At 72.5% G+C, this 51580-nt stretch carries 53 protein-coding genes (1 of these 53 running past the window's edge); 22 read left to right on the top strand and 31 right to left on the bottom strand.

Translation table 11 applies throughout. From position 1 onward, the window contains the following. Nucleotides 1–141: 141 nt before the first annotated feature. From ACZ5OX_RS02210 to ACZ5OX_RS02185, 6 genes are all read right to left on the bottom strand, one after another. On the bottom strand, nt 142–561 hold the full coding sequence (locus ACZ5OX_RS02210) for an SHOCT domain-containing protein (RefSeq protein ID WP_465628270.1): 420 nt from the start codon (nt 559–561) through the stop codon (nt 142–144). Nucleotides 562–659: 98 nt separating this feature from the next. Then, nucleotides 660–1244 carry an NUDIX hydrolase gene (locus tag ACZ5OX_RS02205; RefSeq protein WP_465628269.1) on the bottom strand — a complete coding sequence of 195 codons (585 nt, stop codon included), beginning with the start codon at nt 1242–1244 and terminating at the stop codon, nt 660–662. Further along, a complete protein-coding gene (locus ACZ5OX_RS02200; RefSeq protein WP_465628268.1) occupies nt 1241–2401 on the bottom strand; it encodes a type III polyketide synthase in 1161 nt (386 codons plus the stop codon). The genes ACZ5OX_RS02205 and ACZ5OX_RS02200 overlap by 4 nt, the downstream gene beginning before the upstream one ends. Nucleotides 2402–2450: 49 nt before the next feature. Further along, a complete protein-coding gene (locus ACZ5OX_RS02195) occupies nt 2451–3656 on the bottom strand; it encodes a cytochrome P450 (protein WP_465628267.1) in 1206 nt (401 codons plus the stop codon). A gap of 184 nt (nt 3657–3840) precedes the next feature. After that, nucleotides 3841–4506, bottom strand: a complete 666-nt coding sequence (locus ACZ5OX_RS02190; RefSeq protein WP_465628876.1) for a response regulator — start codon at nt 4504–4506, stop codon at nt 3841–3843. 98 nt (nt 4507–4604) lie between these two features. Further along, nucleotides 4605–5435 (bottom strand): sensor histidine kinase, encoded by an 831-nt coding sequence (locus tag ACZ5OX_RS02185; RefSeq protein ID WP_449789954.1) that lies wholly within the window; start codon nt 5433–5435, stop codon nt 4605–4607. A gap of 139 nt (nt 5436–5574) precedes the next feature. Here ACZ5OX_RS02185 and ACZ5OX_RS02180 point away from each other — a divergent pair, with 139 nt between their 5' ends. The 4 genes from ACZ5OX_RS02180 (at nt 5575) to ACZ5OX_RS02165 (ending at nt 10644) form a co-directional block, all read left to right on the top strand. Then, complete coding sequence (locus ACZ5OX_RS02180) at nt 5575–6300, top strand: ABC transporter ATP-binding protein (RefSeq protein ID WP_465628266.1); 726 nt, start codon at nt 5575–5577, stop codon at nt 6298–6300. Beyond that, the gene (locus ACZ5OX_RS02175) at nt 6297–8606 is read left to right on the top strand and encodes an ABC transporter permease (protein WP_465628264.1); all 2310 of its coding nucleotides are present in this window, start codon (nt 6297–6299) and stop codon (nt 8604–8606) included. Before ACZ5OX_RS02180 ends, ACZ5OX_RS02175 begins: the two co-directional genes overlap by 4 nt. 150 nt (nt 8607–8756) lie before the next feature. Continuing rightward, complete coding sequence (gene hemC, locus ACZ5OX_RS02170) at nt 8757–9692, top strand: hydroxymethylbilane synthase (protein WP_449789951.1); 936 nt, start codon at nt 8757–8759, stop codon at nt 9690–9692. A gap of 412 nt (nt 9693–10104) precedes the next feature. Continuing rightward, nucleotides 10105–10644, top strand: coding sequence for a hypothetical protein (locus ACZ5OX_RS02165; RefSeq protein WP_465628262.1), 540 nt, complete (start codon nt 10105–10107; stop codon nt 10642–10644). Nucleotides 10645–10657: 13 nt separating this feature from the next. On the opposite strand, the gene ACZ5OX_RS02160 is transcribed toward ACZ5OX_RS02165, so the two are convergent. Continuing rightward, entirely contained in the window at nt 10658–11176 is a 519-nt protein-coding gene (locus ACZ5OX_RS02160) for a winged helix-turn-helix transcriptional regulator (RefSeq protein WP_465628260.1), read from the bottom strand. 18 nt (nt 11177–11194) lie between these two features. Between ACZ5OX_RS02160 and def the strand changes: the two genes are divergently transcribed. The 5 genes from def to ACZ5OX_RS02135 all read left to right on the top strand — a co-directional run bounded on the left by def (nt 11195) and on the right by ACZ5OX_RS02135 (nt 15454). Continuing rightward, nucleotides 11195–11851 (top strand): peptide deformylase, encoded by a 657-nt coding sequence (def, locus tag ACZ5OX_RS02155; RefSeq protein ID WP_465628258.1) that lies wholly within the window; start codon nt 11195–11197, stop codon nt 11849–11851. 50 nt (nt 11852–11901) lie between these two features. Then, nucleotides 11902–12111 (top strand): hypothetical protein, encoded by a 210-nt coding sequence (locus ACZ5OX_RS02150; RefSeq protein ID WP_465628256.1) that lies wholly within the window; start codon nt 11902–11904, stop codon nt 12109–12111. 56 nt (nt 12112–12167) lie between these two features. After that, the gene (locus ACZ5OX_RS02145) at nt 12168–12350 is read left to right on the top strand and encodes a hypothetical protein (RefSeq protein ID WP_465628254.1); all 183 of its coding nucleotides are present in this window, start codon (nt 12168–12170) and stop codon (nt 12348–12350) included. Between the two features lie 143 nt (nt 12351–12493). Continuing rightward, nucleotides 12494–12988, top strand: a complete 495-nt coding sequence (locus ACZ5OX_RS02140) for a hypothetical protein (protein ID WP_465628252.1) — start codon at nt 12494–12496, stop codon at nt 12986–12988. 441 nt (nt 12989–13429) lie between these two features. Beyond that, on the top strand, nt 13430–15454 hold the full coding sequence (locus ACZ5OX_RS02135; protein ID WP_465628250.1) for an alkaline phosphatase family protein: 2025 nt from the start codon (nt 13430–13432) through the stop codon (nt 15452–15454). 40 nt (nt 15455–15494) lie between these two features. Here the strand turns inward: ACZ5OX_RS02135 and ACZ5OX_RS02130 are convergent, their stop codons facing one another. Continuing rightward, nucleotides 15495–15683, bottom strand: coding sequence for a DUF397 domain-containing protein (locus ACZ5OX_RS02130; protein WP_465628248.1), 189 nt, complete (start codon nt 15681–15683; stop codon nt 15495–15497). A gap of 2 nt (nt 15684–15685) precedes the next feature. Then, nucleotides 15686–15955 carry a hypothetical protein gene (locus tag ACZ5OX_RS02125; protein WP_465628246.1) on the bottom strand — a complete coding sequence of 90 codons (270 nt, stop codon included), beginning with the start codon at nt 15953–15955 and terminating at the stop codon, nt 15686–15688. A gap of 125 nt (nt 15956–16080) precedes the next feature. On the opposite strand from ACZ5OX_RS02125, the gene ACZ5OX_RS02120 reads away from it, so the two are divergent. Then, nucleotides 16081–16284, top strand: a complete 204-nt coding sequence (locus tag ACZ5OX_RS02120) for a hypothetical protein (protein WP_465628244.1) — start codon at nt 16081–16083, stop codon at nt 16282–16284. A gap of 108 nt (nt 16285–16392) precedes the next feature. Here ACZ5OX_RS02120 and ACZ5OX_RS02115 read toward each other — a convergent pair whose 3' ends face one another. Beyond that, on the bottom strand, nt 16393–17589 hold the full coding sequence (locus tag ACZ5OX_RS02115) for a serpin family protein (RefSeq protein WP_465628242.1): 1197 nt from the start codon (nt 17587–17589) through the stop codon (nt 16393–16395). 111 nt (nt 17590–17700) lie between these two features. Then, entirely contained in the window at nt 17701–19146 is a 1446-nt protein-coding gene (locus ACZ5OX_RS02110; RefSeq protein ID WP_465628240.1) for an MFS transporter, read from the bottom strand. 65 nt (nt 19147–19211) lie between these two features. On the opposite strand from ACZ5OX_RS02110, the gene ACZ5OX_RS02105 reads away from it, so the two are divergent. The 3 genes from ACZ5OX_RS02105 (at nt 19212) to ACZ5OX_RS02095 (ending at nt 20872) form a co-directional block, all read left to right on the top strand. Next, nucleotides 19212–19604 (top strand): winged helix-turn-helix transcriptional regulator, encoded by a 393-nt coding sequence (locus ACZ5OX_RS02105; RefSeq protein ID WP_465628238.1) that lies wholly within the window; start codon nt 19212–19214, stop codon nt 19602–19604. 127 nt (nt 19605–19731) lie between these two features. Next, the gene (locus tag ACZ5OX_RS02100; RefSeq protein WP_465628237.1) at nt 19732–20385 is read left to right on the top strand and encodes a CAP family protein; all 654 of its coding nucleotides are present in this window, start codon (nt 19732–19734) and stop codon (nt 20383–20385) included. Nucleotides 20386–20518: 133 nt separating this feature from the next. Then, on the top strand, nt 20519–20872 hold the full coding sequence (locus ACZ5OX_RS02095; RefSeq protein WP_465628236.1) for a hypothetical protein: 354 nt from the start codon (nt 20519–20521) through the stop codon (nt 20870–20872). On the opposite strand, the gene ACZ5OX_RS02090 is transcribed toward ACZ5OX_RS02095, so the two are convergent. Together ACZ5OX_RS02090 and ACZ5OX_RS02085 are read right to left on the bottom strand one after the other, a co-directional pair. Beyond that, nucleotides 20769–21710: a nucleotidyltransferase family protein gene (locus ACZ5OX_RS02090; RefSeq protein WP_465628235.1), complete on the bottom strand. Its 942-nt coding sequence runs from the start codon at nt 21708–21710 to the stop codon at nt 20769–20771. The two genes, ACZ5OX_RS02095 and ACZ5OX_RS02090, sit on opposite strands and share 104 nt — an antisense overlap. A 153-nt stretch (nt 21711–21863) precedes the next feature. Next, the gene (locus ACZ5OX_RS02085) at nt 21864–22097 is read right to left on the bottom strand and encodes a hypothetical protein (protein ID WP_465628234.1); all 234 of its coding nucleotides are present in this window, start codon (nt 22095–22097) and stop codon (nt 21864–21866) included. Between the two features lie 343 nt (nt 22098–22440). Here ACZ5OX_RS02085 and ACZ5OX_RS02080 point away from each other — a divergent pair, with 343 nt between their 5' ends. After that, nucleotides 22441–23703 carry a serine hydrolase domain-containing protein gene (locus ACZ5OX_RS02080; protein WP_465628233.1) on the top strand — a complete coding sequence of 421 codons (1263 nt, stop codon included), beginning with the start codon at nt 22441–22443 and terminating at the stop codon, nt 23701–23703. 106 nt (nt 23704–23809) lie between these two features. Continuing rightward, nucleotides 23810–24352 (top strand): hypothetical protein, encoded by a 543-nt coding sequence (locus ACZ5OX_RS02075; RefSeq protein WP_465628232.1) that lies wholly within the window; start codon nt 23810–23812, stop codon nt 24350–24352. Between the two features lie 560 nt (nt 24353–24912). Here the strand turns inward: ACZ5OX_RS02075 and ACZ5OX_RS02070 are convergent. Next, nucleotides 24913–25932 carry a hypothetical protein gene (locus ACZ5OX_RS02070; protein ID WP_465628231.1) on the bottom strand — a complete coding sequence of 340 codons (1020 nt, stop codon included), beginning with the start codon at nt 25930–25932 and terminating at the stop codon, nt 24913–24915. A 109-nt stretch (nt 25933–26041) separates the two neighbouring features. On the opposite strand from ACZ5OX_RS02070, the gene ACZ5OX_RS02065 reads away from it, so the two are divergent. Next, complete coding sequence (locus tag ACZ5OX_RS02065) at nt 26042–26629, top strand: TetR/AcrR family transcriptional regulator (protein ID WP_465628230.1); 588 nt, start codon at nt 26042–26044, stop codon at nt 26627–26629. 76 nt (nt 26630–26705) lie between these two features. Further along, nucleotides 26706–27137 carry a hypothetical protein gene (locus ACZ5OX_RS02060; RefSeq protein ID WP_465628229.1) on the top strand — a complete coding sequence of 144 codons (432 nt, stop codon included), beginning with the start codon at nt 26706–26708 and terminating at the stop codon, nt 27135–27137. Nucleotides 27138–27168: 31 nt separating this feature from the next. On the opposite strand, the gene ACZ5OX_RS02055 is transcribed toward ACZ5OX_RS02060, so the two are convergent. The 3 genes from ACZ5OX_RS02055 to ACZ5OX_RS02045 all read right to left on the bottom strand — a co-directional run bounded on the left by ACZ5OX_RS02055 (nt 27169) and on the right by ACZ5OX_RS02045 (nt 31124). After that, entirely contained in the window at nt 27169–28572 is a 1404-nt protein-coding gene (locus ACZ5OX_RS02055) for an SDR family NAD(P)-dependent oxidoreductase (RefSeq protein WP_465628227.1), read from the bottom strand. Nucleotides 28573–28773: 201 nt separating this feature from the next. After that, entirely contained in the window at nt 28774–30309 is a 1536-nt protein-coding gene (locus tag ACZ5OX_RS02050; protein ID WP_465628225.1) for a carbohydrate binding domain-containing protein, read from the bottom strand. A 218-nt stretch (nt 30310–30527) separates the two neighbouring features. Continuing rightward, a complete protein-coding gene (locus tag ACZ5OX_RS02045) occupies nt 30528–31124 on the bottom strand; it encodes a choice-of-anchor C family protein (protein WP_465628223.1) in 597 nt (198 codons plus the stop codon). A gap of 315 nt (nt 31125–31439) precedes the next feature. Here ACZ5OX_RS02045 and ACZ5OX_RS02040 point away from each other — a divergent pair, with 315 nt between their 5' ends. Both ACZ5OX_RS02040 and ACZ5OX_RS02035 read left to right on the top strand, forming a co-directional pair. Then, nucleotides 31440–31724, top strand: a complete 285-nt coding sequence (locus ACZ5OX_RS02040; protein WP_465628221.1) for an SGNH/GDSL hydrolase family protein — start codon at nt 31440–31442, stop codon at nt 31722–31724. Between the two features lie 109 nt (nt 31725–31833). Then, nucleotides 31834–32787, top strand: a complete 954-nt coding sequence (locus tag ACZ5OX_RS02035; protein WP_465628219.1) for an aldo/keto reductase — start codon at nt 31834–31836, stop codon at nt 32785–32787. 119 nt (nt 32788–32906) lie between these two features. On the opposite strand, the gene ACZ5OX_RS02030 is transcribed toward ACZ5OX_RS02035, so the two are convergent. The 4 genes from ACZ5OX_RS02030 to ACZ5OX_RS02015 form a co-directional block, all read right to left on the bottom strand. Then, on the bottom strand, nt 32907–33509 hold the full coding sequence (locus tag ACZ5OX_RS02030) for a GNAT family N-acetyltransferase (protein WP_465628217.1): 603 nt from the start codon (nt 33507–33509) through the stop codon (nt 32907–32909). A gap of 118 nt (nt 33510–33627) precedes the next feature. Then, the gene (locus ACZ5OX_RS02025) at nt 33628–34311 is read right to left on the bottom strand and encodes a nitroreductase family protein (protein WP_465628215.1); all 684 of its coding nucleotides are present in this window, start codon (nt 34309–34311) and stop codon (nt 33628–33630) included. A 174-nt stretch (nt 34312–34485) separates the two neighbouring features. Beyond that, a complete protein-coding gene (locus tag ACZ5OX_RS02020) occupies nt 34486–36123 on the bottom strand; it encodes an ABC-F family ATP-binding cassette domain-containing protein (protein WP_449789927.1) in 1638 nt (545 codons plus the stop codon). A gap of 196 nt (nt 36124–36319) precedes the next feature. After that, on the bottom strand, nt 36320–37543 hold the full coding sequence (locus ACZ5OX_RS02015; protein ID WP_449809255.1) for a trypsin-like serine peptidase: 1224 nt from the start codon (nt 37541–37543) through the stop codon (nt 36320–36322). A gap of 566 nt (nt 37544–38109) precedes the next feature. Here ACZ5OX_RS02015 and ACZ5OX_RS02010 point away from each other — a divergent pair. Continuing rightward, complete coding sequence (locus ACZ5OX_RS02010) at nt 38110–39723, top strand: ABC-F family ATP-binding cassette domain-containing protein (RefSeq protein ID WP_465628213.1); 1614 nt, start codon at nt 38110–38112, stop codon at nt 39721–39723. 21 nt (nt 39724–39744) lie between these two features. Here ACZ5OX_RS02010 and ACZ5OX_RS02005 read toward each other — a convergent pair whose 3' ends face one another. Next, nucleotides 39745–41274 (bottom strand): S41 family peptidase, encoded by a 1530-nt coding sequence (locus tag ACZ5OX_RS02005; protein ID WP_465628211.1) that lies wholly within the window; start codon nt 41272–41274, stop codon nt 39745–39747. 241 nt (nt 41275–41515) lie between these two features. Here ACZ5OX_RS02005 and ACZ5OX_RS02000 point away from each other — a divergent pair, with 241 nt between their 5' ends. Continuing rightward, a complete protein-coding gene (locus ACZ5OX_RS02000; protein ID WP_224280451.1) occupies nt 41516–41728 on the top strand; it encodes a hypothetical protein in 213 nt (70 codons plus the stop codon). 109 nt (nt 41729–41837) lie between these two features. Continuing rightward, nucleotides 41838–42227 carry a toxin Doc gene (locus ACZ5OX_RS01995; protein ID WP_402413744.1) on the top strand — a complete coding sequence of 130 codons (390 nt, stop codon included), beginning with the start codon at nt 41838–41840 and terminating at the stop codon, nt 42225–42227. A 24-nt stretch (nt 42228–42251) separates the two neighbouring features. On the opposite strand, the gene ACZ5OX_RS01990 is transcribed toward ACZ5OX_RS01995, so the two are convergent. The 9 genes from ACZ5OX_RS01990 to ACZ5OX_RS01950 form a co-directional block, all read right to left on the bottom strand. Beyond that, the gene (locus ACZ5OX_RS01990) at nt 42252–42998 is read right to left on the bottom strand and encodes a Pr6Pr family membrane protein (RefSeq protein WP_465628209.1); all 747 of its coding nucleotides are present in this window, start codon (nt 42996–42998) and stop codon (nt 42252–42254) included. 157 nt (nt 42999–43155) lie between these two features. Further along, complete coding sequence (locus ACZ5OX_RS01985; protein WP_465628875.1) at nt 43156–43848, bottom strand: response regulator; 693 nt, start codon at nt 43846–43848, stop codon at nt 43156–43158. An 8-nt stretch (nt 43849–43856) separates the two neighbouring features. Further along, on the bottom strand, nt 43857–45155 hold the full coding sequence (locus ACZ5OX_RS01980) for a sensor histidine kinase (protein WP_465628207.1): 1299 nt from the start codon (nt 45153–45155) through the stop codon (nt 43857–43859). Further along, nucleotides 45152–46129 (bottom strand): hypothetical protein, encoded by a 978-nt coding sequence (locus ACZ5OX_RS01975; protein WP_465628205.1) that lies wholly within the window; start codon nt 46127–46129, stop codon nt 45152–45154. Before ACZ5OX_RS01975 ends, ACZ5OX_RS01980 begins: the two co-directional genes overlap by 4 nt. Nucleotides 46130–46303: 174 nt before the next feature. Further along, nucleotides 46304–46846 carry a GNAT family N-acetyltransferase gene (locus ACZ5OX_RS01970; protein WP_465628203.1) on the bottom strand — a complete coding sequence of 181 codons (543 nt, stop codon included), beginning with the start codon at nt 46844–46846 and terminating at the stop codon, nt 46304–46306. 79 nt (nt 46847–46925) lie between these two features. After that, nucleotides 46926–47999 (bottom strand): hypothetical protein, encoded by a 1074-nt coding sequence (locus tag ACZ5OX_RS01965; protein WP_465628201.1) that lies wholly within the window; start codon nt 47997–47999, stop codon nt 46926–46928. A 32-nt stretch (nt 48000–48031) separates the two neighbouring features. After that, entirely contained in the window at nt 48032–49093 is a 1062-nt protein-coding gene (locus ACZ5OX_RS01960) for a hypothetical protein (protein ID WP_465628199.1), read from the bottom strand. 1 nt (nt 49094) lies between these two features. Next, nucleotides 49095–51218: a WXG100 family type VII secretion target gene (locus tag ACZ5OX_RS01955; protein ID WP_465628197.1), complete on the bottom strand. Its 2124-nt coding sequence runs from the start codon at nt 51216–51218 to the stop codon at nt 49095–49097. Between the two features lie 18 nt (nt 51219–51236). After that, a protein-coding gene (locus ACZ5OX_RS01950) for a hypothetical protein (protein ID WP_465628195.1) crosses the window boundary here: on the bottom strand, nt 51237–51580 show its 3' portion. The gene runs 112 nt beyond the window's last position; the window shows 344 of its 456 coding nt (coding positions 113–456); its start codon lies off the right edge, out of view — the gene reads right to left on this strand; its stop codon occupies nt 51237–51239.

Below are 51580 nucleotides of genomic sequence, written 5' to 3'. Positions count from 1 at the left end.
GTGTAAGGGGGAGATGGATTTTCCTTCTACCCCCCCCTCCTCTGTGCCCCCCTTCCCCCCCCCCCCCCCCCCCCCCCCCCCCCACCCTTCCCCCCCCCCCCCCCCCCCCCCCCCCCGGGCCGTGGTCGACCGTCCGGACGTTCAGGCCAGGATCTTCTCCTTCGCCTTCTGGTACTCCTCCTCGGAGATCGCGCCCTTCTCCTTCAGCTCCGCCAGTTTCGCCAGGTCGTCGACGTGGCTGCGGCCGCCCTCGGGCCCCGACGCCGCCGCGTCCCGGATGTAGGCCTTGAACGCGGCCTGGTTCTCCTGGGCCTGTTGGATGTCGCGCTTGGTCATCGACTGCCCGCGTGCGATCAGGTACACGAGGACGCCGATCAGGGGCAGGATGATCACCAGGACGAGCCAGCCGGCCTTGCCCCAGCCGCTGAGGTCGTGGCTGCGGAAGATGTCCGTGATGATCTTGAACAGCAGGAAGAACCAGAGCACCCAGAGGAAGAACTCCAGCATCGTCCAGAAGATGTTGAGCACCGGGTAGTCCACGGCCAGTGAGGTGGTGTCCATGGCTGAGTAATACCACCGCAAAACGGACATCTTCACTCGGTGTTCGGCCGTTCAAGTGACCTTCGGCAGCCGTGGGAATAACCGCCCGGGCCGGGGTCTCACCCCCGTGCGGCCCGCCGGCGCAGCTCCACGGCCAGCGCGACCAGCTCGCCCCACCAGGCATCGCGCCCGGTCAGCAGCAGCCGCTCGGCCTCCGCGGGCGGCACCGCGCGGACCTCGACCACCTGCTCGCCGTCCGCCGGGTTGGTCGGCGCGGAGTCCAGCACGACCTCGCCCCATCCCCACAGCCAGGCCTTCTCCGGGTGCGGCTGCCACGGCCGGTACGGCACCGGGTCCTCGGTGCGGCAGCGGTGCGCGCCCAGCCAGCGCGGCTCGCCGAGCAGCCGGGCGCCGGCCTCCTCCGCCAGCTCGCGGGTGAGGCAGGAGGCGATGCTCTCGTCCCGTTCCCGGGTGCCGCCGGGCAGGAACCAGTGGTCCCGGTCGTCCCGGCAGAGCACCACCCGGTCGTCCGCGAAGCCGACCAGGTGGATGTTGGTGACCAGTGCGTCCGGCGGCAGCTCGGTGGAGAACCGGGCGTCGAACCGCCCCCAGCTCCAGTACTGCGGCGCGTGCAACGCCGGGAACAGTGCTGCTAGTTCGGTTGATCTGGCAGAGGCATCGGTGTGGTTCGCGGTGTCGGTCATTCAGTGATCGTAGTGCCGGTCGGGAAACGGCGGGGGACGGTCGGATGGACGAGGGCGATGTCGGAGGTGGAGATGGCGCGCGGGCGGCGCGGGCGCGCCCCCTCGGTCGGTGCGCCGACCCAACTGCCCAGTGAGATCTCGGCGGTGATGCCGGGGCCGAAGCCGGCGATCAGCCCGGTGGTGCCCTCGGGCACGCCGCCGTCGGCGAACAGCCGGGCCAGGGCGTCGAAGACCACGGCGCTGGCGATGTTGCCGCGTTCGGTGAGCGTCGCCCGGCTGAAGCGGAAGGTGGCCGGCTCCAGGTCGAGGAATCGGCACAGGTCGTCCAGGATGCGCGGGCCGCCCGCGTGCACGATGTAGAAGCCGAGCCCCGAGACGTCCCAGCCGTGCTCCACGGCAAGGCCGCGCAGCGCGGGCGCGAGCATCTCCATCGTGCCGGGCACCCGCTTGTCCAGCCGGAAGTGGAAGCCGGTGTCCTTCACCCCGTACGAGATCCAGTCCTCGGTGTGCGGGACGAGGTGCGAGCCGTTGCGCTCGACCTGGACGCCGCGCCCGCCGTTCCCGCGCATCACCACGGCGGCGACCGCGTCCCCGAAGAGGCCGTTGGAGAGCAGCGAGCCGACGCCGAGGTCGGTCGGCTGGTAGCAGAGCGAGCAGAACTCGCAGGCCACGATCAGCACGTTGGCGCCCGGGTAGGCGCGGCAGAAGTCGTGGGCCCGGTTGACGGCGGCGCCGCCGGCCGCGCAGCCGAGCTGGGCGATCGGCACCTGGCGGGTGTCGGAGCGGAAGCCCATGGTGTTGATCAGCCAGGCGGTCATCGACGGCATCATGAAGCCGGTGCAGGACACGTAGACGATCAGGTCGATGTCACCCACCGTCAACTCGCCGTAAGCGAGGGCACGTTCGACCACCTCGGGGACGCGCCGCTTGGCCTCGCGCTCGTACAGCTCGTTGCGAACGGTGAAGCCCGGGTGGATGAGGGTCCGCTCGATCGGCTGGACCAGGTGCCGGGTGAGCACCCCGGTGTTCTCGATCAGCCGCAGTGCCAGGCCGAGTTGCGGGTGCCCGGCGTGCAGGGTGCGGGCCAGGTCGAGGGTCTCGTCGAGGGTGATGACGTGCTCGGGTACGGCGATGGCGGGGCGGCAGAGTGTTGCCATGGGTGCGGGTCTCCCCAGTGCTGCGGGAACGGTGGGTCGAGGGGAGGCGCTACCAGGCCACCGGCAGGGTGCGCGGGAAGCGCCAGATCGAGCCGGAGTCCCAGTCGAGTTCGGCCGGGTCGACGGCCGGCCGCAGCCCGGGGAAGCGGCGCAGCAGGGTGCCGATGGCGACCTGCAGCTCCATCCGGGCCAGGTGCGAGCCGAGGCAGTGGTGCTGGCCGTACCCGAAGGCCATGTGGGTGGGCGCGCCGCGGTCGAGGTCCAGCTCGTCGGGGCGCTCGTAGACCGAAGGGTCCCGGTTGGCGGTGAGGTAGGAGACGTGCACGGCCTCGCCGGCCCGGATCAGCGTGCCGCCCAGCTCGACGTCCTCGGTGGCGACCCGGGCGATGCCGACGCCCTGGCGGAACGGGATGAAGCGCAGCAGCTCCTCCAGGGCGCGGGGCAGCATGTCCGGCTGGGCGCGCAGCTTGGCGAGCTGCTCGGGGTGGGTGAGCAGGGTGTGGACGATGTTGCCGAGCTGGTAGGTGCTGGTGTCGTGGCCGGTGACCAGCAGGACCATCGCCATGACGGTCAGCTCGTCCGGGTCGAGCAGTTCGTCGCCGTCGCGGGCGGTGGCGAGGGCGCTGATCAGGTCCTCGCGGGGGTGGGCCCGGCGTTCGGCGGTGAGCTCGGTGAAGTACGCGCGCAGGGCGGCCTTGGCGGCCTCCTGGCCGTCCCGGCTGCCGGGGCCCATCCGCATCATCGCCACGGCGTGGCCGCGCAGTTCGGCGCGGTCGGCCGTGGGGATGTCCAGCAGTTCGCAGATGGTGGCGAGCGGGAGGCGGCCGGCCAGGAAGTGCATCAGGTCGGCGGGGGCGCCGTGCTCGGTCATCTCGTCGAAGTAGCCGTCGACGGTCCGCTGGGTGGCCGGGCGCATCCGCTCGACCTGGCGGTTGGTGAAGCCCTGGGCGACGAGCCGGCGCAGCCGGTTGTGGGCGGGCGGGTCCATCAGGTTGATCGCCTCGGCCTGGGCGATCGGGGCGGGCGTCATCCGGGGCAGGTCGCGGCCGATGCCCGCGGCGCGGCTGAACCGGCGGTCGGTGGTGACGGTCCTGACGTCCTCGTAGCGGGTGGCCAGCCAGGCCTCGCCCTCGCCGTGCGGCAGTCGGATCCTGGCGACCGGGGCTTCGGTGAGCAGCCGCTTCAGGAGGGGGTCGAACTCCAGGCCGTCGGTGTGGTGGAAGGGGCAGTCCCACACAGGGGGATTGGTGGTCACGGGCCGGTCCAGGTGTGCTCGTCGTGCCGGGGGCGCCCGAGGTGATCGGTCCGGTTCGGGCGTGGACATGCAGATGGTGCCCCATGACCTGGCAAAAAAGGGAGTTCGGTGGAGATTTAACTCCAATGAGTGAGATTCGGTTAATAGTCACGCGAACTGGTGCGCGGTAGGCGTGAATTGACGGTCAGCCGCCGCCCGGCGCGACCAGCCCGGTCTCGTACGCGAGCACCACCGCCTGCGCCCGGTCGCGCAGGTCGAGCTTGGCGAAGATCCGGGCCACATGGGTCTTCACCGTCGACTCGCTGAGCGTCAGTTCGCGTGCCAGCTCGGTGTTGGACAGCCCGCGGCCGAGCAGCGCCAGCACCTCCGCCTCGCGCGGGGTGAGCGGCGCGAGGTCGCGGTGCAGCGGCGGGCCGTCGGTGCCCGGGGCCGGGCGCGGCGCACCGGCCGCGAAGCGCTCGACCAGCCGGCGGGTGATCGAGGGGGCGAGCAGCGCGTCCCCGGTGTCCACCAGCCGTACGGCGGCGGCGAGGTGGGCCGAGGTGACGTCCTTGAGCAGGAAGCCGCTGGCCCCGGCGGACAGCGCGGCGTAGACGTAGTGGTCCAGGTCGAAGGTGGTCAGCATGATCACCCGGCAGCCGGGCACCTGGGCCAGGATGCGCCGGGCGGCCTCCAAGCCGTCCATGCCGGGCATCCGGATGTCCAGCAGCGCGACGTCCGGGCGGTGCAGGACGGCGGCGGCCACCGCCTCGGCGCCGTCGCCGGCCTCGGCGACCACGTCGATGCCGCGCGCGGTGAGGATCATCCGGAAGCCCGTGCGGACCAGCTCCTGGTCGTCCGCGATCACCACCCGCGGGCGGCTCTCCTGCTCCGGCTGCCGACTCCGGCCCGGCTCCTGGCCCTGCGCCGTGTCCACGGCCCCCTGCTCCACGTCCGTGCTCCCCTCCGTCACGGCCGGTCCAGCGGGATGCGGGCACGGACCCGGAAGCCGCCGCCGATCCGGCGCCGGGCGTCCAGGTCCCCGCCGTACACCGCGACGCGCTCGCGCAGGCCGATCAGCCCGCGCCCGGCGCCGTCCGCCGGCCGCGGGGCCGGGCCGGGCGCCCCGGAGAGCACGCTCGGGCCGCTGTTGAGCACCTCCACCCGCAGGTAGTGGTCCGCGTAGCGCACCGTCACCTCCGCCGTCACCCCGTCCCCGTGCTTGAGCGCGTTGGTCAGCGCCTCCTGGATGATCCGGTACGCCGTCACGTCGATGCCGCCGGGCAGCGGCCTCGGCTCACCGGAGATCCGCACCTCGACCGGCAGCCCGGCGAAGGCGAAGCGGTCGATCAGCGGGCTCAGCCGGCTCAGGCTGGGCTGCGGGGCGAAGCCGTCCCCGGCCGGCTCCTCGCCGCCGTCCGCGGCGGGGGCGAGCAGGCCCAGCAGGTGCCGCAGCTCCGTCATGGTGTCCCGCCCGGCGGCCTCGACCGCGGCCATCGCGGCCGCCGCCTCCTGCGGCATGGTGGCCAGCACCTCGCGCGCGGCCCCGGCCTGCACCACCATCAGGCTCACGTTGTGGCTCACGATGTCGTGCAACTCGGCGGCGATCCGGGCCCGTTCGGCGTCCACGGCGGTACGGGCGGCGCGATCCCGCTCCCGTTCCAGCAGCCAGCCTCGCTCGCCGATGGCCGCCCGGTGCAGCCGCCGCGCCCGGGCGAGCGCCACCGCCAGCCAGCCGGCCGCCGTGCCCGCAGCACCGGCCGTCGCGACGGCCGCCCACTCCCACCCCGTTCCCCACACGGCGCCAGCCTCCCAGGTCACACGGTGATCCACATCATCCGGGGGTGCCGCTCCCGTACATCCCCGGTACTACGGCCGCCCATGGTTACACCCGGGGTGGGACGTACGGACGGGAGCGCCGCCCCTACGGTCGTCCACCATGAGCAACGACCACGACGGGACCTCCCGGCCGGACGACGCGCAGGTCGTCGTCGAGCTGTCCGGGGTCCACAAGGAGTTCGGCGACGCCAAGGCGCTCGACGGCCTCGACCTGCGGATCCGCGCCGGCGAGGCGGTCGCCGTGATGGGCCCCTCGGGGTGCGGCAAGTCCACCCTGCTGAACATGGTGGCCGGGCTGGACCGGCCCACCGCCGGCACCGTCCGGGTGCACGGGCAGGACCTCGGGCAGCTGAACGAGCACGGGCTGGCCCTCTTCCGCCGCCGCCACATCGGCATGATCTTCCAGTTCTTCAACCTGATCGACGACCTCCCCGCCCTCGACAACGTCGCCCTGGCCGCCCAGCTGACCGGCACCAGCGCCCGCCAGGCCCGCCGCCGCGCACTGGAGCTGCTGGACGAACTCGGCGTCGCGCACCGCAAGGACGTCTACCCGGCCACGCTCAGCGGCGGCGAACGCCAGCGCGTCGCGGTGGCCAGGGCCCTGATGAACCGCCCGGCCCTGCTGCTCGCGGACGAGCCCACCGGCGCACTGGACAGCCGCTCCGGCGAGCAGGTGATGGACCTGTTGATCGACCTCAACCAGATCGGGCAGACCCTGCTGATCGTCACCCACGACCCCAAGCTGGCCACCCGCTGCGCCGGCCGGCTGGTCGAGGTGGCGGACGGGCGCGTGGCGAACGAGCGGATGCTGGAGGCGTCCGCATGACCGGCGCCGTCTGGCGCGCCTCGCGGGCGGCCGTGAAGCGCCGCCGGGTGCAGACCGTCGTGATCGGCCTGGTCGTCTTCTGCGCCACCACGACCGTGCTGCTCGCCCTCGCGGTGATCAGCGCCGCCCGGGCCCCCTTCGACGCGGCCTTCGGCGAGCAGCGGGGCGCTCACGTCGTCGCGGCCTTCGACCCGGCCGAGGCCCCGGCGGAACAGTTGGCCGCCACCGCCCACCGGCCGGGCGTCGAGGCGGCCGCCGGGCCGTTCGACCAGGCCACGGTGCAGATCCCCACCGACTGGTTCGGCAGCCCGCCCGGGCCGCTGACCCTGGTCGGCCGCACCGACCCGGCCGGGCCGGTGGACCGGGTGGAACTGCTCTCCGGCCGCTGGGCCGCCGCACCCGGCGAGGTGGTCCTCGACTCGCCGTTCGGCGGCGCGTCGGACAGGCTCCTGAACACCCCGATCCCCATCGGCGATGGCCGACAGCTCACCATCGTCGGCTTCGCCACCAGCATGAGCCAGAGCGCCGGCGGCTGGGTCACCCCCGAACAGGCGACCGCACTGCACCCCACCGCCCGCCAGATGCTCTACCGCTTCACCGACGCCGCCGACGAGCAGCGGCTCACCTCCGCCCTGGCCACCGCCACCGAGGGCCTGCCCGGGGACGCGGTCCTCAGCACCCAGTCGTACCTGGTGCTCAAGGACGCCTTCTCGGCGGGCGCCGACTCCTACCTGCCGCTCATGACGGTCTTCGGCGTGCTCGGCCTGGTGGTCTCCGCGCTGATCGTCGGCAACGTGGTGAGCGGCGCGGTGGTCTCCGGCTACCGGCACATCGGCGTGCTGAAGTCGATCGGCTTCACCCCGCGCCAGGTGGTCACCGTCTACCTGACGATGGTCTCGGTGCCCGCGGTCGCCGGGACCGTCCTCGGCACGGCGGCCGGCTGGGTGGCGGCGCACCCGATCCTCCGGGCCGCGTTCTCCGGCATCGTCACCGGCACCGCCGTGATCGAGCCCGCCGGCTGGCTGCCCGCCGCCACCCTGGTCAGCGTCCCGCTGCTGGTCGTCCTCGCCGCCCTGGCCCCGGCCTCGCGCGCCCACCGGCTCCCCGCCGCCCGGGCCATCTCGGCCGGCAGCACGCCGCGCAACGGCCGCGGGCTGAAGGTCCAGCGCCGGCTGAGCGGCACCCGGCTGCCGCGCGCGGTCAGCCTCGGCCTCGGCCAGCCCTTCGCCCGCCCCGCCCGCACCGCGCTGACCATGTCGGCGATCGTGCTCGGCGTGGTCACCGTGACGATGACGACCGGTCTGAGCAGCACCCTGACCCAGTTGGTGGACCACACCGACGGCCACACCCACGTCAACGTCCGGACCGCCCACTTCGCGGACAACAAGGTCGCGCCGAAGCTCACCCCCGCCCAGACCGAGGCGATGCTGCGCGCCGCCCCCGGCGCCGAACGGGTCAGCGCGCGCGGACTGGTCCAGGTCGGGCTGGTCGGCCACAACCAGCCCGCGTTCGCCAACTTCTACGGCGGCGACGACATCGTCAGCTCCAAACGGCTGAACGTCGTGGACGGCCGCCCCGCGACAGGCCCGAACGAGATCGAGGCCGGGCCGTCCTTCCTCCGGCAGCACGGCCTCAAGGTCGGCGACAAACTCACCGTGTCCCTGGACGGGCGGCAACTGCCCGTCACCCTCGTCGGCGAGGAGTCCGAGGGCAACCCCCGGGCCTTCGCCTCCAACGACGCCACCAGGGCCGCGCTCACCGGCGACCCGCACGTGGTCGAGTACGACGTGAAGCTCGCCAAGGGCGCCGACGCCGAGGCCTACCGCAAGGCCGTGACCGACGCCGACCCCAGCCTCTCGGCCTCGGTGTTCGCGCCCGACCTGGCCGGGCCGATCGCCGCGGTCATCGCCTTCACCACGATCTTCACGGTGCTGCTGTCGGTGGTCGCCTCGCTCGGCGTCTTCAACACCCTGCTGCTCACCGTCCGCGAGCGCCGCCGCGACCTCGGCATGCTGAAGTCGATCGGGATGACGCCCCGGCAGGTGGTCGCGATGACGGTCACCTCGGTGGCCTGGCAGGGCTTGGTCAGCGGGATCATCGGCATCCCGGTCGGGGTGGTGGCCCACCGGCTGATCACCGAGAACGTGGTGACGATCGTCTTCCCGGAGGAGATGGTCGACGTCTGGAACGCCCCACTTCTCGCCGGCCTCGCGCTCGCGGGCGTCGCGATCGCCGTCCTCGGCGCCCTCGTCCCGGCCCGCTCGGCGGCCCGGCTGCCGATCGCCGAGGTGCTGCACAACGAGTGAAGCCGCGGGGGTGTGGACCCGTGTGCGGACGGCCGGTCGGACACCCCGACCGGCCGTCCGCGTTGTCCGAGCTTGCGGTATCGTCCGCCGCGCCTGTCATGGCGCTGACGGATGCTCAATCCACGGTGGGACGGCCCCTATCATCGCGCCATGGCCACCGCTGAGCTGATCCGCATCGTCTCCCGCTCCTCACCCATGGCACTGGCCCAGGTCGAGCGGGTCCGCACCGAACTCGCCGCCCTGCACCCGGGCCTGCGCACCGAGGTGGTGCCCGTCACCACCTCGGGCGACCGCTGGACGGGTGATCTCGCCCAACTCGGCGGCAAGGGCGCCTTCACCAAGGAGGTCGACGCCGCACTGCTCGCCGGGGAGGCCGACGTCGCCGTCCACTGCCTCAAGGACGTACCCGCCGACCGCCCGCTGCCGGCCGGCACCGTCTTCGCCGCCTACCTGCGCCGCGACGACATCCGCGACGCCCTCGTCCACCCCGGCGGCCTGCCGCTCGCCGCCCTCCCGCCCGGCACCCGGATCGGCACCTCCTCCGTCCGCAGGGTCGCCCAACTCGCCTCCTCCCACCCGCACCTGGAGTGCGTCCCGATCCGCGGCAACGCCAACAGCCGGCTCGCCAAGCTGGCGGCCGGGGACGTCGACGCCCTGCTGCTCGCCGTCTCCGGCCTGGAGCGGATCGGCGAGCAGGCCCGGATCACCGAGGTGCTCGGCATCGAGGCGATGTGCCCGCCGATCGGCGCCGGCATCCTCGTCCTGCAGTGCCGCGAGGGCGACGAGGCCACCATCGAGGCCGTCACCGGCCTCGGCCACCACGACACCTGGCGCGAGGCGGCGGCCGAGCGGATGTTCCTGCACGCCCTCCAGGGCCACTGCAACAGCCCGATCGCCGGCTACGCCAACGCCGAACGCGACGGCCGCCTGTCCCTGCGCGGCCGGGTCTTCACCCCGGACGGCAAGCAGGTGCTGGATGCCCACGAGTGGGCGGGCGCGCTCAGCCCCGAGGACCTCGGGACGTCGGTGGCCCTGGCGCTCAAGCGGCAGGGGGCGCAGGAGCTGATCTCCTCGATCCCGCACTGACCCGGGGGGAGGGGGCGGTGGGCGGTCGGGGCCGCACCGGCGGTCCCGGCCGCCCCTGGCTTCCCGGCCCCGGGGCGTTGCTTCTTTCTCGGCCCGGCTGCTTCCGCCCCGGCCACTTCGGGCCCCGCCTCCGGTCGCCCCTGGCTTCCCGGCCCCGGGGCGTTGCGTTCTCGGCCCGGCTGCTTCCGCCCCGGCGGCCCCGGGCCCCGCCTCCGGCCGCCCTGAGTCCCGGCACTCCGCCTCAGGTTCCTCGCCCCGGCTCCAAGGGCCGGAGCAGGCGCGACACGCGACCTCACACCGGGGCGGTCGTCGCGGCGGGCGCGCGGTCGCGGGGTGACTGCACGGTGACGGACCGGCATTTCCCCTCGTCCCCGGGAGAACCGGGCGGGCGCGCGGGGCGTCCGTTTGAGGCGTGATCAGTGCGGTGCTCGGCGGGATGCCGATGTTCTGGCCCGGGCTGCTGCTCTCGCTGGTGCCCGCGGCCCTGCTGAACCGGCCGGTGGGGCGGCTGCTGCGGGCCCACTGGGCGGTCGGCTTCGTGCTGCTGCTCGGGCTCGGCGGGGTGGTCGTGGCGATGCTGCTGCCGGACGCCTTCCGGCTCTCGGAGGCCGGCGTCCGGCACTGCGCCGTGGAGGGCGGCCGCCCGCGTTCCCCGTACGAGCTGCTGCACGTGCGGCACATCGAGCTCAAGCTGGCGACCTACGCCCCGGTCGGCTTCGCGGCCGCGCTGGCGGGCACCCGGCGGCGGGCGGTGGTGGCGCTGCTGGGTGCGGCGGCGTTGCCGTTCGCGGTGTCGGCGCTGCACTACGCGCTGCCGGTGATCGGGCGGGCCTGTGACGTGCAGGACGTCTGGGACGGGGTGCAGGGGGTCGTGCTGGGGGCGGCGCTGGGGCTGGTGGCCGGGCCGCTGCTCCGGGCGGTGCGGTCGCGGTCGTGGTCGCGCGCGGCCTGAACCGCGCCCTGGACTACTGGTCGAGGAGCGGGAAGAGCCGGGCGACGGCGGCGACCGGCCGGGCCTCGGCGGGCCGGGCTGCCGGGTCCGTCTCGCGGTCCCGGTAGCGGGCCAGCACCCGGCGGACCTCCGCGCCGACGGCGGCCAGCTCGGCGGGCGTCAGGTAGACGACGGCGCTGAAGGCCTCGTCCTGCTGCCACTCGGCCGGGGCCTCGCCACGCCGGGCGAGCCAGCGCTGGTGGCTCTCGTCCTCCAGGCCGCGCGCCAGTTCTCCGAACTCTCCGTCTCCATCGGGCTGTTGGGTCGTCGGCAGCTGCCACGGCCGGGCCCGCCCGTCGGTGGCCGGGGCCTCCTCGATCAGCCCGTACCGGGCCAGCTGCCGCAGGTGGAAGGAGCAGAGGCCCGAGCTGAGGCCGAGCCGGGCGGCGGCGTCGGTGGAGGTGACGGTGCCGTGCTCGGTGAGCAGTTCCAGCAGCGCGGTGCGGACGGCGTGCTCGGGGAGGGGGCCGGTTCTGACGAGGTCTTCGGTCACTTTGCAAAGTCTGCTACTTTGCAAAGTCGACAGCAAGCCCAGCCCCCCGAAGGAGCGACCGTGTCCCAACCGAGCGAACGCCCGTCCGTCCTGCGGATCACCGAGGTGGGGGAGGAGATCCTGCGCCGCACCTGCCGGACGGCCACCGAGGAGGACTTCGGCAGCGAGCGGCTGGCCCGGCTGATCGACGACATGTTCGCCACCATGTACGTCGCCGACGGCTGCGGCCTCGCCGCCAACCAGGTGGACGTGGACCTGCGCCTGTTCGTCTACGACTGCGTCGACGACGACGGCGTCCGGCACGCCGGCCACGTCCTCAACCCGGTGGTCGAGGAGCAGGAGGCGGGCCGCGCGCTGATCGAGGAGACCGAAGGCTGCCTGTCCGTCCCCGGCGCCCACACCAAGCTCGCCCGCCCGGCCCGCACCGTGGTGCGCGGGGTCGACCAGCACGGCGAGCCCGTCGTCATCGAGGGCGCCGGCTACTTCGCCCGCTGCCTCCAGCACGAGACCGACCACCTGAGCGGCGGGCTCTACATCGACCGGCTCTCCGTCCGCGACCGCAAGCGGATGATGAAGCAGACCGCCGACCGCCGCGAGAAGGTCTTCGCCGAGCGCGCCGCCAGGGCCGCCAAGCTGGTTGAGGCCGACCGCCAGAACGGAGCCGTGCCTCGCTAGGATCGCGCCACGGTCACCTGGCGTCGGTGTGGCCGGAGGGGGGATTGGAGATGCCGGACGGCACATTCGTGGTGTTCTGGTCGGTGCCGCTGCTCCTGGTGGCGCTGCTCTGCTTCGCCGTGCTGCGGGAGCACGGCACGCCCCTCGCCAAGCGGGCCGCCTGGGTGTTCCTCGCCATCGCGGCACCGCCTGCGCTGATCCTGGCGATGTGCGTGGCACTGGTCTTGGCCGGGCTCGTCTTGTCGTTCGTGGCTGGTTGAGCGTGGCTGGTTGAGCGTGGCTGGTTGAGCGGTACTCGCGGAACCAGGGTGAGCCGGTGACCAAGCCCGCGCGCCTCGCCCGCCCGGTCCAGCCCCAACTGCGCTTCCTCCATAGCGGTATGGCCTCCCCGGACCTCCCCGGCGGCATCCTCGCCCGGTACTCCTTCCACCGCCGCCCCCGTGGATCGACTACCGCACCTCTTCGCACGCCTGCCGCCGACCGGCGCGGCATCGCCTGAATCACCTGGACGGGGCACGAGCCCGCGCGGGCAGGCATTCGGTCGGAGACGATCGAACCGTTCCCCAGCCCGGTCGATCCTTCCGCGATCCGCGTTTCCGCCCCGGGCGAGCGGGGCCATCCGGAATGCCGAAGGAGCGCCCCATGGGTCGCTACATCACAGACGTGAACGTCCTCGCCCCCTACGGAGACGAGCCGGCCCGCGTGCCCACCGGCTGGCACAAGCTGGACACCGACCTCAACAGCGGCGTGGGTGGCGACTACCTCTACCTCGTCTACGAGCGGGCCGACGAGGACCAGGGCCACCCGATCACGGACATCCGCATCCTCAAGGGTGACGAGAAGACGCCCGCGGGCTACCAGAAGATCCCGGTGGACCTCAACAAAGGTGCTGCCGACGCGGAATCGGGCAAGCGCCATCCGCTCTTCATGGCTGTGACCCGTCAGGACGGCAAGGGCCGCAAGGCCATCGAGGACCTGGTGATCACGTCCTGGTCCGACGGCGACACGGAGGTTGCCTCGCCGACCGGCTACAGCAGGATCCCCGAGGACCTGAACGGCGGTGTCAGCAAGAAGACCAAGACCGGCATCAGCAGGACCTGTCTCTACCTCGACCGCAAACCCGCCGTCCACTCATGAGGGCTCCCCGCCGGGCGATCCGCGCCGCACTCGTCGCCGTCCTCGCGGCCGGAGTGCCGCCCCTCGCCGCCGCCCCACCCGCCTCGGCGGCGAACTGCCCGACCCTGGACACCGGCTGGCCTGGTACGGGAACAATCGCCAGAAGCTCCAGGACTTCATCGACAAGACCGGCAGCTGCACCCACCCCGACGCCCAGGTCCCCGACGGGAGCAACGAGTACTGGGTCTTCTCCGGTGACCGGTTCGTCCGCATCAACGTGGCGAACGGGGAGGGACATCCGGACACCAAGATCTACGGGCCGGCGCCGCTCAGCGAGTGGACGTGCATCGCCGGCGACTGATCGCGCCGTTCACCACCCGGATAGCCGGCGCCTTGTCGAAACCGGCCGCTCGACCGGGCAATCCGGCCGAGCGGTCCGTGCACCCCATCCACGGAGACGAGATGAGTGACAAGACGGTCCCGACCGACCTGCCGCAGTCCCTGAAGGACGCCATGAAGCGCCAGCCGCCGAAGGGAGGACTCGAAGCGGTCAAGCACGTCGTCCTCCTGATGCAGGAGAACCGTTCCTTCGACCACTACTTCGGCAAGGGCTTCGACGGCGTGCGGGGCTTCGAGGACCGCAACATGGTCCTCCTGCCCGACGGCAAGACGGCGGTCAGGCAACAGCCGGGCTCCAACGGGCCGCAGCGGTGGCCGATCCCCGGCAAGGACACCGACAACGATCTCAATCACAACTGGGAGGGCGGCCACGAGGCCTGGCGCGAGGGTTGGTACGACCGCTGGGTCGCGGCCAAGACGGCAGCCACGATGGGGTACTACGACCAGCCCGAAGTGGTCGGGTTCTACCGGCAGCTGGCCAATGCCTTCACCATCTGCGACGGCTACTACTCGTCCGTGATCGGCGAGACCACCAGCAATCGGAACTACTTCTTCTCCGGATTCGGCGGCTGGGAGCCCACGGGCGTGCGGGTGACCGGTTCCGAGGCCCACGTGCGGGAGAAGACCGGGAGCAAGGAGGCCTACAACTGGACGAGTTACCCGGAACTCCTGGAAGCCAACGGCGTTTCCTGGCAGGTCTACCAGGAGTGGGACAACTTCTACGACAACAACCTGGAATTCCACGAGGAGTTCCGGAGGATCGCCCTCAAGGTTCTGGGGGGTAGTAGCAAACTCAAGAACCGGCACAGCCTGTACAACTTCTACCACCCGACGGACAGCGACAGCTGCCCTCCTGGGCCGGACGACATCAGCCAGGCCGATCTGGACGCCCTGGATGCCGAGGTCAAGAAACTCTCCCTCGCCGAGCGGAGCCTCTTCGAACGCGGGTTGCGCCGCCACAAGCCCGCCAAGAACGGGGGCGGCGTCGACAACATCCGCGGCTTCGTCCAGGCGTTCATGGACGACGTGGAGCACGACAAGCTGCCGCAGGTGTCGTACCTGCTCGCCTCCGCGCGGGATTCGGAGCACCCGGGGAACTCGTCACCGGGGTTCGGCCAGCAGGTCGTCCACCAGGTTCTGGAGGCCATCGCCAGGAAGCCCGAAGTGTGGGACTCCACCGTCGTGTTGATCAGCTACGACGAGAACGGCGGCCTCTTCGACCACGTCCCGCCGCCGGTGCCGCCGTCGCGGTGGGCCGACGAGTTCGTGGAGGGCCTGCCCATCGGATTGGGGACCAGGGTGCCCCTGATCGCGGTGTCGCCGTGGACGGTCGGCGGCTACGTCAACTCCCAGGTATTCGACCACACTTCGCAGGTCCGTTTCCTGGGGAACTGGCTGGGTGTGCACCAGCCGGCCATCAGCCGGTGGCGTCGCACGGTAGCGGGCGACCTCGCCTCGGTCTTCGACTTCGCGCGCACCGCCGCCGTCACGGATCCGTACAAGGGGACCGGGCCCCGCCCGGCGCGGCCGCTGCCCTACCAGCCGGACGCCCACCTGGAGTTCGACGGCGACACGCAGATGTTCATCCTGCGGATGCACAACAGCGGGAAGGACAGCGTGCACTTCACGCTCTACCCGTACGCCGACGAGTACGAGGCCCCTCAGCACTTCGACGTGCTCGGCGCCGACGTTGAGGGCGTCCCCGTCAAGGACGGCGCCTACGACTTCACTCTCGTCGGCCCGAACGGCTTCCGGCGCGAGTTCGCGGGCAGGACCACCGGCGACTCGGCGCTGGTCGACGTCGCCACGACGGTGGACGAGAAGGCTCTGGAGCTGAAGCTCACGGTCACCAACCGAGGCTCTTCACCCGTCAAGGTGAGACTCGCCCGGACCGAGGGCGGGTACGGCAACGCCGGCCCGCAGGAGAAGGAGATTCCCGCGAACGGGCAGCCCATCTCGATGACTTGGGAGGCCAAGGACACCCACGGCTGGTACGACGCGACCCTCACCACCACGGAGAAGGGCTCCACCTATCGGCGCCGCTTCATGGGCCACATCGAGAACGGCAAGGAGAGCGTCAGCGGCTGACACACGCCGGGTCGGACCCGTACAGAGTGGATCTGTCGGGTCAGGGGGCCTCGGTGGTGGCGGCAAAGGTGACGAACGCCTGCCAGGCGGTGGGGGAGAAGGTGAGTTGGGGGCCGCTCTTGTCCTTGGAGTCACGGACGTGGACGGTGCCGGGGGTCTCGGCGACCTCGATGTACTGGGCTTCCTCGTTGGTGCTGTGGCTGCTCTTGAACCACGCCGGCTCGGCCATGCCTACCGCTCTCCCAGAATCGCTTCGATCAGGGCCAGGGACTCCTTCAGCCCCAGGGCCTGGGCCCGGATACTGCTGTACCGTGCGGCCATATTACGGACTTCCACCGGGTCCGTGATCAGACGATTCACGTGCTGCGCCGCGGCGTAGCCGATCTGCGGTCGGTTGGGCGGGGTCCCTGAATCCCGGCATAGCCCCCCGCCGACTCCCCGATGAACCAACAGGAGTGGGAAGTCGACCAGGCCGACTTCCCACTCCTTCTCCTTCGACATCCGAGATTTGTGGGATATCCCCGTGTCGACCGCCGCTGCCAGGATGTGGCGTACGGAGCCGAACACTCCGGCCGGGCTTCGCGGGGGAGCGCCCGGCCGCCGTTTCGAAGGAGGAACCCACACCGATGAAGATCCGTCGACTTGCCGCCACCGCGGCCGCCGCGGCCGTGCTGGCCCCCGTGCTCGTCCTCGCCACCGGCACCCAGGCGAACGCCTACCCCAGGACGCTGTCGAAGACGGAGCAGTGCACGGCGGCGTACAACGTCAACTACTGGGCGGGCGGGGCGGCCTTCGCCCGCACCCAGTGGTACGCCTGCATGGCGGGCTGACCGCCTCCGCGTCCCCCGGCGCCGGCCGGGGGAGCCGAAGGGAGTGGGAAGTCGGCCCGACCGACTTCCCACTCCCTTGGCGTGATGCGATCCGTTGCTTTCACGGACTCACCGTTCCCAGTCCGATTCCTCGAAGGCGTCGGGTTCGGTGACCCAGCCGGCGTTCAGGACGAGCCGTGAGGTGCGGTGGACAGCGAGGAAACCGAAGGGGCGGTCGAATCGGGCGCTGATCCTGCGGGCGCGGTAGCGGTACCGCGGCGGCTGCCCCGCAGCCGCCACGCTCAGCGCGGTGACGCTCGCGGAACGGAAGCCGCGTTCCCCGAACGTGGCGGTGACCGTCTGGGCGGCCGCCCCCACCGCCAGCGGGGCGTTGCTGATGGCGGGGAAGTGCCCTCGGGTTCGGTCCGTCGCCGTCCGGAGGCCGAACAGGCCAGGGTCCTTGAGCAGATCGTGGCGGGCGGTAACGGTGAAGGGCACCGTCTCCACCAGCAGCTCCGGTGTGTCGTCGAGGCTGGGAACGCGCTCGACGGTCAGCCCGGGGCCCGGAGTGCCGTAGGGGAGTCGATCGCCTGGGAGCACCGACCTGCGGTCGTCGAGGGTTCGCACCGCTGCGGGTAGTACCTGCCCCGGCGAGGCGTCCTCGGTTCCCAGGAACAGGTGAACGTCGACTCCTTGGACCCCGAGGACCTGCAGTACGGTGACCGGACCGATCGGGGTCTGCGCGACTCCCACCCGGTCGAGCAGTGCGGTGCTCCGGACCAGGCCGGCCAGGTCCCTGCCCCGCCAGGGGCCCGTCCCCGCCTCCAGGCCGACACGTTCGAACGGGCGGATCCAGTCGGTGCGGACCGTCAGGGCGCCGGCCAGCACCGCCCGGGTCTCCGTGTCGATGTCGACCGGCATCGACGCGATCTGCCCGTCGGTGCAGGCTTTCGCCCAGGCGTCGAGTCGAGCCCGGTCCGAGACCGGGTCGCCGGTGAGGTGTTGGTGGACGCGCTCGGGGAGTTCGGCGAGCCAGTCCGGTTCGAGCGGCAGCTCCTCGTGGGTCCACAGGCCGAGCGCACTCCGCACGCCCGGCATCGCATCGATGGCGGCCAGCACGCCCCGCGCCCCCTCCGCGGCGTGCTCCGCCGGGATGCCGAGGGCGTCGGCGAGTTCACTGCGGGCAGGGCCGGTGGCGCCGTGTGCCAGCAGGGCGAGCAGCGGCCACACCCCGGCGGTGGTGAAGGCCGTGCCGTTTTCCGGCAGCGCGGCAGCCCAGCGCGCGGTCAACGCGTTGACGGCCCGGACGGTGGAACCGCGCGTCATGCCCATCCCATCCCCACCCTTTCGAGGAACACCTGTTCCCGGGAGCGTAGGGCCGAACCGTCCGCGGCGGCCATCGAGTTGATCGTCGCCGGCCGCGGCACCGGTGGTCGCTCAGCCGTCCGTGCTGCGGGGGCTGCGGGGGCCGCGGACGCCGACGACGACGATGAGCAGCGCCGCGAGCGAGAGGCCCGCCGCCGTGAGGAAGGCCGCCCGGTAGCCGCCCGGCACGTCGTCACCGGCCGTGGCGGCGACGGTGGACAGGACCGCGAGGCCGAGTCCGCCGCCGACCTGGAGCGCGGTGTTGAACAGGGCTCCGGCCAGGGCCTGTTCGCCGGTCCCCGCGCCGGACAGCGCGGTGACGTTCGCCGACACGAAGGTCTGCGAGAGGCCGATGATGAGGACGACCAGGAGCGGCAGGATGACGGCCCAGTAGTTCGCCCCGGGGCCGACCAGCGAGAACAGGGCGAGGCCGATCGTGTAGAAGGTCAGGCCGAACAGCATGAGCCGCCGCGCGCCCAGCCGCGGGAGCAGGCGCCCCGCGGCGAGAGGCAGGAGGGTGCCGCCGACGGCCAGCGGCAGGAAGGCCACGCCCGTGGTGAGCGGGCTGAACCCGAGGACGTTCTGCAGTAGGAGTGCGGCGAAGTAGTTCACCCCGACCCAACCCGCGTACATGAGGACGGCGACCGCCAGGGCCGCGGCGAGGTTCGGCCGCTGCCACACCGCCGGCGGGACGAGCGGCTGGTCGGCCCGGCGCTGCCAGAGCGCGAAGCCGGTCAGCAGGGCCACCGCGAGCGCTGCGGCCGCCCAACCGGGACCGTCGGCCACGTTCCCGCCGAGCCGGGTCGAGGCGAAGGAGAGCCCCAGCAGACCGACGGTCACCAGTGCCGCACCGGGGAAGTCGAGGCGTCCGTGGGCACGGTCCTCGGGCGCGTCGGCGGGGATCAGCGCGAGCACGCCCGCGATCAGCGCGACCACCACCAGGACGTTCACGGCGAACATCGACCGCCACCCGATCGACCCCGCCAGCGCGCCACCCACGACCAGCCCGAACGCGAGGCCCACACCGCCCATGGCGCCGAACGCTCCGAGCGCCCGCGACCGCCCCGGTTCCGTACGCCACAGGGCGCCGAGCAGCCCGAGCGCGGCCGAGACGGTCACCGCCGCACCGGCGCCCTGGACCGCGCGGGCCGCCACGGCGAGCAGCAGCGAGTGGGAGGCCCACACCACCGCGGACGCGGCGGCGAACACCGCCATTCCGCACAGCAGCGCCCGGCGCCGCCCGTACAGGTCGGCGGCTCGCCCGGCCACCATCAGGAAGCCGGCGAACATCAGGGAGTAGGCCGAGACCACCCAGGAGAGCTGCCCTGGGGAGGCGTTCAAGTCCCGCGCCATCTCCGGCAACGCCATGTTGACCGACGAGAGGTTCATGATGTCGAGGGCCTGGGCGGTGCACAGAACGGCCAGTACCGCCCCGGAGCCACCGGAGCCACCGGAGCCACCGGAGTCTTGAGATGCCGCCCGGCGGGCGGAGGTGTCCAGAGATTGCGATGTCGTCACGCATCCAGTCTCTGGAGTACGGCTCGGGCCGGGAAGTATGCACAACGAAGTGCCATACTTCCCAAATGGATAGTGTCACCTCGTCGCGGAACGTCGCCAAGGCCGCCGCCCACGGCACCCAGGGGCAGCTGGAGCAGGGCTGCACGACCCGCCGGGTCTTCGACCTGGTCGCCGACAAGTGGATGCTGTCGATCCTCTGCGTGCTGTCCGAGGGGACCGCCCGCTACAGCGCACTGCAGCGGGCAGTCGTCGGGATCACCCCCAAGGTCCTCACCCAGCACCTCCGTTCGCTGGAGGGCAACGGGCTGCTGACCCGCACCGTCTTCCCGGTCGTCCCGCCGCACGTCGAGTACGAACTCACCGACCTGGGACGATCCCTCAGGCAGGCGCTGCAACCCCTCCTGGCCTGGGGCGAGTCCCACCTCGACGAGATCGAGCAGGCCCGGAGCGCCGGCTGAAGCCCGCAGCGTCGCGGCCGCCGGGACTGATCCTTCCGCCTGACCTTCCGTGCCCTCGTCTCCCGTGGCGGCGTTAAGCCGCTGACGATCGCTCGAAGTGCGAACGCGAAGTGCGAAGGAGACCGCCGTGGAACGACGCCGAATCCGCAACGCCGTCCTGAGCGGCGCGTGCAGCGCGGCGGCGGCCGTCGGCGTGCTCGTGCCGGCTCAGCCCGTCCAGGCGCAGCCCGGCCAGGCCGTCGAGAGCTACCCCCGCCCCGCGCTTCCCCTCGTGACGGACCAGGTCTTCGAGGACGAGGCCCTCCAGGCGCACAACCAGTACCGCGCCAAGCACAACTCCCCGCCGCTCACGCTCGATCCCGAACTCGTCGAGGCCGCCAAGCAGCGCGCCACCCGGCTGAGCACCGGGCACCGGCTCGACCTGGTGCACGAGGGGAGGGTCAAGGGCGCGGGGGAGAACGACTGGTGGGGCTGGGACGGCCCCCTCGAACTGGGCGTCGAGGCGACCCCGGCGCGTACCGCGGTGGACGCCTGGTACAAGCAGGGCGGCGACTACAAGTTCGACAAGCCCGGCTACGACCAGAACCCGGGCACGGGCCTGTTCACCCAGTTGGTCTGGAAGGCCACGACCCGCATCGGCTGCGCCCGCGCCGCGGGGGAGGGGACGGGCGAGACCGAGGACCGCCTGGAGACGTACATCGTGTGCCTGTACAAGGCGCCGGGCAACGTCGGCGACCCGGCCTCCTACCAGCAGAACGTGCTGCCTCCGGTGGGCGGTTGACCGCCCTTGGGAGTGGACATGTCCGCGAACGACATCATCTTCGACGAGAGCGGCCGCCGTGCGGTCCTCTCCGGTGTGAACGCCGCCCTGTCCGACGCGGTCAAGGGATGGCCCTGGCTTCGGAGGCCTCAACATGGCCGTCGAGAAGTCGTACGGCGACCCCGCCGTCACCCGTGACGGGGTGACCGTGGCCCAGGAGGTGGAGATCCGGGCCCGGTTCGAGGCGCTGGGCACTCGGACGATGCGGGAGGCGGCCACCCCGTCACGGTCCAACTGGCCGACGGCGGCCGAGCAGACCGTCGTGCGCGTGGTCAGGGCGGGGACGGGCGACTACGGCTACGACGCCGCGACCGGGGAGTGCGGCGAGCTGGTCGAGCGGGACGTCACCGACCCGGCGAAGGCGGTGCGCAGGGCCCTGGAGTCGGCGGCCGCTGCGGCCCGCAGGCTCCTGACCGTCGAGCCCGGTGGCGCGACGGGCCGGGCGTGATCTCTGTGCCCGGGCGGTGTGGGGCCGGTTGCGACGGTCGGGCCGTCTGCTTCGCCTGGGCTTGGGCCTGGGCTTGGGGCTGGGCCTGGGCCTGAGACTGGGCTTGGGCTTGGGCCTGGGCTTGGTCCGCTACGCGGGCCCGCAACTCCCGTAGGTCGCCAGGGGTGTTCACGGCGCACCAGAAGCCGTCGGTGCGGTAGCCGGCCAGCTGCCCCAGCCGTACGAGGTGCGGCAGCGTCGTGTCCGCGTGGTCCCCTTCGTCCGGGAGGAGGGGGACCACGCCGGGCGCGAAGACGTACACGCCGCCGTTGACCGTGCAGGTCGGCGGGGGCGGCGCGGTGAGTTCGGCGACCCTCCCCGCGGCGTCGCAGACCACCATGCCGTGGGGCAGCCGGGGCGGGACCAGGGCGACCGTGGCCAGCGCCCCGCTCCGCACGTGGTGAGCGGCCAGCGCGGTGAGCGGGAACTCGGCCCAGATGTCGCCGTAGACGGCGAACCACGGCTCCCGCGGCGCCGGAAGCATGCGGGCGGCGAGCTTCAGCCCGCCGCCCCGGCCCAGCGGGAGGTCCTCCACGACCACGGTGGTGCGGACCGGCAGGGCCGCCGTGCGCACGTAGTCGGTGATCACCTGTGAGCGGTAGCCCGCCGAGACGACCACCGTCTCCACACCCGCGGCGGCGAACCGGTCGATCTGGTGGCGCAGCAGCGGTGCGCCGTTCACCTCGACCATCGGCTTGGGGCACAGGTCCGTGTACGGGGCGAGCCGGCCGCCGCGTCCGCCGGCGAGGATCACGGCCTGGCGGATCGGGGTCGAGGGCGGAGCCTCCGGCGAACACATTCCCGACCTCCCGGGAGCGACGGCGACACGGGCGGCCCCGACGCGGCGTGGACGGGCACCGTGGACAGCTACCTGACTCGCTCACCGTGGAATCCCCGCCCCGGCACTTTGGCCGGAGCGGGGATTCCACGGTGAGCGGATCAGCTGAGCGGATCAGTTGAGGGGATCAGCGGGCGCCTGGCGCACGCACGGGGCTGCCCCCACGCCGTTGGCGTCCATCAGCGACGGCAGGCCCACACTGCCCAGCGCCTGGAAGCCCTGCGGCGGCACCGGGTGGTAGAACGCGCCGGCGCGGTGCGACCGCTTGCCCTTCGTGTCGAACCCCAGGCGGAAGCTGGTCGTGAACGCGATCTCCAGATCGCCCAGACGCAGAGCGGCAGGGGGCATGCGAGGTCTCCGATCGCTCGGCTGAATGCGTTGCGCACGTACCGTACTCGGGGGGTCGTGCCCCGCCGCCGACTGTTGGGACAGCGGGTCGTCGAACGTTCGGGGTTGATCAACTCTGCTTTCCTTCAGTGCCCTTGTGGGGTCTGATCGGTGGTGATCCTGATCGTGTCTGTTCTGCCCGGCCCGCGCCGCGCCTCCGGGTCGACCCTGACGGGAGATCAGGGAATCGCGACGTCCCGTCCCTGATGCCCCGGGTGGACGGTCGCGGAAGACTCGTCGCCGGGGCCGGGAACCGCCGGCCCGGCGACGATCAGTCTGGAGCCGGCCGCACATGAAGACGCAGGTGAGCACGCAGATGGGCACGCACGTGAACGGGAACGTGAACTCGCGTAAGAACCGCAGCCGTTGGGTCGTCCTGGCCGCTGCCGGAGCCCTGGCGACGGCGCTGACGGTCGGGGCGGGCGCGCCCGCCTTCGCCGCCGGGCCCACTGCCGTCCCCTCCTCGGCCTCCGCCGCCTCCCCTTCCGCTTCCGTACCGCCGCTGGACCGGGCGGCGATCCGTGCCGCCCTCGCCCAACGGCCCGCCGCCGACGTCTCCGCCGCGTTCGTGCGGGTCACCGGTTCCGCGGGGAGGTTCGAGGGCACCTCGGCGGAGGCCGGGATGTCCGTGGACCCGCGGGGCAGGTTCCGGATCGGGTCGATCTCGAAGATCTTCACGGTCACCGTCGTCCTCCAACTCGCCGCCGAGGGACGGATCGACCTCGACGGCAGCGTCCGGCAGTACCTCCCGGACTTCCCCTACGAGGCGGTCACGGTCGGGCAGTTGCTCAACCACACCAGTGGACTGCCCGCCGGCGACGGCAAGGCCTGGGGCGACGGCACCACCGGCTGGTTCGCCGACCACCGGCTCGACTCGGCCACCCCCGAGGAGGTCGTCGCCACGATGAAGGGCCAGGCGCTGGGCTTCGACCCCGGCACCGCCCAGCAGTACAACGGCATGAACACCTTCGTCGCCGGACTGGTCGTCGAGAAGGTCACCGGCCACCGCTACGCCGACGAGCTGCGCGACCGGATCATCCGCCCGCTCGGCCTGCGCGACACCGACCTCCCGGACGCCGACGACCCGCAGCTGCGGCACCCCGCGACCCACCCGTACCTGACCGTCCCCGACGCCGACGCCGACGGCGGCTCGCGCCGGGCGGACGTGACCGAGCAGAGCCCGTGGCCCTGGGCGGAGGGCGGCATGATCTCCAGCGCCCCCGACCTGGAGCGCTTCATGACCGCCCTGTTCCGGGGACGCCTCCTCCCGCCGGCCCAGCAGGAGAAGCTGTTCACCGTCCCGGACGTGCCCGTCGCCCCGCACAGCAGCCACTGCGGGGGTGGCACCGCGTGCATGAGCATGGGGCTCGAACGCCTCGCGTCCGACGGCATCGTGGTCTGGGGCAAGACGGGCTCCCGGCCCGGCTCCACCAGCGGCGTCTTCGCCACCCGGGACCTCGCCCGTACGGTCGTGTACTCGACCGACCCGACCGCGCTGAAGGGCGCCGAGACCCCGTACGTCATCGGGCTGGTGAAGGCCGCCTTCAGCCTGGACTCCATCGGCTGACGCCCCGGCTCCACCGCTGTGCTGACGGCGGGCTGGCTCGCGCGGGGGAGGGGGACGGGCCTCGGGGCGGACGCGGGGCGGGGGTGGTGTCCGGGACGGTGGACACATGCTGAAGAACATCCCGGTGGGTGACACCGAACGCCCCGTGCCCCGGTGGGCCCTGCGGCTCGCCAAGGCCCTCCCGTTCGTCGTACTGCCGCACTGCCTGTGGCGGCTGCCGTTCGCGTTCGACTTCCGGATGGGGACGGTCGACCCGACCGCCCCGGCCTACGTCTGGTGGTGCACGCCGTACGTGATCGGCCTGAGCGTGGTCACCGAGGCGCTGACGATCCTGACCCTGGGGCTGGTCAGCGGCTGGGGCGAGGTCTTCCCGCGCTGGGTGCCCGTGCTGCGCGGCCGCCGAGTGCCACCACTCGCGGCACTCGCCCCGGCCGTGCTCGGCGGCCTGACCCTGGTGGCCCTCTTCGACGGCATGCCCCTCGCCTGGCTGGGCGTGTTCAAGGAAGTCGGCTACAGCAACGCCTGGTGGATGGCCCTCGGCCGGATCTGCACCTCGACGGCGATGCTCTGGGGCCCCATCACCCTCGCCCTCGCCTGCTCCTACTACCGCCGCCGCCACGCGAGCCCGCCCCTCGCCACCGCAGCCTAGGAAGTCGGCCCGCCCGACTTCCTGCGCAGGGGTGTCGCGCCGCCCGGCTTCGAGTCTCTGCGTCGGGCTTGTGATGCCGTCCTGGACCGTTCACCTGCCCGGTGGCCTGTCGTCTCGCGGCCCGCTGCGCGAGAAGTCGGCTGGGTCGACTTCCTGCGCGTGGTGGTGCTTTGTTCTGGGGGTTTCGATGGCCGACCCGCGCTTCGGGTTGCGTGGGAGGTCGGTGGGGCTGACTCTGCGGCTCGGGCGGTGCTTGGCGGTCGGTTGCGTGAGAAGTCGAATGGGCCGACTTCTCACGCAGATCGCGCAGAGGTTTCCGGCGGCGAGGGTGCACACACGTAGGAAGTCGGAGGGGGCGACTTTCTGTGCAGGCTGGCGCTGGGTGGTCCGCTGCGTGCGTGGGGAGTCGGCCAGGCCGACTTCCCCCCCCAAAAAGGGGGGGGGGAAGGGGGGGGGGAGGGAGCGGGGGGGGGTGCTTTGTTGGGGGGGTGGGTGTGGGTTGTTCCGTGGTGGGGGGGGGAGGTCGCCAGGGCCGCCCCCCCACGCAACAGGGGGCGTGGTCAGTGGGTGGCGTAGTACTCGGCGAGGGTGAAGAAAGCTTTCTTCGGGTCCCAGGGGACGCCGGGGTAGGTGGTGCCCGGGCGGTCCTCGTAGGTCTTGGTGATGCCGTAGCTGGCGAGGTCGAGGTCGTCGCGGGGGTCGCCGTTCGGGCGGTGGACATGGTCGTAGAGGGCGAGGGTGAAGACGAAGGTGGCGTCGATGCCGCCGGTGTCGAAGGCTTCCAGCAGTTCGCGCAGATGGGCGGCCTGTGCGGCCTCGTCGCGCTGGTAGGTGCCGTCGAGGCGGACCGGTCCGTTGTCGTCGTACTCGACGACGTCCAGGCCGAGTGCGCCGCGGTCGCCGGCACCGCGGTAGGTGGCGGAGCCGAACTCGGTGACGGCGACCGGCTTGCCCTGGGCCGTGAGGTCGCGGACGCCGTCGGCGAAGCGGTCGGCGGTCTCGGCGGAGCGGTACAGGTCCAGTGAGACCAGGTCGAAGGGCTCCCAGTCCACCCGCTCCAGCGGCACCGAGGCGTACGTGACCCGCCCGCCGAAGCGCTCGCGTACCGCGGTCACCGCCCGGTCGAGGAACGCGTTGACCCGGCCGCTGACCGCGCCGAGGTGCTCGCGCACCTGCTCGGGCCGCGCGAGCAGGGCGATCCGCTCGCCGGTGTCGGCGCCGGGTAGGAAGCCCGGGTTCATCAGGCTGAGCTCGGCGCCCGCCACGAACACCACCTCGGCCCCGCCCCGCCGCAGCCGTTCCGCGCGCTCGGCGCAGTCGGCGAACAGCTCCAGCATCTCCTCCGCGGTGAGTTCCAGAGGGTACGGGGAGTACCAGACCTCCAGGCCGAGCGCGGCGGCCCGCCGGGCGGCGAGCTCGATCCGGTCGGCGTCGCCGCCCATGATGCGGACCGCGTTGCAGTGCAGCTCGTCCCGGATGATCCGCAGTTCGCGTTCCACCACCTCGGGGTCGAACCGGGCCCGGGAGTGCGTCCCGTTCCTGATGAATCCGGTGTCGTAGCTGATTCCCTTGGTACGCACGCTTTCCTGCCTTCCGGCGAGAGGAAATTTACGGTACGCCCAGTACCGTAGTTGCCTGGGGTCGCCGACGGCAAGAAGGATGGGGGCGGTCTACGGAGAGGGCGGCGGCATGGCCGGGCAGACGCGGCGGCGCGGGGCGGCGCTGGAGGAGGCGATCCTGCGGGCGGCGGTGGAGGAGCTCGCCGACGCCGGGTTCGCCGGGCTGACCATGGACAAGGTCGCAGCCCGCGCCGGCACCAACAAGAACGCCATCTACCGCCGCTGGCCCAACCGGCTGGCGCTCGGCCTCGCCGCGTACAAGCAGCTCGCGAAGGCGGCCCCGGTCCCGGACGCCGGTGAACTGCGCGGCGACGTGCTGGAGTTGCTGCGCCAGGCGAACCGCCACTGGAGTTCCCCGCTGGGTGCCGTGCTGCGCGAGCTGCTGGCCGCGGCCGGCGGTGCGACGGAGTTCCTGGCGCAGCTGCAGGACCAGTCCGGCGACGCCGCGGCCGCGCCCTGGCTCACCGTCCTGGGCCGTGCGGTCGCCCGCGGCGAGGCGGCTCCCGAGGCGCTGCACCCCCGCGTGGCGACGGTGGCGGTGGTGCTGCTGCGCAACGAGTTCGTGGTGCGCGGGGTGCCGACCGTGCCGGACGACGTCCTGGTGGAGATCGTGGACGAGGTGTACCTGCCGCTGGTGCGCGGACGGGCGCAGGGCTAGCGAGCCGCGTTCCACCGGCCGCCGGGCACGCTCCCCGCGCCGGGCCGTTGTCACAGGTCACCCGTAGGGTTCGACCGTGAACGTTCCCGAGGTCATCCCGATCAAGCACGAGCCCGACCACCGCACCGGCACCATCGGCCGCTGGCAGGGCGGCCAGTTCCTCGCCTCGGCCCTCTGTCTCGGTGTCGGCCGGTACTGCGCCGTCCTGCACCGCTTCGACGCCGCCGGTCGGCACCTCGACTCGCAGATACGCTCCACCGACGCGGCGCCGGAGGCCGAGCGGCTGCTGGCGGAGTGGCTCGACGCCCTGCCGGGCCGGGAGTACGGGGACATCGCGATCGCCCCGTTCGCCGTGCACGTCGACGGCGAGCTGTTCGGCCTGGTCCGCGAGGACTATGAGGAGGACGAGGTGGACGAGGATGCCGGCGAGGACGAGCGGGTCCACTTCGAGCTGTACCCGGACGGCCTCGGCTTCGACGCCCCCTGGTGCGGCTGCTACGACACCTGAGCCGTCCCGGCCGCCCGTCGCCGCGGGCGCGTCACCACGGTGCCACCCGGTAGTCCTTGAGGAACACCCCCGACACCGGGTTCCCGGCCTCGCCGCGGACGATCGGGTCGTAGACCCGGGCCGCGCCGTCCACGATGTCCAGCGGGGTGCGGAACCCCTGGGCGGTGAGGTGGGCCTTCTTCGGGGCCGGGTTCTCGTCGGTGATCCAGCCGGTGTCGACGGCGCACATGTGCACGCCCCGGGTGGCGAGTTCGGCGGCGCTGGTGCGGGTGAGCATGTTGAGCGCGGCCTTCGCCATGTTGGTGTGCGGGTGCCGGGCGGTCTTGTTGCGGACGGCGAACCGGCCCTCCACCGCCGTGACGTTGACGATATAGCGGGCGGGGTGCGGCGAGGCCAGCAGCAGGGGGAGCAGTCGGTCGCAGAGCAGGGCCGGGGCCAGCGCGTTGACCAGCTGGGTCTCCAGTACCTCCGCCGGATCGAGCGAACCGAGCGTGGCGGACCAGGAGTTGGCGGGCGCGAGGTCGGGCAGCAGCCCGGCCTCGTCGGTGATGTCCAGCAACGACCCGGCGCCCGAGGGTAGTTGGGCGAGACCGGTGACCGGCCGGAAGCCGGGCGCGTGGTCGATCGCCCGGCGGTCGGCGGCGGGCAGGGCGTCCTGCTCGCCCGCGGCCAGCAGCGCGTACGACTCCGGCGGACGGCGCAGGGTCTGTGCGGCGTTGTTGACCAGGATGTCGAGCGGGCGCCCCTCGGCGCGCAACCGCTCGGTCAGGCCGATGACCTGGCGCGGGTCGCGGAGGTCGATGCCGACGACGCTGAGCCGGTCCCACCACTGCCCGCTGCCCTCCGCGACGCGGAAGCGGCGGACGGTGTCCTGCGGGAAGCGGCTGGTGACGATCAGCTCGGCACCGTCCCGCAGCATCATCAGGGCGAGCTGGAAGCCGATCTTCACCCGCCCGCCGGTGAGCAGCGCCCGGCGCCCGCGCAGGTCGGTGCCCAGGGCCCGGCGGGCGGTGTTGTCGGTCGCGCAGTCGGGGCAGAGCATGTGGTAGAAGCCGTCGACCCGGCGGTAGGACTGCTTGCAGACGTAGCACTTGCGCGGCACCAGCAGCTCGCCGACCGGCCCGTTCGCGGGCGTCAGCGGCGCGTCCTCGCGGCGGGTCCGGCTGCCGGTCGCGGTGGTGGCGAGCAGGTCGGCGTCGGCCTGCCGCCGGGCCTGCCGGGCCTCCTGGCGGCGGCGCTTGCGGCTCTCCATCACGAACGAGCTGAGCTGTCGCTCGGCGTGCAACCGGGTGCGGTCGTGGGCGGGGAGTGCCCGCAGCCGGCCGAGGGTGCGGCCGAAGGCGGCGAGTTCCTCGGCGGTGACGTCGCCGGTGCGGGCGGCGTCGCCCGCCGGATGGATGGTGATCAGTTGGTCGTGGTCGTCCCGGACCGTCATGTCCGCCCCCTCGTGCCGTACAGGTGGGAGGGACTGTAATGGACGGTCCGGGACGATGAGATGCCAATTTCCGCCGGTGGGTGACGCCAGGTGGTGATCTCAGGTGGTGGCCTCAGGTGGCGATCTCAGCTGGTGGCCTCAGGTGGTGACGTGAGGCCGTGGCACGGGGTGGTGATGTGCGGCCGGCGGTGGCCCGTGGGCTCAGCCCGCGTACTGGCCGAGGATCTTCGCGAACTCGTACGGCTGCTGCGGAATGTTGGTGCACGTGGACAGCGAGCCCCCGGTGCAGGCGTTGGCGTCCCGGGTGGCGTCCCAGAAGGAGAGCATCCCGATGTGGTTCTGCCGGGCGAAGGCCACCAACTGCTGGGCGTCGGCCTGGTTGTAGATCTGGTGGTCGTCGTTCTCGCCGATCATCGGGGTGACGCCGACCATCGCCCACAGCTGGGCGTCGGTCTTCGCCGGGTGGAGCGCCTTGAGCTGGCCGAACAGCGACTGCGCGGCCTGCACGGCGGCGTTGCCGTAGTCGGTCCCGTTGCGGTAGTAGTCCATCGCCATGATGTTGACCAGGTCGACGGCCACCCCGGCGTCCCGGGCGGACTTGACGATGGCGACACCCTCGGCGGTCAGGCCCTCGGGCAGGACGGGCAGGGTGAAGGAGATCCTGAGGCCCGGGTGGGCCTGCTGCAGCTTGGCGAGCGCGGCGGAGCGGCGCTCGTTGGCGGCGGTGTCGGCGATGGCCGCGCCCTCGATGTCGAAGTCGACGTAGCGCAGGCCGTAGGCGTTCACCACGGCGTCGTACTCGGCGAACAGCGAGTCCACCGTGGTGCAGGCGGCGGCGAGTTCGGTGCCGGCCGCGCCGCCGAAGGAGACCTTGACGTCCCCGCCGGCCGCGCGCAGCGCGTCCACCTGGTCCTTGGCCCAGGCGGTGCGCGGGTCGTAGGCGTTGAACCAGCTGGCCTTGCAGCCGACGCCGGTGACGAAGCCCATCGTGTAGCCCTTGAGGCCGCCGGCCTTGGCCATGTCGGGCATCGAGGGGGTGGGCCAGGCGCCCATGTCGATGTACGGGGCGACCGGGAGTGCGACGTTCGGCGCCGGGGTGGTCGGGCCGCCGGTGGGCGTGCCGGTCGGGGTTCCGGTCGGGGTGCCGGTCGGGCTCGGCGGGGTCGAACTCGGCGGCGGGGTGGACGGGTTGCCGCCGCCGGGGCCGGTCAGGACGACGTCATCGGCGAGGTAGCCGCCCTGCCCGTACCAGCCGTGCAGGTAGACGGTGACGCTGGTGGTGGCCGGTCCGGTGGCGAAACTGGTGGACAGCTGCTGCCAGTTGGCTCCGCCCGCGGTCCAGGTGGCCGGGTCGGTGACGCCGCTGCCGGTGGCGCCGAGGTAGACGTACTGGCCCTGCACCCAGGCGCTGAGGGTGTACTTGGTGTTGGGCTGGACGCTGACGGTCTGGCCGCACTGCGCGGTGTCGCCGGCGCTCACCGCCCCCTTGAGGGCGTACGTCCCGCTGTGCGCACCGGAGTTGACCACGCTGCCGGTGCCGGCGGAGCAGCTCCAGGGGCCGAGCGCGCCGCTCTCCAGGCCGCCGTTGGCGAGCAGGTTCCCGTCGGCGGCGCCGGCGTTCCCGGCGAGGGCGGCCAGACCTGCGGCGGCGAGCGCGGTGGCGGCGGCGAGGCTCAGCAGGGTGGTCCGGCGGGCGGGGCGGCGGTGCGTGGGGGCGTGCTGGGGCGCGCTGGGCATGGGGGTGCCTCTCGGGACGTGGTGGCCGCCCGCGCCGCGAGGGGGGAGACACGGGGCGGGCGGCGGCCTGGGGGTGGTCCGGTGCGTGGGGAGCGCGGTGCTGAGCATCAAACTGGACTAGACCAGCTGTGCACGTCAAGCACTTCCCGGGCCCGGACGCCTCACCGAGGGCAGGTTTTAGGAACGGTTAAGACGGTGGTCGGTCGGCGGCCGGCCGGTCATTCGCAGCAGGACTTGCACTCCTTGACCTGGACGTTGTCGATCACCGGCCCGTACGCGCCGGCCACGGTGCTGGTGAAGCCCAGGGTGGTGGTGGGGTTCTGTGCGACGAAGGTGAACTGCCGCCCCACGTAGCCCATCGCGGAGGTCGTCCGGCCGGTGGTGTCGAAGCTGAACGCCTGGAAGTCCTGGCCGTCGATCCGGGCCGCCCCGGTCCGCATCGGGGTGCCGCCCGCCGGGTTGCCGGCCAGCGCGTACGTCACCGTGTAGGTGGTGCCGGGCACGGTGGCGAAGGTCTGGGCGATGGCGCCGTTGGTGCTTCCGTTGAGGTCGATGGACTGGTCGCCCTCGGCGGCCTGCCAGAAGCCGGCGCCGATCAGGTCGACGTTGCCCGCGGTGACCCGCCAGGGGCCGATGGCCTGGTTGGCGGCCACGGTGACGAAGGCGTTCGCCGGGGCCTTGGGGTACTCGAAGCCGCCGCCGTCGAAGCGGCCGGCCGCGCGGTGCCCGCCGTCGGCCTGCGCCGGGGCGGTGAGCACGGTGGCGGTGGCCGCGAGCAGGGCGACGACGGTGATACGCGTGCGCGAGAGCGACATGGGTTCCCCAACTTCCCTGGTGGCCGACCGCGTTGGTCGGCCGTGGTCAGAGCGTCGACCGCTGCGGCCGGCCCTGCCAAGTCGGGACCGGTGGCGCCCGGTGGTGCGGGGGGTTCGTGGGCGGGCTCTCGCGCGCCGGTTTGCCGGGTGGCCGCCGGTGATGGCCGGGTGGAAGGTGTGGGGGCGAACAACGAGGGTTGACGGCCGGGGGCTTCGTGCCCGGTGGTGAAACCGGAGGCGCGCGCCCTGCGCACACCCCTACGGTGGGCCGATGACCATACGAACCGGCTTCGACGCCCCCCGGATCTCGCCCCGGTGGTCGGTCCGCCGCCGGTGGTCTGCGGGGGAGCGGACCACCTGGAACGGCTGCGGCGGCTCGTTCCGGCGATGGCAGGGATCTGCGCCGCGTCCGAGGTCCCCTTCGTCGACGTCACCGAGGCCCTGGCGGCCGATCAGGTCTGGACGGCCGAGGCGGAGGCCGGGGACGGCGCGCACCCGGGATCGGGCGGGTACGGACGGCTTGCGGAGCTGGTCCTGGCGGGCGGCTTCCGGGAGTGGATCGGAACGGGATCGAACTCGACCGGTTTCGAACGGGCTTGACCTCGAGTGCGCTCCAAGGTGAATGCTGAGGGCGTTGATCACGCACCACCAAGCGAACACCCGCGGCGACCACCACGGACGCCGCGGAACCCACGATGGGAGCACCGTCATGCGCAACGCCTCGTTCGGTACCAGCGGCCCCGAGATCGGCGTCATCGGTCTCGGCTGCATGGGCATGACCTGGGCCTACGACATGCAGAACCGGGACGACGAGAACTCGGTCCGGGTGATCCGGCAGGCGCTGGATCTCGGCGTCGGCCTGATCGACACCGCCGACATGTACGGCCCGTACACCAACGAGGAGGTGGTCGGTGCCGCGCTGGCCGGCCCGTACCGGGAGCGCGCCTTCCTGGCCACCAAGGTGGGCATCGTGCCGGGCGGCTCGGGCCCGCACGAGCGCAACGGCCGCCCCGAGCACGTGCGCCGCTCGATCGACGAGAGCCTGCGCCGGCTGGGCACCGACCACGTCGACCTCTACCAGCTGCACCGGGTCGACCCGGACGTCCCGATCGAGGAGACCTGGGGCGCGTTCGCCGAGGTCGTCGCGGCGGGCAAGGCGCGCAGCATCGGGCTCTCCGAGGCGACGGTCGAGGAGATCAAGCGGGCGCAGTCCGTGCACCCGGTGGCCTCGGTGCAGTCCGAGCTGTCCCTGTGGACCCGGGACGTGCTGGCCGACGTGCTGCCGTACACCGAGTCACAGGGCATCGCCTTCCTGCCGTTCTCCCCGCTCGGCCGCGGCTTCCTGACCGGCGGCATCACGTCCTTCGACGAGCTGCCCGAGGGCGACTTCCGGCGCCGGCTGCCGCGCTTCCAGCAGGACGCGCTGAAGGCCAACCTGGAGCTGGTCGGGAGGGTCCGGACGGTCGCCGAACGGATCGGCGCCACCCCCGCGCAGGTCGCGCTGGCCTGGGTGCTGGCGCAGGGCCGGTACGTCTTCCCGATCCCGGGCACCAGGACGCCGCGCTACCTGGAGGACAACGTGGGCGCGGCCTCGGTCGAGCTCTCGGCGGCGGACCTGGCCGAACTGGACGCGCTGCCGGCCGCGACCGGCGGGCGCTACTGACGGTGCCGTCGACGCCCGGGTGCCACGGACGGGCTGCTACTGGCGGTGCCGTCGACGCCCGGCGGGTGCCACTGGCGGGCGGCTACTGGCGGTGCCGTCGACGCCCCGACGGCGGCCGGTCAGCGCTCCATCACCCACACCAGCTGTCGTCCGGTCTCGCCCGGAGCCCGGACGGCGGCCTCGGCGATCCGGTCCAGCCGGTAGCCGAGCTTGCGCGGGACGGCCGCGCTGGCGCCGTTCGCCTGGTCGCAGCGGATCTCCACCCGGGTGATCCCGGGCAGCGCCAGTGCGGCCTCGGTCAGCGCCCCGGCCGCGGCGGTGGCGATGCCGCGGCCGACGTGCCGGGCGGCGACCCAGTAGCCGATCTCCAGCCCGCCCGGGCCGATCCGCCCGTGCAGGCCGAGGGCGCCGATCACACCGCCGGGTTCGGCGTCCAGGCCGGCCAGGTACATGAAGTCGGTGCCGGCCTCCCAGGCGGCCGCGCCGGCCCTGGTCAGTTCGGCGGTCTGCGCCCGGGAGGGGGCCTCGGCCGCCCACTCCATCCACGGCCGCAGGTGCTCCAGGTTGGCGCGGACGGCCCGGTTCAGCGCCGCCGCGTGGGTGCTGCGGCGCCGCCGCAGCCAGAGGCCGCCGGGCAGCCGCAGCTGTTCCGGCGGCCGCCCGGCGGTCGCCTCCACGACCGGTGGAGCGAGGCCACAGGACCGTGACTGTGCTTGGCTCATGACGGCGATTATCGCCTTGGCCAGGACCTGTCAGCACCCGGATTGCCTCCGGCGGCGGGCGCGTCCGGCCGCGAGCCGGCGCCGACCGGCCCGGCCGCGCCCGGTCGCACCCCGGCGGTCAGAGCCGGACCATCACCTCGTCCAGCTCCTTGCGCCGCAGGTCCGGCACGCGCGCCCCCTCGGCCGGGTAACCGACCGGGATCACGTACGCCGCGCGTTCCTCCGCCGGGCGGTCGCACACCTCGTTGAGGAACTTCATCGGGCTCGGGGTGTGGGTCAGCGTGGCCAGTCCGGCCTGGTGCAGCGTGGCCAGCAGCAGACCGACCGCGATCCCCACCGACTCCTTGGTGTAGTACGGACGCGGCGAGTCGGGGCCCTTGTGCACCTCGAACACCACGATCACGGCCGGCGCGTCCTCCAGGAACGGCTTGTGCCAGTCGGTGCCGATCGGGGCGAGCGCGGCCAGCCACTCCTCCGACGCCCGGTGGTGGTAGAACTCGCGCTCCTCGGCCTCGGCCGCCTCGCGCAGCCGCCGCTTGCGCTCCGGGTCGGTGATCACCACGAACCGCCAGGGCTGGACGTGTGCGCCGCTGGGCGCGGTGCTCGCGGTCCGGACCGCCCACTCGACCACCCCGTCCGGGATCGGGCGGGTGGAGTAGTCGCGGACGGTCCGGCGCTGGGCCATCACCTCGTGGAAGGACCTGCTGCGGGCCTCGGCCTCGTGGGCGGGCACCGTCATGGGGATGAGCGGGACGGTCGGGTGGGACGTTCCCGCCACGGCGCTGTCTGTGCTGTCAACCATGGCGGACAGCACAGCACATGACGGCCCCGCCGGGAAGAGGTACAGACCGAGAGGTAGAGACCAATCGCCGGTCAAGCGCCGACTCGGAGGCCGGCACCGACTCGGAGGCCGGCACCGACCCGGAGGCCGGCACCGACCCGGAGGCCGGCACCGCCCCTGCCGCCGCTGCCCGGCTCAGTGCTCGTGCACCCGCCCGTCCCGGACCTCGATCCGCCGGTTCACCGACACCGTGTCCAGCATCCGCCGGTCGTGGGTGACCAGCAGCAGGGTGCCGGTGTACGAGCCGAGCGCCGACTCCAACTGCTCGATCGCGGGCAGGTCCAGGTGGTTGGTGGGCTCGTCCAGCACCAGCAGGTTCACCCCGCGGGCCTGCAGCAGCGCCAGCGCGGCCCGGGTGCGCTCGCCGGGGGAGAGGGTGTCGGCCGGGCGCAGCACGTGCACCGCCTTGAGGCCGAACTTGGCCAGCAGGGTGCGCACGTCCTCCGGCGAGAGCTCCGGCACGGCGGCCGCGAAGGCCTCCAGCAGCGGCTCCCCGCCGAGGAACAGCCCGCGCGCCTGGTCCACCTCGCCGACCACCACGCCGGAGCCCAGCGAGGCGCTGCCGGCGTCGAGTTCGAGCCGGCCCAGCAGGGCGGCCAGCAGCGTGGACTTGCCCGCGCCGTTGGCGCCGGTGATGGCGACCCGGTCGGCCCAGTCGATCTGCAGGTCCACCGGACCGAAGGCGAAGTCGCCGCGTCGGGCGCTCGCCCCGCGCAGGGTGGCGACCACCGAGCCGGAGCGCGGCGCGGTGGCGATCTCCATCCGCAGCTCCCACTCCTTGCGCGGCTCCTCGACCACGTCCAGCCGCTCGATCATCCGCTGGGTCTGCCGGGCCTTGGCGGCCTGCTTCTCGGTGGACTCGGTGCGCATCGCGCGGCCGATCTTGTCGTTGTCGGAGGACTTGCGGCGGGCGTTGCGCACGCCGTTCTCCATCCAGCCGCGCTGCATCCGCGCCCGGGCCTCCAGCCCGGCCTTGGTGTCGGCGTACTCCTCGTACTCCTCGCGGGCGTGCCGGCGGGCCACCGCGCGCTCCTCCAGGTACGCCTCGTAACCGCCGCCGTACAGGTTGACCTGCTGCTGGTGCAGGTCCAGCTCCAGCACCTTGGTCACGGTGCGGGCCAGGAACTCGCGGTCGTGGCTGATCAGCACGGTGCCCGCGCGCAGGCCCTTGACGAAGGACTCCAGCCGCTCCAGGCCGTCCAGGTCGAGGTCGTTGGTGGGCTCGTCGAGCAGGAAGACGTCGTAGCGGGAGAGCAGCAGCGAGGCGAGGCCGGCCCGGGCGGCCTGGCCGCCGGACAGGGCGGTCATCGGCAGGTCCAGCGAGACCTTCAGCCCGAGCGAGTCGGCGACCTCCTCGGCGCGCTCCTCCAGGTCGGCGCCGCCGAGGTCCAGCCAGCGCTCCAGGCCGGCGGCGTACGCGTCGTCGGCGCCCGCCCGGCCCTCGACCAGGCCCTCGGTGGCCTCGTCCAGCGCGGCCTGCGCGGCCGCCACGCCGGTGCGGCGGGCCAGGAAGTCGCGCACCGACTCGCCCTCGCGGCGCTCCGGCTCCTGCGGCAGGTGGCCGACGTTGGCGCCCGCCGGGCTCAGCCGCAGCGACCCGCCCTCGGGGGTGTCCAGGCCGGCCAGCAGGCGCAGCAGGGTCGACTTGCCGGCGCCGTTCACGCCGACCAGGCCGATCACGTCGCCGGGGGCGATGACCAGGTCCAGGCCGGAGAAGAGGGTGCGTTCGCCGTGGCCGGCGCTGAGGTCCTTGACTACGAGTGTCGCGCTCATGATGGGGCCGATTGTAGGAGGAGCGGGGCGCGCGGCCGAAAAGGCGGAGGCCGCGGCTGTCCTGCCGCGGCCCCCGCCCCCTGATCAGTCGGGCCTGATCAGTCGGGCCTGATCACTCGGCCCTGATCACTCGATGCCGATCACTCGATGCCGATCACTCCGGGCCGGTCACTCCGGGCCGGTCACCTGGTGCTGATCACTTGGCCTTCTTCGAGAAGTACTCGAACATGTGCTGGGCCACGTCCTCCAGGTACGGACCGGCCTCGTAGGTGTTCGCGCCGTTGCCGATGGAGGTGTCGCTGACCAGGGCGGGCTTGCCGTCCTTGGTCGCGTACCAGCCGCCGCCGCTGCTGCCGCCGGTCATGTTGCAGCCGATCAGCAGCATCGCCGGGCGGCTCGGGTCGCCGGTCTTCTTGGACGGCTTGCCGCCGTCGCAGTGCTCCAGCTCCACGCCGTCGAAGGGCTTGCCCTCCGGGAAGCCGTAGTTGCTGACGGCACCGACCTGGTCACGCGGGGCGTTGAACCAGAGCGGGACGGAACCGCCGACGGTCTCCTCCAGCGACTTGCCGCCCGGGTTGGGGTTGGCGACCTTGATGATCCCGAAGTCGTACTGGCTCCAGGGGCCGCCCTTCTCCGGGTCGGCCTCGGCGGCCCACTGCGGCGAGACCATGCCGGAGGTGGCGGTCCACTCGCCGTACGGCTCGGCGTCCTCCAGCTTGGCCTGCTTGTTGCCGTTGCTCAGCACGCCGTTGCTGTTGAAGGCCGGGGCGAAGGTGATGTCGGTGTAGTACTTGTTGCCCTTGCCGCCGTGCAGGCAGTGGCTGGCGGTCCACACCAGGTTGCTCTTGCCCGGGTTGGCCGGGTCGGAGACGACGGTGCCGGAGCAGACGTAGTCCTCGTTGCCGTCCTTGAAGAAGATCTTGCCGTTGACGTGCATGTTCTTCGGGAACGGGTGCGCCACGGGCTTGGCCGGGACGACGGCGGGCAGCTGGTCGGCGCCGCCGGGCTGGGCCGCGGTGGGCTGCGTGGTGGGCGCGGCGGCGGTGGGCGCGCCGGTGGCCGGGGCGGCGCCGGTGGGCTGTGCGGGCGGCTGGGTCGCGTCCGGCGCGGGCTGCGGCAGCGGCTTCGGCTTGGCCTCCAGCAGCTTCTGCAGCGTCCAGTAACCCTTGACCGCCGGGGTGATCACGTTGGCCTGGGCCCACTTGTCCCAGTCCTCCAGCTTCCAGGTCTTGAGCTCCTCGAGCGTCGGAAGCTTGATCGGAGCCGCCCCCGGGGTGCCCGCGGCGCTGGCCCCGGCGGTGGGAGCCGCGGTCGCGGGCGGGTCGACGTTGTCCGGCCCGCAGGCGGTGGCGACCACCATGGTCAGCGCGGCGACGGAGGCGCCCAGGACGGCACGGCTCGGCCGGGATATCGGTGACATGCGTTCAAATCCCCCTGTTGACTACTACCGCCATGCGGCCCGTTCCCCGGGCGCGGCCCCACTCGGCCGCAGGCATGGCAGGTGAGGAGTCTGCCATGCGTCCGGCGGCCTCTCGGCACCTGCCCCGGACCGGGACGCGGCCGTCACCGGATCGGCACGGGATCGGCACCGGGCCTCCGTGGGGCCTCCGTGGGTCGTCCGTCGGGGCGCCGTCGGGGCCTCAGTGGGCCTTCGCCGTGGCGCCGCCGGGGCCTTCGCCGTGGCGCGCCGCCGGGGCCTCCGCCGGATAAATCGGTTGCACGCCTGGTGCGGGCTGCCTAGCGTGGTCCGGGTCATCAGCCAGACAAGGAGAAGGCCGTTGCTCTACTGAGGTCCCGGGACACCGCCCCGCCGCGCAGGCCCTGCTGCCGTTGCGCGGTGCGCGAGTGTGCGACCTCAGTCACGGCCCGTGGCGCTCCCCTGCGTGACGCCACCCCTTCGTTTCCTCCGGCCGTCCCCGGTTCCGCACCCGCGGTGTCTCCCCGTGTTGCTCACCACCCCTTCGGCAACCACCCCGGGAGGCCTGTATGGCACACCAACCCACCACCACCGCCGTCCTCTGCACCGAGCTCTCGTTCGAGTGGCCCGACGGCAAGCCCGTCCTGGACGGCTTCCACCTCGCCGTCGGCCCCGGTCGCACCGGCCTGATCGGGCTCAACGGCGCGGGCAAGTCCACCCTGCTGCGGCTGATCGCCGGCGACCTCACCCCCACCGGCGGCACCGTCCGGGTGGGCGGCGAACTCGGCTACCTGCCCCAGGGGCTGACGCTCGACACCACCCTGAGGGTGGACGAGGCACTCGGCATCCGCGCCACCCGCGAGGCCCTGCACGCCATCGAGTCCGGCGACACCGACCAGCGCCACTTCGACGCGATCGGTGACGACTGGGACGTCGAGGAGCGCGCCCGCGCCACCCTCGACCGGCTCGGCCTGCACCGCCTCGGCCTCGACCGCACCACCGGCGAACTCTCCGGCGGCGAGGCGGTGTTGCTGCGGCTGGCCGCCCTGCTGATGGCCCGCCCCGACGTCCTGCTGCTCGACGAGCCCACCAACAACCTCGACCGGGCCGCCCGCGAGCGGCTCTACGAGACGGTGGCCGGCTGGAACGGCGTGATGCTGATCGTCAGCCACGACCGCGAGCTGCTCCGGCACGTCGACCAGATCGCCGACCTCAGGGACGGCGAAGTCACCTGGTACGGAGGAAACTTCGAGGACTACGAACGCACCCTCGCGGCCCAGCAGGAGACGGCCGAGCGGCAGCTGCGCAACGCCGAGGCCGACGTCCAGCGCCAGAAACGGGACTTGGCCGAAGCCCGGGTCCGGCTGGACCGCAGCGCCGCCTACGGCAAGAAGCGCTCGGTCACCCGCAACGACCCGCACATCTTCGCCGGGATGCTCAAGCGCAAGGGCCAGGAGACGGCCGGCCGTCTCCAGGGCATGCACACCGAGCGCCTGGAGGAGGCCAAGGCCCGGCTCAGCGTGGCCGAGGAGGCGGTGCGGGACGACGCCGAGATCAGGATCGACCTGCCCCGCACCGCCGTCCCGGCCGGGCGCACCGTGCTCACCCTGGACAAGGTCCGGCTGCCCTACGGCACCACCGCCGCCCTCGACCTGCGCGGGCCCGAGCGGATCGCCCTGGTCGGCCGCAACGGCGCCGGCAAGACCACCCTGCTGCGCACCATCGCGGGCGAACTCGCCCCGCTGGCAGGGGAGGTCATCACCCCGGTGCCGCTGCGGCACCTCCCGCAGCGGCTCGACCTGCTGGACGACGAGAGCTCCGTGGTGGAGAACGTCAAGCGGTTCGCCCCCGCCGCCGGGGACAACGCGGTCCGCGCCCGGCTCGCCCGCTTCCTGTTCCGCGGTGCCAGGGCCGACCAGCCCGCCGCCACCCTCTCCGGAGGCGAGCGCTTCCGCGCGACGCTGGCCGCCCTGCTGCTGGCCGACCCGCCGCCGCAGCTGCTGCTGCTCGACGAGCCGACCAACAACCTGGACCTCGCCAGCGTCCGCCAGCTCACCCAGGCACTGGCCGCGTACCAGGGCGCGCTGATCGTGGCCAGCCACGACCTGCCGTTCCTGCGCGGCCTGGGGCTCACCCGGTGGCTGGAGCTGGACGGCGAACTGCGGGCGGTGGCGCCGATGTAGCGAGTGTGGCCGAGGTGGCGGCTACCGCTGCCGGTCCTCCTCGCCCTGGGAGTCCTGGGTGCCCTGGGAATCCCGGGTGCCCTGGGTGCCCTGGATGCCCTGGGAATCCCGGGTGTTCCGGGCGTCCTCGGTGAGCATCCGGCGGGCCGTGCTCAGGGCCGAGTCCCTGAGCACGGCCAGCTCGTCGGGGGTGAACACCGGGGTGTGGACGTTCGGCGGGATGCCCGGTCCGTCGAAGGTGCTGCCGTTCCGGGTGAGGTACTTCTCGTTCGGCAGGCCGACCATCAGATCCGGCGAGAGCGTCTTGAGCATCACGTCGGAGAAGACGCCCTGGGTGTTCTCGCCGACGCGGAGCACCTTCGGGGAGCGGCCCATCATGGCCTGGGTGAAGGTCTCCGCGGCGCTGGTGGAGATCGAGGAGGTGAGGACCGCCACAGGCCCGGTGAAGTGCCTGCCCGCCGAGGGCCGTACGGTGATCGGCTCGGGCCGGGTGAACCTCGTCGGGTCGGCCGGGTCGTTGCGCGCCACCTTCCGGTAGGCGACGTAGGGACGATCGGTGAGTCGGGCGGCGATGTGCAGCCCGAGCGCGTCCGAGCCGCCGCCGTTCAGCCGTACGTCGACGACCAGGCCGGTGAGGCGGTCCGGCCCGGCCAGCAGGGCGTCCAGCGCCCGGTCCAGTTCGGCGAGCTGGTTCCGGTGGCCGCCCTCGGCGTACCTGCCGAAGCTGCTCACCCGGAAGTAGCCGATGCCGTCGGGGAGCCGGCCCACGCCGAGCTGACCGTCGGCGAAGAGCTGCTCCGGGCCGGTGAGCTGGGCGGCCGAGGCCTGTCGGGCCCGGGCGGTCAGTTCCTCGCTCTCCTCCGTCGTCCCGGGCCGCTGTCCGCCGAAGACCGACCTCGGGTGCCCGTCGACCACCCGGGCCAGTCCGGTGTGGGCGTCGCCGAGCGGGCGGAGCATGTCCACGAAGAGGTCCTGCAGCTGGTCGACTGTCGTCGTCGGGGTGATCGTGCGCCGCTTCTCGTCCCGGACGGCGTGCCAGTCGATGCCCTTGGCGGCGAAGAAGGGGTAGTTCTCCTCGAAGTTCTCCCAGAACCGGTCGAAGACCGCCAGCGGGTCGTTCGGAGCCGGCGAGGCGCACAGCGGCGGCAGGGCGTCCAGACGGTCGAGCGACTTGCTGCCGACCCCGCTCTCCTCGCGTTCGACGGCCCGGTTGCGGTCCTTGGGGGTGAGTGTCAGGGCGTTGTCGCCCATCTCGTAGCGGATGGTGCCGTCCGGCCCGGGCGCGGCCGTCTGAGTCCCGGTGATCCACCCGGGCACGCAGCTGTGTGCCGTCACGTCGTACGTGGTGAGCCGGCTCCCGGAGACCGCGAACAGCAGACCGTAGCCCTCCATTCGCCAGACCCCCTCCAGCGGGTTCGCCCGCCCTCCCTGGGCGGTCTCTCCCTGGGCCGCCCCTCCCTGGGCCGCGGCCGCCCCCGGCGCCGCCAGTCCCACGGCCGCCGCGAGCGCCACCGCCGCGGCCGCCGTCCTGCTGATGTTCCTGCGTGTCATCTCCGGCCTCCGCCGAACCCCGGTCTCCCCCGCGGAACCCCTCCGCCACCGCTCGCCGCCGACGCTACGGTCGGCCCCGTCGCCCGGTCGTCATCCCGGGTGGCGCACCCGCTTCCTCCTCCGGGTCCATCCGCACCGGCTGGAATGGTCCCTGGTGCTCTCGACAACCACCGTTTTGACTGCGGGTGAAAATCCGCCGTCCACGGCCCCAACTGCCCCTGGCTCCAGTACCATCGGCGACATGCCTGCGCTCAACATCGAGTACACGGAGCACGAGCTCGCCGCGATCCGCGAGGCCGCCGCCGCGGACGGCAAGACGGTGAAGGCGTACGTCCACGACCTGAGCGTGCGGGAGCAGCAGCGGAGGGTCTTCGTGGACCACGCGGTGGCGTTCTGGAAGGCGCACCGGGCCGAGTTCGACGCCGCGTTCCCCGAGGACGCGCCCGCGGCGTGAGCGGCCGTGCGGCGGCGGTGCGAGCGGCGGCCACTGTGGCTACGGCGGGCGCGAGCGCTGCTGGTGCTGGTGGTGGTGCGGCCGGTGCGGCCGGTGCGGGCGTGACACGGTGAGGGGCGGGGGAGCGGCGCTGCTCCACGTCGACCTGCGCTGGCTCCTCGACGTCCAGGAACTGGCCTCCCCGGAGGACCTCAGCGTGCGGGACTACTCGGCGCTCCAGGCCGCCGTCGCCCGGCACCGGGTGAACACCGCCCAGCTCGGCCACCACGCGGACCCGGCCTGGTGCGCGGCCACCCTGATGCACACCATCGTGCTGTTGCGCCCGCTGCCGGTGCGCAACAACCTGTACGCCTGCATGACGACGGCCGCGTACATGCACGCAGCCGGGGAGGGGATCGACTCGCCCTACGGGGCGTTGGTGGAGCTGGCCCGCGACATAGCGGAGGGCCGGGCGGACGTGTACGCGGCGGCCGACCGGATCCGAGCCTGGCGGATCTGAGGCCGGCCGGCCGTGGCGTCATCGTCAGTCCGAGGCCGTGCCCGATCCCGCGCCCGAGGCCGTGCCCGATCCCGTGCCCGAGGCCGTGCCCGATCCCGTGCCTGATCCCGTGCCCGGTCCCGCGGCCTGCGGCGCCGGCCGCAGCCTGCCCGCGATCCGTGTCCCGAGCCGGTCCAGCCCGACGACGAGCGCGGCGAGCACCACGAACTCGACGGTCAGCAGGGCGATCTGGCCCCAGACGTAGCCGTAGCCCTTGGTGGTCGGGTCGAAGAAGAAGTAGGGGTACGGCAGCGGGTAGTCGTCGAACAGTGCGTTGCGGGTGAGGACGATCGCCGCGTAGCCGAGCGGGAAGGCCAGCCAGAGCGGTATGTCCTTCCAGGCCGCGGCGTTGCGCGGCCTGAGCACCAGCCAGTCGACGATCACCATCACCGGCGTCACGTAGTGCAGGAAGAACGACGACCAGTGCGCCAGCCTGTCCGGCCCGCTGACCAGCCCGGGCAGCGGGTTGGCGCCGTGTTCGAGCAGGATGTGCGAGACCAGCCCGGTGATCAGGATGTACAGCGTGGCGGCGCCGCGCAGCCGGGGCGCGGGCGCGTCCACGGTGTCGCGCTTGAGCATCCAGTACACCGCGCCGACGAAGTAGCCGAACACGATCACGTTGCTCTGCACGGTGAAGTACACCAGCGGCGCGGTTCCGAGGATCAGGCCGAGGCCCGCCGAGAGCACGATGCCCATGCGCCACCACAGCGCGGGCCGGGTCCGGACTGTCATGCGGCCACCAGTTCGTTTCAGGCGATACGGGAGGTATCGGGCGTCAAGGGGGAAGGCTGCACTCTACTCGCTGGGGCCGAACGGGTGGAATCCGTGTTCGATCCGCTCCGGCCCCGGGCTCCCCTTCCGGAAACCGATGAAGCGTCAGTTCGGCTTGTCAGCCGGGCAGTACGAAGCCCGACTCGTACGCAGCGATGACGGCCTGGGTGCGGTCCCGCGCGCCCAGCTTGGCCAGCACGCTGCCGACGTGCGTCTTCACCGTCTCCTGGCTCACCACCAGCTGCCGCGCGATCTCGCCGTTGTTGAGCCCGGTGGCCATCAGTCGCAGCACCTGACCCTCCCGCTCGGTCAGCCGCCCGATCGGGCCCCGGTCCGCAGTCCCGGCCTCCCGGCGCCGGTCCGCGCCGTGGCGCAGCGCGAGGTCGCGGACGGCCGCCGGGAACAGCAGCGAGTCGCCGCGCGCGACCAGTCGCACGGCCTGCACCATCTCCTCCGCCCGGGCCCGCTTCAGCAGGAACCCGGCGGCGCCCGCGCGCAGCGCGTCGTACACGTGGTCGTCGTGCTCGAAGGTGGTGACCACCAGGATGCGCGGCGGCGGGGCCATCCCGCTGACCAGCTGCTCGGTGGCCCGGATGCCGTCGATACCGGGCATCCGGACGTCCATCAGCACCACGTCCGGGCGCAGTTCGCGCACCAGCGGGACGACCTCGGCGCCGTCCGCGGCCTCGCCGACCACGGTGAGGTCCGGCTCGCTCTCGATCACCACCCGCAGGCCCAGGCGGACCAGCCGCTCGTCGTCCGCGATCACCACCCGGATGCTGTCGACACCCCGCTCCGCGCCGCTGTCCATGCCCTCGTTCACGTCGTCCCTCCCACCGGCAGCCAGACGGCCAGCCGCCACGTCGTTCCGTCCGCGCCCGGCCCCGCCGTGCTGCCGCCGTGCAGTGCCACCGCCCGCTCCGCGATCCCGCGCAGCCCGCGTCCGCCGCCGGGGCGGCTCGGTCGGGCGGGGCCGAGCGGGTTGGTCAGTTCGATCTCCAGCCGGCCGCCCGTCAGCGCGACCCGCAGTCCGGCCGGGGCGGGTCCGGCGTGGCGCAGCACGTTGGTCAGGCCCTCCTGCACGATCCGGTACGCCTCGCGGGAGACCGCCTCGGGCAGGCCGGCCAGTCCGGGCGCCAGCTCGGCGTCCACCGCCACCCCGGCGCGGCCGAGTTGGCGCAGCAGGTCGTCCAGCCCGGCGAGGGTGGGCCCGGCCGGTTCGGCGGCCCGCGGGTCCTCCTCGCGCAACAGCCCGAGCACGGTGTCGAGTTCGGCGACGGCCGCCCGGGCGGTCTCCTCGATCGCCGCGAGCGCCTCGGCGGCGAAGTCCGGGTTGCTGCGCAACACCCGGGCGGCGGCCGAGGCCTGGATGCCGACGGCACTGAGCGCGTGCCCGACCGAGTCGTGCAACTCGCGGGCCAGCCGGTTGCGCTGGGCGAGCACCGTGGCCCGGCGCTCGGCGGCGGCCACCCGCTCCTCCGGGGTCGGGCCGAGCAGGGCGGGCGCCCAGCGGGCGAGCAGCGCGCCGCAGACGGCGTTGGTGCCGATGATCAGCAGCAGCAGGCCGAGGCCGAGGGCGGGGCCGCTGGCCAGCCAGGTGGGGAAGTGCCGCTGCCACATCCGGACGAACTCCTCCGTCCCCGAGAAGCCGCAGACCAGCACCACCGCGAAGGGGGTGCCGGCCAGCGTCATCCCGGCGACCACCCCGCCGAACAGCAGGTGCAGCACGTACCAGAGCGCGGTGCGCCGGCGGGCGGCCCAGGAGCGGGCCGGTCCGGCGGCCAGCTCCTCCTGGTGGGGCACCGAGCACAGCGCCCGCGCGGCCGCGCCCTCCAGCCCCCGCACCATCGGCACCAGCGCGGTGACGGCGGCCATCGGTAGCGAGGTGGCCAACGACAGGACGTACAGGAGCAGTTGGCGGGCGGGTGACTGGTTCGGGTCGAGTGCGCCGAACAGCACCACCGACAGCATCCAGTACGGCATCAGCAGCGCGCCGCCCAGCACCAGGTGCACCCAGCGCAGCCGGGCCCGCCGCCCCAGCGCGGCTCCCGCCGCATGCCGCAGCCGGTCGCCCACGCGCGCCGCACGCCGCAGCCCGTCGCCCACCCCCGTGATCACCCGCGCGACTCTACGGCAGTGGCGCGTCGGCGGGCGCCCAGTTCGGTCAGCGCCATCGCCCCGACCGCCAGGACCAGCACCGCGGCCACCACCTGGGCGGCCTGCACCAGGGGCATCAGCCCGGGCACGGCCATCCGCAGCTCGGTCACCCGGGTCGTCGTCGCCCCGAAGGCCACCACCTGCCAGGCACCCCAGCCGAACAGCGAGCCGGCCGCCGTCCAGACCACCAGCAGCGGCCCGAGCAGCCGGCGCCCCGGACGGAACCGGAAGACCAGGACCAGCAGCGCCGCCATCGCGGCCACCGCCATCGCCGCGCAGACCCCGTCCATCACCGCCACGCCCCGGTTCCGCTCCTCCACCATGACCTGCGGCAGTCCGGCGCTGCCCCCGAGCGCCCAGTAGGCCCGGCTCGCCGCGACGCCCGCGGCGAGCAGTGCGGCGACGCAGGCGAGGGAACGTTGCACGGGCAGCGTGGGGGAATCGGGCAGGTCGCCGATCCGCTCCCGCAGCAGCCCGGCCCAGCGCCGGCGGGCGTACAGCGCGAAGGCGGTGAGCAGGGCGAGGCCCTGGACGGCGAAGCCGCCGTACACGACGAGGAAGACCCAGTCGCCGACGCCCTTGTCGTCCGGGTCGGCGCGCTCCGGCCCGAGCACCAGCAGGCTCAGCAGGTACAGCGGCAGCGCGACCAGGATGGTGCCGAGCAGCCCGGTCGCCACCCACATCGGGAACGCCACCAGCCCGGCCGGCGCCCGCCGCCCCCACGGGCGGACGAACGCCAGCGCCAGTGCCACGGCGATCGCGTCCATGCCGAAGGTCAGCAGGTTCACCAGCCACAGCCGGTCCATCCCACCGGGGTCGTCCGATCCCACCGGATGCCCGGTCAGCCAGAGCAGCTTCAGCGTCAGGTACGGCCCGGTCGCCGCCACCGCCGTCCAGGCCGCCCCGGCCCGCAACACGTGCTCGTTGATCCTCATGCCCCCACGGTCCCGCCGGGGCGCACCCCGGGGCCTCCGCCGGGGGCGCGATCCCCCTCCCCCTGGCGGGGGATCTCCGGCCCGGGACCGCGCCGTGGGCCGACCTCCGGCCGTGCTGCGGGCCGGCCTCAAGCCGGGCGGCAGGCCATTCTCGGGCCGTGCGGCGGACCGACCTCAGGCCATGCGGTGGATCAACCGGTCCTCCTCGTCGGTCCGGCCGTCCGGGTCGGCGACCAGCCCGAGCCGCCCGGCGAGCCGGCGCGAGGGCAGGTTGTCGGCGCGGATCAGGGCGATCACCGGGATGCCGGGGTGGCGCGGCAGCGCCTCGGCCATCGCCGCCCGGGCCGCCTCCGCCGCGTACCCCAGGCCCCAGGCGGACGGCCGGAACCGGTAGTAGAGGTTGAACACCCGCTCCCCGTCCAGGGTGTGCAGGTACAGCCCGGCGAACCCGATGACCGTCCCCGGATCCTCCCGGGTGGCGACGGCGCAGTACCCCACCCCGTCCCGCACCCAGTCGGCGACGAACCCGTCCAGCATCTCCTGTGCCTGGGCGATCTCCCGCTGCGGCCCGTTCGGGTTGTACCGGTTGGTCTCCGGATCCCCGTGGATCGCGAACACCGCCTCCACGTCGCCCTCCTGCGGCCGCGTCAGCACCAGCCGCTCGGAGACGGTGACGATCGTCCGGGAGGTGTGGTCGGTCAGGTCGGTGGTGGTCATGGTGCTTCCCCGTGTCTCGCGTAATAGGTCTCCCGCAAGATAGACCATTACTCTGACACTCGCCCGTCGATTTCCGCCGCTAGAGGATCGGCTCGCAGCCGATCGCCTTGCCCCCGGCGGTGAGGAACTGGCGGACCAGGTCCTTCTGGTCGGGGAAGAGGAAGGGCTTCTCGAGGCCCGAGGTGATCCCACCGGTGACGGTGAAGAAGACGTCCTTGCCCTGGCACGTGGTGACGAGCGTTCCGCCGGCCACCCACTGGGCCCGCCCCAGATCGGACGTGCTCGCGCCGTTCTTCCGGACCAGGGCGGTGGTCCGTGGCTCGGTCGTGATCGCGAACTCCTGCACCCGGCTGTCGTACTGCGAGTCCCCGCCGATCCGACACGACCAGATCGGGGCGGTGGCGGTGGTGACCTGCTGCGGCATGCGCCACTGGGCCTCGGGGTTCCTGGTGGGTGCGAACCCGGGCAGTCCGCAGAGGTTGCTCCAGTCCGGGTCCGTCACGGCGCCCTTCGCCGACAGTTCCTTCGGCGCCGCAAGGGCCCGGTCGGCACAGCCGCGTGCCTTGGCGACCCTGTTGGCGAAGGCCACGGCCAAGCGGGCCCTGGCCTCGTCGTGGCCTGGCTGGTCGGCGCGCACCTCGGCGCGCACGCCCTTCTCACACCCCTCGGGGAGCACGGCCCAAGCGACACCCGGAGTCACCGAACCGGCCGAGTCACCGGAGAACAGCCGGGCATCCGACGCGGCCAACACTCCCGGTCCGTCATCGGTGTTGAGGGCGATGGTGAACCGCACGAGCTTCTCGGAGGTCGTGAACACACCGGAGCTGACCGTGGCCGTGCAACTGTTCCCGGTGTGGTCCTCCGTCGCCGAGTAGCTGCCCTTGCTCTCACGGATCCGCCCGGACCCCAGCAGGTCGTGCACCTGGTCCGCCGTGGCCACCCCGTCGCACACGGCGTCCGGCCCACCGAGGTTCGTCAGCCGGTACGACACGAACCCCAAGGCCCCGACGAGGACGAGGCAGAACGCCACCAGCCCCGTCGCCAACCGCATCCGCAGCGCCCGCGTGGTGAACCCCCGTCGGTAGAGCGCGGCGTCCAGCCGCCCCGCCGCGCTCCGCCGGCTGTCCTGGCCGTCCGGGTCGTTCTGTTCCATGGCGTGTCCCCCTTCGCTCGTCGTTCGTCCGGCTAGAGGATCGGCTCGCAGCCGATCGCCTTGCCCCCGGCGGTGAGGAACTGCTGCCAGGTGGAGTCGCCGGCCGGTCCGGAGCTCCAGGCGCCGTTGAGTTCCATCCGGAAGGTGGTCGGCCGGCCCTGGCAAGTCGCCGTCATCTCGCCGGGCCGCACCCAGCGGGCCCGGCCGATCCCCGGTTCGTCCTTCGGGGTTGCCGGGGCCAGGAGCCGGGGCTCGGTGCCGATGGTGAAGGTGATCGGGGACCTCGGACTCGCGTCCGAGTGGATGAGACAGGTCCACAGCGGGTCGGTCGCGGTGGTCACGGTCTCCCGGAGGGCCGCGCCGCCGAGGCTGGCGGGCGCGGTGAGCCCGGGCAGGCCGCAGACGGCGTTGCGGTCGAGGTCGTGGTCCTTCCCGGCAGCGGAGAGTTGGTGCGGCGCGGGCATGGACGACGTACCGCACCCCTGTTGTGACGCGACGCGGCCGGCCGTCGACACGGCGAGTGCGGCGAGCTTCTCGGCCCCGGGCCGGTTGTCGCGGTCCGCCCTGACGGTGATCCGCTGCCCGCTGTCGCACGCCTCGGGAAGCAGCGCCCAGGCCCGGTGGTCGAAGCCCGCGCCGGACGCTCCACCGTTGGCCGAAGCGGCGAACAGCCGGGCCTCCGCGTCATTCGCGACGACGGAGAGATCGCCGTTCTTGCGCAGTTCAACGGTGACGGACCGCTCGTTGCCGAAGACCCCGGAACTCACCTTCGCCATGCAGAAGGCTGATCCGCTGTGCAGGTACCCGTTGCCGAACGCCTGATCGCTGACCTTGCCCGGCCCGAGCGCGTCGTTCAGCAGATCCGCGCTCACGGCGCCCTCGCACACACTGTTGGGACCGAAGGCGTTGGTCAGGTTGTCCACCAGGAACACCCCGGCCCCGGCCACGACCGCCGTCACCGCCACCACGGCGACCGTCGCCCGCACCCGCAGCGGCCAGGTGGTGAACCCCCGTCGGCTGAGTGCCGTGTCCAGACGCCCGCCGACGGCGCTCCCGTCGCCGGGCTGATCGGCGGTGTGCTGTGTCTTCTTCATCTCAGCGCCCTCCGAGTGCGTTGCGGTACGTCTGGTTGACGCCTGTCCCGTAGCTTTCGGACACGTCGTGCAGCAGCTTCTGGGGCACACCGGCGGTCGAGTTGATCTCCGCCTGGGTGAGACCGGCCAGTCCGGCCTTCTCGACGATCATCGTCTTCAGCTGGTTCTCTCCGGAGTTGAACATCTTGGACAGGTCCGCCTGCGTCTGCTGGTCCTGCTCGCTGTTGAGCCCGTTCGCCCACTCCGAGGTACCGACGTCGACCATGCGCTGGACGAAGTCGCCCACGACCGGTACGGGAGTCAGGGGCGTGCCGATGAGGTGGTAGTTCATCTTCGCCTGCCAGTTGTTCTGGAACACGACGTCGTCGTGGTGACGGGTCATGACGTCCGACTGTGCGCCGCTGAGCGCCCCCAGGACCTGGCCGGCCTCCCGTACGTAGCCTTCGATGCCGGGGCCGGGGTGCCCGGTGCCGTCCGGCCTGAACGCCTCGGCGGGGTAGGCGTCGAGTCGCCGGGCGATCTCCTGGCTCTCGGCGTAGTGGATGGCCTTGAACGCCTCCGGGTCGTCGGACACACCTCGGATGACCCGGATGAGGCGGTCCCGGTCGATGGCCAGCCCGCTGGTCTCGGAGTGCCCGTTGACCTCCTTGCCGATGATCTCGTACGTGTCGGCCGCGTAGTCGGCGATCATGTTGCCGAACGGCCGGCGCAGTCCGACGGGGAGTTCGGTCACATGGCCGGCGGAGTCGCCGCCGAAGTGGCTGATCGTGTCGGACATGATGCGCGCCATCGCCGCATCGTGCGGGCGGACCGGCGGCTGGTTGCCGTGCGGATCGCGGCCGGTGGTGGCGGCCTCCAGGGCATCGCCGAACGCACCGCGGGAGGTGTCCCGCGCGAGCGTGTCCAGCTGGTTGTGTTCGTAGCCCTGGTTGGGCCACTGGCGGTCCTTCAACAGGTAGGCAAGGTTCTTGTTGGCCGCGGGGTCGAGGAACTCCTTCGACGCCTCGGGGTGGCGGCTCATGGTCTGCATGAGGTCTCGCATCGGATCGCCCTGGTGGCCGGAGATGTTGCTCCAGTCCGGGCCCCACAGGTCTTCGCCCTTGAGTTTGCTGCCGCGCTCGTAGTCGACCAGGTCGGTGCCGACCTTGGTCAGGAAGCCCTTGTCGAAGCTGCCCTTCGCGTTGAGCAGTGCCGTCAGCGCCGGGTAGTTGTCGTTGTAACCCGCCGCAGATGCCCCGGGGCGACGGGCGGCGGCCAGCAGGCCGTCCTCCCAGGCCTTGCCCATTCCGCCGTCGCGGGTGGCGGTGGCCAGTGCGACGGACAGGCTGCCGTAGACCTCCTGGTAGCCCTTGGCGTTGTGGTTGCCGTGCGCGAGGCCGTCGTAGACCTTGCTGTACTCCAGCAGGGCGTCCGGACCTGTCTTGCCGCCGTAGTTGAGGCCGTTGAGCAGGGTGGTGGAGAAGTCTTTCTTGTCCGCGTTGGCGGCCATGAGCGCCTGCAGCTGCTTGAGCTGGTCGTCGGAGAGGCTGCCGGCCTTGGACATCAGGTCCTTGGCCCGGTTGGCGTCGGCGACCGGGCCGGCGCCGTACGGGGCGGCGTTGAAGGCGGTGGTGCTGGTTCCTATGTCGCCCTGGAGGGCCGCCGTGGCCCGCTGGTCGGCGGCGGTGGCCTTCGCGACGGCCTTGCCGAGCCGGTCCGACAGTGCCTGGGCGTTGGCCCGGATCGTGCGCTCGGCCTCGGGGTCGTTCCTCTCCTCCTTCGGGACGGTCCAGTTGACCGTCCCGTCGGCGGTGACGCTGAGGGTGGTGTCGCCCTGCGCGTCGTGCAGCGCCGCGTCGAGGTCGCGGCGGGCGGCGGCGAAGTCCTCGGCGGCGGTCTTCATGATCGAAGCCAAGGCGGTGGCGACGGCCGAGGCCTGTTTGAAGTCGCTGTCGACGCCCTGGAGGGCCTTGGTCGCCTCGTCGGCGGCCGTGCCCTTCCAGCCGGCGCGCTGCGCGGTGCTGGTGAGGTCCTTGGTGACCCGGCCGTCCAGGGAGGTGAGGGCCTTGGCGACGCCGGACCACGCCTCGGCGGCGTCGTTGATCGCGGCGAAGTCGGCCTCGTGCAGTTCCTTGAAGGACACCATCTGTCTGTTTCCCTCCTGCTACTGGCCGGCGCGGAGACTGGCGGCGGTGCTGGACTCGTTGGCGTGGTAGTTCTGCTGGGTCTTGTCGAGGTTCCCGGCGATGGTGCCGAGCTTGTCGTGCAGCGTCTTGCACTGCTGCATCCACCGCTCGGTGCTGCCGGTCAGGGCGCCGCCGAAGGAGAAGCCGCGGATCTTGGTCGACGCGGTGCTCGCGTACTCGGTGAGGCTGTGCGCGCCAGGGCCCGCCTTGCCGTTGGCGTTGTCGAGGTCGGTGGCTATCTGACGGGCCATTCCGGCCGAGGCGGCGAGCTCGTACGGGGTGTCGAGCTGGGTGGTCCCCGAACCGGGGGAGGACGCGGCCG

The organism is Kitasatospora sp. NPDC032121, assembly GCF_055580145.1.
The sequence above is the reverse complement of the archived record's forward strand: the minus strand, read 5'-3'. Positions and strand labels throughout refer to the sequence as shown.

Bases quoted from the DNA above. Each gene is read 5' to 3' on its own strand.
- ACZ5OX_RS02180 (WP_465628266.1), top strand. From the start codon at position 5,575: ATGAGCAACGACCACGACGGGACCTCCCGGCCGGACGACGCGCAGGTC.
- ACZ5OX_RS02135 (WP_465628250.1), top strand. From the start codon at position 13,430: ATGAGTGACAAGACGGTCCCGACCGACCTGCCGCAGTCCCTGAAGGAC.
- ACZ5OX_RS02030 (WP_465628217.1), bottom strand. From the start codon at position 33,509: ATGAGCCAAGCACAGTCACGGTCCTGTGGCCTCGCTCCACCGGTCGTG.
- ACZ5OX_RS02020 (WP_449789927.1), bottom strand. From the start codon at position 36,123: ATGAGCGCGACACTCGTAGTCAAGGACCTCAGCGCCGGCCACGGCGAA.
- ACZ5OX_RS01960 (WP_465628199.1), bottom strand. From the start codon at position 49,093: ATGAAGAAGACACAGCACACCGCCGATCAGCCCGGCGACGGGAGCGCC.
- ACZ5OX_RS01990 (WP_465628209.1), bottom strand. From the start codon at position 42,998: ATGACAGTCCGGACCCGGCCCGCGCTGTGGTGGCGCATGGGCATCGTG.
- ACZ5OX_RS02115 (WP_465628242.1), bottom strand. From the start codon at position 17,589: ATGACGCGCGGTTCCACCGTCCGGGCCGTCAACGCGTTGACCGCGCGC.
- ACZ5OX_RS02140 (WP_465628252.1), top strand. From the start codon at position 12,494: ATGGGTCGCTACATCACAGACGTGAACGTCCTCGCCCCCTACGGAGAC.
- ACZ5OX_RS02150 (WP_465628256.1), top strand. From the start codon at position 11,902: ATGCCGGACGGCACATTCGTGGTGTTCTGGTCGGTGCCGCTGCTCCTG.
- ACZ5OX_RS02055 (WP_465628227.1), bottom strand. From the start codon at position 28,572: ATGACGGTCCGGGACGACCACGACCAACTGATCACCATCCATCCGGCG.
- ACZ5OX_RS02200 (WP_465628268.1), bottom strand. From the start codon at position 2,401: ATGGCAACACTCTGCCGCCCCGCCATCGCCGTACCCGAGCACGTCATC.
- ACZ5OX_RS02025 (WP_465628215.1), bottom strand. From the start codon at position 34,311: ATGGTTGACAGCACAGACAGCGCCGTGGCGGGAACGTCCCACCCGACC.
- ACZ5OX_RS02000 (WP_224280451.1), top strand. From the start codon at position 41,516: ATGCCTGCGCTCAACATCGAGTACACGGAGCACGAGCTCGCCGCGATC.
- ACZ5OX_RS01985 (WP_465628875.1), bottom strand. From the start codon at position 43,848: ATGGACAGCGGCGCGGAGCGGGGTGTCGACAGCATCCGGGTGGTGATC.
- ACZ5OX_RS02050 (WP_465628225.1), bottom strand. From the start codon at position 30,309: ATGCCCAGCGCGCCCCAGCACGCCCCCACGCACCGCCGCCCCGCCCGC.
- ACZ5OX_RS01970 (WP_465628203.1), bottom strand. From the start codon at position 46,846: ATGACCACCACCGACCTGACCGACCACACCTCCCGGACGATCGTCACC.
- ACZ5OX_RS01975 (WP_465628205.1), bottom strand. From the start codon at position 46,129: ATGAGGATCAACGAGCACGTGTTGCGGGCCGGGGCGGCCTGGACGGCG.
- ACZ5OX_RS02090 (WP_465628235.1), bottom strand. From the start codon at position 21,710: ATGTGTTCGCCGGAGGCTCCGCCCTCGACCCCGATCCGCCAGGCCGTG.
- ACZ5OX_RS02205 (WP_465628269.1), bottom strand. From the start codon at position 1,244: ATGACCGACACCGCGAACCACACCGATGCCTCTGCCAGATCAACCGAA.
- ACZ5OX_RS02065 (WP_465628230.1), top strand. From the start codon at position 26,042: ATGGCCGGGCAGACGCGGCGGCGCGGGGCGGCGCTGGAGGAGGCGATC.
- ACZ5OX_RS02010 (WP_465628213.1), top strand. From the start codon at position 38,110: ATGGCACACCAACCCACCACCACCGCCGTCCTCTGCACCGAGCTCTCG.
- ACZ5OX_RS02035 (WP_465628219.1), top strand. From the start codon at position 31,834: ATGCGCAACGCCTCGTTCGGTACCAGCGGCCCCGAGATCGGCGTCATC.
- ACZ5OX_RS02005 (WP_465628211.1), bottom strand. From the start codon at position 41,274: ATGACACGCAGGAACATCAGCAGGACGGCGGCCGCGGCGGTGGCGCTC.
- ACZ5OX_RS02125 (WP_465628246.1), bottom strand. From the start codon at position 15,955: ATGTCGAAGGAGAAGGAGTGGGAAGTCGGCCTGGTCGACTTCCCACTC.
- hemC (WP_449789951.1), top strand. From the start codon at position 8,757: ATGGCCACCGCTGAGCTGATCCGCATCGTCTCCCGCTCCTCACCCATG.
- ACZ5OX_RS02015 (WP_449809255.1), bottom strand. From the start codon at position 37,543: ATGTCACCGATATCCCGGCCGAGCCGTGCCGTCCTGGGCGCCTCCGTC.
- ACZ5OX_RS02095 (WP_465628236.1), top strand. From the start codon at position 20,519: ATGGCCGTCGAGAAGTCGTACGGCGACCCCGCCGTCACCCGTGACGGG.
- ACZ5OX_RS02130 (WP_465628248.1), bottom strand. From the start codon at position 15,683: ATGGCCGAGCCGGCGTGGTTCAAGAGCAGCCACAGCACCAACGAGGAA.
- ACZ5OX_RS02105 (WP_465628238.1), top strand. From the start codon at position 19,212: ATGGATAGTGTCACCTCGTCGCGGAACGTCGCCAAGGCCGCCGCCCAC.
- ACZ5OX_RS01955 (WP_465628197.1), bottom strand. From the start codon at position 51,218: ATGGTGTCCTTCAAGGAACTGCACGAGGCCGACTTCGCCGCGATCAAC.
- ACZ5OX_RS02045 (WP_465628223.1), bottom strand. From the start codon at position 31,124: ATGTCGCTCTCGCGCACGCGTATCACCGTCGTCGCCCTGCTCGCGGCC.
- ACZ5OX_RS02210 (WP_465628270.1), bottom strand. From the start codon at position 561: ATGGACACCACCTCACTGGCCGTGGACTACCCGGTGCTCAACATCTTC.
- ACZ5OX_RS02085 (WP_465628234.1), bottom strand. From the start codon at position 22,097: ATGCCCCCTGCCGCTCTGCGTCTGGGCGATCTGGAGATCGCGTTCACG.
- ACZ5OX_RS02075 (WP_465628232.1), top strand. From the start codon at position 23,810: ATGCTGAAGAACATCCCGGTGGGTGACACCGAACGCCCCGTGCCCCGG.
- ACZ5OX_RS02175 (WP_465628264.1), top strand. From the start codon at position 6,297: ATGACCGGCGCCGTCTGGCGCGCCTCGCGGGCGGCCGTGAAGCGCCGC.
- ACZ5OX_RS01965 (WP_465628201.1), bottom strand. From the start codon at position 47,999: ATGGAACAGAACGACCCGGACGGCCAGGACAGCCGGCGGAGCGCGGCG.
- ACZ5OX_RS02120 (WP_465628244.1), top strand. From the start codon at position 16,081: ATGAAGATCCGTCGACTTGCCGCCACCGCGGCCGCCGCGGCCGTGCTG.